This is a genomic window from Nonomuraea sp. NPDC047529 (assembly GCF_040642995.1).
In the GTDB taxonomy this organism is placed as follows: Bacteria; Actinomycetota; Actinomycetes; order Streptosporangiales; family Streptosporangiaceae; genus Nonomuraea.
In genome coordinates this window covers 53,866-106,276 of record NZ_JBEYTJ010000034.1, presented here as the reverse complement: position 1 = coordinate 106,276, position 52,411 = coordinate 53,866, and the positions used below count along the sequence as shown (strand labels likewise).

The window sequence follows — 52,411 nt, the reverse complement described above, 5'->3', positions numbered from 1 at the left end:
TGGCTGACGGGCGGTGCTGTCTACACCCAGATCGCGGAGCGGCTTCGGGCGCGGGTCGTTGCCGGCCGGTATCCGGCGGGCGGTTCGCTGCCGTCCGAGGCTGAGTTGTGCGCGGAGCTCCGGGTGGCCAGGAACACGCTCAGGCGTGGCCTGGCCATCCTTGAACAGGAGGGGGTCATCGTCACGGTTCCCTCGAAAGGCCGCATGGTGCCGGGGCCGCAGGCGGACACCGCGTACCGCTATCAGGTGATCGCCTCTGAGCTGCGCGCTCAGATCGAGACCGGCGTACTCGCCGCGGGGGCTGTGTTACCGAGCGAGAAGGAGCTACGGCAGCGGTACGAGGCTGCACGGGACACGGTGCGGCGGGCGCTCGACCTTCTGGAGCGTGAAGGGCTGGTCGTGGTCGAGCATGGGCGAGGCCGGTTCGTTCGAGGATGAGACGTCCTGGGACGTCCGCATCTGCCCCTAGATCAGCCCATATGCGGTCTGTCTAAGGTGAACAACGTGGAGCATGTCGATTGGGCCTATGACCTGGCCAAAGAGCTGCTGGAGACGACCTTGCCTCGCCGCTGGGCGCATACCCAGGGAGTCGCTGAGCGCGCTGCGTCCCTGACGCCACTCCTCGGGGAAGAGGCCGACACCTTGATTGCTGCTGCCCTGCTGCATGACATCGGATATGCCCCTGACTTGGTCGACACGGGCATGCATCAGCTCGACGGCGCTCGGTACCTGCGCGATGTCGCCGGGGCGGATAGGCGGCTGTGCCGCCTGGTGGCCTATCACTCGTGCGCGGAGAACGAGGCCCGGCAGCGGGACCTGTTCGACGTGTTGGCCAAGGAGTTCCACCAGGAAGCGCCGGACCTGGCCAGGGCGCTCACCTACTGCGACATGACGACCAGTCCGGACGGCCGGCATGTGGACGTTACCGACCGGCTGGCCGAGATTCATTCTCGGTACGGACCTGAGCATGTGGTCAGCCGGTCGATCACGGACGCCACCCCGTGCATCGTGTCCTCGGTACGGTCGGTGGAGGCCGCGCTATCCGAGGTGCGGCAGGCCGACGCCAGCTAGGTAGTGCTCGATCCGCATGCGCATCGACCGGTCCATCGGCAGGGACGTGATCTCACTTCGAGGCATCCAGCGGACCTCTGGGGACTCCTCGCTCGGAGTCGGCTCGCCCTCGACCGCGCGGCCGGTCAGGACGATGGAGAATTCCTGACGGGCCTCACCGTTGGAGGTGTAGAGGATCACGTGCCGGGGGTCGCTGTAGGTGCCGACCAGGCCGGTGATCTCGCAGGTGATGCCGGTCTCCTCGTACGTCTCCCGGATGGCCGCCGCGGGGATGGACTCGCCGAGGTCGATCGCGCCGCCCGGCACGGCCCAGTTGTCGTTGTCGCTGCGGCGGATCATCAAGACGTCCCCGGCCGCGTTGGTGACGATGACGTTGACGGACGGAACCAGGCTGTTCGGCTCGGGCGCGTCGGGGTCGTCGTAGAAGTCGATCCGCTTGGCCATGGTCAGGACTCCACCGGGGTCGCTTGTGCCCATACCTTCTCGAAGCTTTCGGCGTAGGTGGTCACCATTTCGCCGCCGGCCACCCTTCGCAGATGCAGTACGGGCGCGTTCCCGGCGCGGGTGCCGTACACGTGCATGTTGACCAGATAGTCGCCGTCAGCCTGATAGATCGAGTTGTACAGGATCGTCTGATGGAGGCGGAGCTCGAAGTTCTCAAGGGGCAGGAGCGGCCGGTAGAAGATCAGCGCGCTACGGATCTGCGCGGCCATGCTGTCGCCGACGCCCTCGTCCTCTCCCCGCTGGGCGACTTCGGCGCAGCCGGGGTCGCCCAGCAGGACACGGACCCGCACGCCGGCCTGTGCCTTCTCCCCCAGCAGGCGGACCATTGCGGCGTCGTCGGCGAGAAAAAGCCCGCTGTAGACCAGGACGCCGATGTCCTGGGACGCGGAGGTGAACAGACGTCCCCACGCGTCCCGCGGTACGGCCCAACGGTGTGGATAGATGGCCAGGACCTCGCTCTCGGAGGCTGCGACCACCTGCTCGCGTGACAGAGCCTGCGGCCACAGGTACGTCTCGTCCACACCGAGGTAGGAAGCCGTGGCAAACCGGTGCTTACGGTACGGCTCGCGCCCCTTGGTGATCCAACGCTCCACGGTCTTGGGATCGACCTCGATCGCCTCAGCCAGGTCCGCGACGCTCACGCCCTTCTGCAACAGCGCAGCGCGTAGCCGTTCGTTCGCCATCTCACCTGCTCCCAAGGACGTCCGGGGACCTGGACATCGTAGGCCGGACGTCTTGAACATGTCCCGTCGTGTAGTGATCTCGTCCTAACACTGCGTCGCATCCTCGGTTGCACAACGCCACAACGGCAGCGACCGAAGGAGGAGATGCACCCATGAACAACGAGATCATCATCCCCGCCGAGACGCCCTCGTGCGACTGCGGCAACGCTCTGACCGAGGGGCAGACCCAGTGCTCCAAGTGCCTGGCGCGGAGCCGGTGGGCGCGTAAGGAGCGGGCCCGGAACCGGCGCAACCGGCGACGGACGGAGACCAGGCGTCCCCCGCGCGGCCCCCGCGGCGCGTTCGCGATGGGGGTGAGCTGGACGTGAGCTGGCTTCCGCTGATCATCGCCGCTCTCTTGAGCACGACCCTGCTCGTCGGCTACGTCATGGTCCTGGTCGGCATCCGCCGCCAGGACAAGGGCCTGAGCCTGCGCCGGCACCCCGGCGGGGCCTCGGCCTCGCTGGCCCGGAAGGTCACCGGCTGCTACGTCCGGGACGGCGTGACGTGGACGTAGCCAACTGCTCCTCGACCTTCGCGAGGCGTACCGACAAGTCCCGCACGGCGGCGCGCAGCTCGGCCACGTCGGCCTGCTCGTCGTCGGCGGGGCGCTCCTCCGCATCCCGGACGAACACCCCCTTGCCCTGCTGGCCGATCACCAGGCCCTCGTTGCGGAGGATGCCGACGGCCATCTTCACCACGCTCAACGAGGCGTCGTACCGCTCGGCGAGTTGCGCGGTGGACGGCAGCGGGGTTCCGGGCGCGAGGGATCCGCCGTGGATCTGCGCGCGGAGATCGTCGGCGATCTGGAGGTAGCCGGGGCGCCCGGTGTTCTGGACCATCGCCGTCCATCACACCACGAAACATCGACCAAGCCAACCGAGAAGACGTTGACAACCAAGCCAACTAGGTTAACTATGTTGGATGAACGAGAAAGAGGAGGTCACAGCCCATGCGTTCCATCCCGATTCCTGTGGATGTCGGCAAGCTCGCCATCACCTGCGTCAAGGCACCGCGACCGCGGGTGCTCAACAGGGACACCGGCGAGATCAAGACCGACAAGAACGGCAACACCGTCTACGAGGTCACCGTCTCCGTCGAGGACGAGTTCGGCCGGATCGAACTCGTCAAGATCGGCATCACCGGCGAACCGCCCATCAGCGTCGGCGACCAGGTCAACGCCGTCGGCCTGCTCGGCTACGTCTGGGAGATCGCCGGCCGATGGGGCATCGCCTACCGCGCCTCGGCGCTGCTCCCCGCCAGGGAGGCCGCCAATGCCTGACGCGCCGTACCTGCTCGCAGCCCTGGCCGCCGTCGCGGCCGGGCTGTGGGCCTGGCGCCGCTACCACTACCCGTCCTTTTGGCTCGTGCTCGGCTTCCCGCTCGTCGGTCTGTCGGTACGGGCCTCGTGGCGGCGGGTCGCCCTCGGCTGTGGGCTGACCAAGAAGCGGCAGCGCTTCTGGTTCACCACCGTCCCCGGCCTGGTCGCCTCGACGGGCATCGTCCGTGTCCGGCGCAGGTGGCAGCGCATCGCCGTGGACACGAAGCCGTTCATGTGGCTGCCGCTGCCGACCCGGCACGGCTGGCGCGTCACCCTGCACACCCTGGAAGGCCAGACGCCCGGCGACTACGCCGACGTCGCAGAACGGCTCGCGCACTCCTGGGGCGTCCACGCCATCCGCGTCTCGTCACCCGGCCCCGGCCGCGTCGTCCTTATGGCCACCATGCGCGACCCGCTGGTCAAGGTCGACGAACTCCCGCCCTCGCCGGAACTGCTCAAGGTCACCGTGGGACGGCTGGAGACCGGCAAGCCCTGGACCATCGACTTCCGCACCGTGCCGCACTGGCTAAACGCGGGCGCGACACAGTCCGGCAAATCCAACCTCGCCAACGCCCTGATCGTCGGGCTGGCTCCGCAACCCGTGGCCCTGGTCGGCTTCGACCTCAAAGGCGGAGTGGAGTTCACGCCCTACATGCCACGCCTGTCCGCGCTGGCCACGTCGCGCGCCGAGTCCGGCGGGCTGCTGGATGACCTGGTCGGTCTGATGGTCGATCGCATGGGGCTGTGCCGCCAGGCCGGCGCCCGCAACGTCTGGCAGCTCCCGCCCGGCGTGCGGCCGGTCCCGGTCGTGGCCCTGGTCGACGAGCTGGCCGAGCTCTACCTGATGGCCGACAAGTCCGAGAAGGACGAGATCGCCAAGACCTCGACGGCGCTGCTTCGGGTCGCCCAGCTCGGACGAGCGTTCGGCATCTACCTGTTCTGCTGCGGCCAGCGCATCGGCTCCGATCTCGGCCCCGGCGTCACCGCTCTCCGCGCCCAGTGTTCCGGACGGATCTGCCACCGCGTCAACGACCCCGAGACCGCCACCATGACCCTCGGCGACCTCGACCCGGCGGCCCTCGCCTCAGCTCGTGCCATCCCCGCCGAAACGCCGGGCGTCGCCATCGTCGCCGGTCAAGACGGCCAGTGGTACCGCGCCCGCTCCTTCTACGTCACCGAGCAGACCGCCGAACAGGCCGCCCGTGCTCACGCCCATCTCACCCCTGCCTGGGACGAGGTCACCGCCCACCTGCCCGAACCCATCAACGCCTGAACTCATGAAGGGAGGAACGATGCGACGCTTCGCCTGCTGGCTGCTCGACACCGGCCCGGTCCTCGTCCTGGCCGCCATCGCGGGTGCCGGATCGTTCACCCACATCCGCGACACCGCCACCGAACACGGCCAGACCGGCTGGATGTCCTGGGCCGTCGCCGTCTGCATCGACCTGACCTGCGTCATGGCCGCCCGTGAACGCCAGCGCGACAAGAGGACCGGCAACCGCCGGCGGGCTCGGCTCTCGTGGCCCGTCCTCGTCCTGACCGGCGGCATCGTCCTGTCCCTGGCCGCGAACCTCGCCCAAGCCGACCCGACCGCGTGGGGCTGGATCACCGCCGCGACTCCGGCCGCCGCCTTCCTCATCGCCGTCTCGATGCTGGAACGCCGCGCCACCCGCCCGGAACCGTCCACTGCCGTGGCGTCCTCGCCCGTCCTGGCTTCGTCCTCGGCTCCGCAACTCGTCCCGTCCCATGCGCAGGACGAGGACGACGAGCGGGACAGCGACCTCGCGCCCGCCCTGATCGACTACGCCCGCCGTGTGGCCGACGAACACCACACCCGGCACGGCAAGCCCATCACCCGCGACGCCCTACGCGCCCACCTGGGCGTGTCCAACCAACTTGCCTCCGACTTGCTGCGCACCCTGCGCACCGCCTGAAGGGAGAACCGACCCATGACCCACGACCGCCGCACCGCCGTCATCAACGGCCTGCTCGACCTGGCCGCCTTCCTGGAAGCCCATCCCGACGTACCCGTCTCCTCCAGCGTCACCGTCCACCACTTCACCGAGCAGGCCAGTGACGCCGATCAGCGCGCCGAGATCGACCAGATCGCCGCCCTCGTCGGCTCGCAGATCGATTACGAGGACTCCCCGTACGGCCACTACGCCACCTCGCGCCTGTTCGGCCCGGTGGAGTACCGCGCCGTCGCCATCCTGGCTGCCGCCCGTGCCCGCCACGCCGCCGAAGCCAGCTACCGCGGCTGCATCCAATCCGACCCCACGCCCGCCACCTGACCGGAGAAGGGACCCGAGCATGCGCATCCGCATCGACGGCACCCGAGCCGAGATCGTCGACGCCCTGTTCCGCCTACGCCTGCACTTCACCGTCATCGGCGTCTCACGCGTCTACCCCGACCGCACCCGCCCGCATCACTGGCGCATCTACCTCACCACCGCCCGCGACAGGAAGTGACCAGATGGACGAGGTGATCCACTACCGCTGCTGCACCTGCAACGGCACCGGAATCGACTCTGACGACGCCCGCTGCCTCGACTGCGACGGCAACGGCATCGACAACCACGGCGCATAACGCGCAGCGCCCCCGGCCTGGCCGCACATCCGCCAAGACGACTGCCAGGTCGAGGGCCATCCCTTCACCCGAACGAGCGAAAGGAGGTCTCCATCTTGCCCACAACCCACGCCACCGCGCACGCCAAAGCGGGCATGATCGCCCGACTCAACCACCCCGACTACGACCGCTGGGCCAACCAGATCCGCGCCACGGGCGGTTGCCGCCAGCCCATCCAACTACGCGGCAAGGTCGACCACTACGACCGCGCCACCGGCCAACTCCTGCACCGCTACACCACCCGTACCGAACCCGACGGCATCCTGCGCGTCCCATGCAAGACCCGCCGGGCCACCCGCTGCCCCGCGTGCGCCGAGACCTACCGCGCCGACACCTACCACCTCATCCGCGCCGGCCTCGTCGGCGGCAAGGGCGTCCCCGAGACCGTCACCACCCACCCAACCCTATTCATCACCCTGACCGCCCCGTCCTTCGGCCCGGTCCACACCCGCCGTGAACACCACGGCAAGGCCCAGCCCTGCCACGCCCGCCGCAACGCCACCACCTGCCCACACGGCCAGGCCATGTCCTGCACCGCACGCCACAGCAAAGATGACCCGCGCCTGGGTGAACCGCTCTGCCCCGACTGCTACGACTACGCCGGCTCCGTCCTGTTCAACGCCCTGGCCCCGCTGCTGTGGAAACGCTTCGCCGACTCCGTACGCCGCCACCTGGCCAAACTCGGCGGCCTCCTCCTCAAGGACCTCCGCCACCACCTCACCCTCTCCTTCGCCAAGGTCGCCGAATACCAGCGCCGCGGCGTCGTCCACTTCCACGCCGTCATCCGCCTCGACGGCCCCAGCGGCCCCGCCACACCGCCACCTAGCTGGGCTACCAGCGACGTACTCACCCAAGCCATCCAGCACGCCACCAAAGCCGTCACCGCCAAAGCTCCCGCCTACGCCGACCAGCCCGAACGAGTGCTGCGCTGGGGCAACCAACTCGACCTCCGCCCCATCACCCTGAACGGCGACCTCACCGACCAAGCCGTCGCCGGCTACATCGCCAAGTACGCCACGAAGGCCGCCGAATGCGTCGGCACCCTGGACCGCCGCATCAACCCCCTCGACGACCTGACCCTGTACAACCTCCGCGACCACGCCCGCCGCCTCATCACCACCTGCATGGCACTCGGGACCGAACCCGACCTCGCCGACCTCTGCCTCGCCGACTGGGCCCACATGCTCGGCTTCCGCGGCCACTTCTCCACCCGCTCCCGCCGCTACTCCACCACCCTCGGCGACATCCGAGCCGACCGCGAACACCACGCCCGAGAAAGCGAGATCACCACCGGCCGCCTCCCGCTCTTCGCCGAAGACGCAGTCCTCGTGATCAGCGAATGGCAGTACGCAGGCAAGGGCCACTCCCTTGGGGACGCGCTCCTCGCCGCCGCCCTCACTGAAACGCCGCCAGCGACGTTCGAGTACGCAGGTAGCCGCCCATGACCCGGCTACTCCTCACGGTCCCCGAAGCCGCCGAAGCCCTGGCCATCTCACGAAGCAAGCTCTACCAACTGCTCGCCGTCGGCGCCGTCACCTCGATTCGCATCGACGGCTCCCGCCGCATCCCCGTATCTGCCCTCACCGACTACATCACCCGTCTGACCAGGAAGGAGGTCGCCGTATGACCAAGACCCTCATCGGCACGCCGGACGAGCAGCCGCGCAAAAGGAAGGCACCGAAGCTGCGCGACGGCGTCATGAAGCGCGGCAACACCTGGTCGTACGTCATCCGCGTCAAGGATCCTGAGACCGGCGAGAGCAAGCCGCGCTGGGTGAGCGGCTTCGCCACTGAGGACGACGCCAAGGCCGCCCGCGACGAAGCCAGAGTGAGGGCACGGCGCGGCGAGTACATCGATCGGAACGCGATCACGGTCGGCGCATACCTCGCCGAATGGATCGAGGGGCACGCCGTCGAGATCAAGCCGCACACCCTCAAGGGCTACCGCGACATGATCCGCCTCTACATCGCGCCTCGAATCGGCGCGGTCCGCTTGCAAGCACTACGTCCCTCAGCGATCACCAAGTTCTACCGCGACTTGCTGACGAGCGGGGGCAAGAATGGCGGCCCACTGGCGGCGAACACCGTCAAGCACGTCCACACGGTGCTCCGTAAGGCCCTCACGGACGCCGTACTCGTGGACGAACTACTTCCCAACAACCCGGCCGAACGCGCCAAGCTCCCGCGCGTCCAGGCCACGGAACCGGGCATGATCTGGACCCCTGCCCAGCTCCGCGCGTTCCTCGGCACCACACAAGAGCATCGCCTGTACGCCTTCTTCCACCTGGCCGCCTACACCGGCGCGCGACGCGGGGAGCTGCTCAACCTCCGTTGGACAGACGTCGACCTGGACAAGCCGCAGATCCACATCACCGGCACGGCGGCAGTGATCGACCGCCAGCGGGTCGAAGGCACCACCAAGAGCGGACGTTCCCGCGTGGTGTCCCTCGACCTCGGCACAGTAAAGGTCCTCAAGGCCCATCGCGCCCGCCAGGACGAGGAACGCCTCCGCCTAGGCGAATCCTGGAAAGGCGGCGGCGCATACGTCTTCACCACCGGGTGGGGAGATCCGCTGTTCCCCGACACACCCAGCTCCTTGATGCCCAAGGTCATCAAGACCCACAACGAACAGAACCCGAATGCCCAAGTCCCGCACGCCCGCCTGCACGACCTTCGCCACATCCACGCCACGACTCTGCTCCTGGCCGGCGTCCCCGTCCACGTCGTGGCGGCCCGCCTCGGCCATGCCGATCCCGCCATCACGCTCCGGGTCTACGCGCACGTCATCACCGAGCAAGCGGCGACCGCCGCGGACGTCTTCGCCGAAGTACTCAGAAGCACGGCCTGATGTCACGCACAACGAGGGCTCTCCACCTTCGGGAGGGCCCTCTTTTCTATTGTCCGGGCCACTCAGCCAGGATCTCGATGCCGATCACACGCCCATCGGCATCGAGGTCCAAGTTGACCATCGCTTCATCCATCGTGACCGTCCTCGCGACCCCACCCTGAGCGATAGGACCCCGCAGGTAGACGTACGCAGCTCCGGCCTCAGGGTCGTAGGTCCATGTACTCGGGTGCTCTTCCAGAGCCACGAGATCTCTTGTTAGCAAGGGTGTTAGCAAGATCGCGACATTGTCCTGACAAACAAGGAAGCCCCTGACGGCATAACGCCTGTTCAGGGGCTTCCTGTTGCAGAGCCGACGAGGGGAATCGAACCCCTGACCTTCTGTTTACAAGACAGATGCTCTGCCGATTGAGCTACGTCGGCACGGCCTACCAGTGTAGACGCTAGCGGCGCCTGTGACGAGCGACCTCGTACAGTGCCACACCGGCGGCGACTCCCGCGTTGAGGGATTCAGCCGCAGCCTGCATCGGGATGCGGACGACCACGTCGCACTGCTCTCGTACCAGCCGCCCGAGGCCCTTGCCCTCGGAGCCCACCACGACCACGAGCGGCTCGGCGAGGAGGTCGGCGTCGCCGATGTCGATCTTTCCGGCGCCGTCGAGGCCGACGATGAAGAGCCCGGCTTCGCGGTATTCGCGGAGGGCGGCCGTCAGGTTGGAGGCGCGGGCGACGCGGAGCGTGGCGAGGGTGCCGGCTGAGGTCTTCCAGGCGCCACCCGTCACACCGGCCGAGCGGCGGGACGGGATGAGCAGGCCATGCGCGCCGAAAGCGGTCGCGGAGCGGGCGATGGCGCCCAGGTTGCGCGGGTCGGTGACCGAGTCGAGCGCCACGATCAGCGGGACCTCGGCCGCGTCCTGGGCGAGTTCGACCAGCTCGGACGGGTGAGCGTAGTCGTAGGCCGGGATCTGGAGCGCGATGCCCTGGTGGACGGCGCCCTCGGTCAGCCGGTCGAGCTTGTCGCGGGAAACTTCGAGCAGCGCGATGCCGCGCTCCGCCGCGATCTTGATGGAGTCGCGGACGCGGTCGTCGTTCTCGACGCGCTGGGCGACGTAGAGGGCGTTGGCGGGCACGCCGGCCTGCAGCGCCTCCAGCACCGGGTTGCGGCCGCCGACGTATTCGGGGGCGTCCTCGGAACGCTTCTGCCGGACCGGGCCGCTGCCCGGACGGCGCGTGTCGCCGCGCTCTTCCCTGGCGATGCGCTCGGCCCTGGCCTTGTCCTTGAACCAGTGGCGCGCCTCGGCAGGCGGCGTCGCACCCCTGCCCTCGAGCGACCGGCGCTTCTGGCCCCCGGTGCCCTTGGAGGGGCCTTTCTTCTTCGCGGGCCTGCCCGATGCCCTACCGCCTGCTGCCATGCCATCAAGGGTATCGGCCCGCCGACCCACCCGATCCCGCCGACCATGGCCCGCCCGAGTCCGACGCGCTTCCTGACGCGAACCGCCACGAATCACCATGACCCCCGCAAGCACCACCACCCGCCCCGAACGCGAGTTATCGTCCTTGGCCATGACTGAGTCCGCCTACCTCCACACCACCCGGACGGCCTATGACACCGTCGCCCCCGAATACGCCGAACTGCTCAGGAACGAACTCGACGGCAAGCCCCTCGACCGGGCCATGCTGGCGGCGTTCGCCGAGCACGTGCAGGGACCGGACGCCGGAGAGGTGGCGGACCTCGGCTGCGGTCCGGGCCGCGTCACCGCCCACCTCCATTCCCTCGGGGTGAACGCCTTCGGCATCGACCTGTCCCCGAGGATGATCGACGTCGCCCGCCGGAGCCACCCCGGCCTGCGCTTCGACGTGGGTTCCATGACCGCGCTGGACCTGGCGGACGCGTCCTTGGCCGGCGCCGTCGCCTGGTACTCGACCGTCCACACCCCGCCGGAGCTGCTGCCGACGGTGTTCGCCGAGATCCACCGGGTCCTGGTCCCGGGCGGCCATCTGCTGATCGCGTTCAAGGTCGGCGACGAGCGCCGCCACCTCAGCCAGGGCTATGGGCACAAGCTGTCGCTGGACGTCTACTGGACGCCCCCCGAGCTCGTCGCCGACCTCCTCGCCAAGGCCGGACTGTCGCTGTACGCCCAGCTCATCCGCGAACCTGACGACAGCGAGAAGCCCCGCTCAGGCCGGCAGGCCTTCTTCCTGGCCCACAAGCCCGAAAACTCCCCGGGCCACAAGCCCGAAGCCTCCGAACCCCGCTCCTAGCGGAAGACCTTCGTCCGCGCCGTCGAAACACTGACAGAAGGTGTCAGCGACCGCAGGTAGCGTGCCAGCCGTCCTCCCGCATGCATACCGACCGTCGCCCTCGAAGGAACAGCAGACATGATCCGCGCATCGACGGCTATCACACGATCGTGATCGAGGCGACCGACGCCGCCGTCACGGCCCTGCGCCGCTGACGGCCCCGGATCGACGGCGGGCGCGAAAGGAGCCCGCCGTCGAGAACCGGCGAAGGGTCAGCGGGCCAGCTCCCAGCGGGCCCCGTGCGGCGTGTCCTCGACCGTGATGCCCGCGTCGGTGAGCTGGTCGCGGATCGCGTCGGCAGCCGCGTAGTCCTTACGGGCCCGCGCGGCCTTGCGCTGCTCCAGGGCCACCGCGACCAGCGCGTCGACCACCGGCGACAGGTCGGAGCCGGCCCCGCGCCACTGCGGCGAGCGAGGGTCGAGGCCGAGCACGTCGAGCATGTTCTGGGTCTCGGCGAGGAGCCGGGCGATGGCTTCCTTGTCGCCCCGCGCCAGCGCCACGTTGCCCTCGCGCACCACCTCGTGCACCACGGCGAGCGCCTGCGGCGTGCCGAGGTCGTCGTCGAGCGCGTCGGCGAACGCCTGTGGAAGAGGCGCGTCGGCGTCGACGTCGTGGATCACCTCGGCGGCGCGGATGACGAAGCCCTCGATCCGCTGGTACGCCGCCGCGGCCTCCAGCAACGCCTCCTCGGAGTACTCGATCGAGGAACGGTAGTGCGGCGCGGCCAGGTAGTAGCGCAGCTCCACCGGACGCACCTTCTGCACCATCTCGGGGATCAGCAGCGAGTTGCCGAGCGACTTGCTCATCTTCTCGGCGCCGATCTTGAGCATGCCGTTGTGCATCCAGTAGCGGGCGAAGCCGTCGCCGGCCGCCTGCGACTGGGCGATCTCGTTCTCGTGGTGCGGGAAGATCAGGTCGATGCCGCCGCCGTGGATGTCGAACGTCGGTCCGAGGTACTTGGTGGCCATCGCCGAGCACTCCAGGTGCCAGCCGGGACGCCCGAGCCCCCACGGCGTGGGCCAGGTCGGCTCGCCCGGCTTGGCGCCTTTCCACAGGGCGAAGTCGCGCGGGTCGCGCTTGCACGTCTCGTCGTCGGTGTCGGCCGCGGCCCGCATGTTCTCCAGCTTCTGGTTGGAGAGCTTGCCGTAGTGGTCGGCGTAGGACTGGACGCTGAAGTAGACGTCGCCGCCCGAGGCGTAGGCGTGGCCGCGCTCGATCAGCCGCTCCATCAGCGTGATCATCTCGGGCACGTGGCCGGTCGCCCGCGGCTCGACGGTGGGCGGCAGGCAGCCGAGCGTGTCGTAGGCCCAGGTGAAGGCCCGCTGGTTGCGCTCGGCGACCACGAACCAGGGCACGGACTCCGAAGCCGACACCCTGATGATCTTGTCATCGATGTCGGTGACGTTGCGGCAGAACGTGACGTCGTATCCGGAGCGGGTGAGCCAGCGCCTGAGCACGTCGAAGTTCACGCCCGAGCGGATGTGCCCGATGTGCGGAGGAGCCTGCACGGTCGCCCCACACAGGTAAATCGACGCCCGGCCGGCTTCGACCGGAACGAATTCACGGATGGCGCGCGTGCTGGTGTCGTAGATGTGCAGGCTCACAAAAGAAAGGCTAACGCCTCGGAGGCCCTTGTAGGCCGATTACTCAGCCTCGCAGCGTGACCTTGTCCGGACGGATCCGGATGATCAGCCGCTCGGTGCCCGGCTTGTCCGTCCAGGGGCCGCCTGTGTACTTCTGGGCCAGCTCCTGGATCAGCGCGCCCTCGGGGTCCTCCTCGATCGTCACCCGGCCGCGCACCTCCAGGTAGCGGTAGGGGTTGCCGGGGTCGATGACCAGCAGGCTCGTACGCGGGTCGCGCTCGAAGTTGCGCGGCTTCACCCGCCCCCGGACGGTCGAGAACAGCACCTCGTCGCCGTCCGTGCACACCCACACCACGGTCGACTGCGGCCCGCCGTCGGGGTTGATACTGGTCACCGTCGCATGGTTCGGGGCATCAAGGAGTTCGCGCGCTTCTTCCGGCAGCTCGGGCATGTGTCTCCCTCGATCGGTCTTGATCCCCATTCTTCTGTAGTCTCGAAGGCGCCATGGACGTGACTCCCCCCTCTACGCTCCGTCGCCTGGGCATCGCCCTGGCGGGGCTCGCGGTGGCCGCTCTTACCGGAGCCGCCTGCGCGCTGTCCTTCGACGATCTGCGTGCGCTGGCCATCACCGGCGAGGCGCGGCAGGACCTCGCCTTCCTCTATCCGGCCGCCTTCGACGCGCTGCTCGTGGTCGCGCTGCTCGGCGTGCTGCTGCTGCGGCCCGCCCGGCCGCTGGTGCGGGCGCAGGCCGCCACCGTGCTGGTCCTGCTCATCGTGGCCGCCGCGGCGGCCAACGTGGCGACCGCGCTGCGGTTCACCTTCGACGCGCGCCAGGTGGCCGTGGGCGTGGCCCTGGCCCCCTGGGTCATGCTGGCCCTGGCCCTGTGGCTCTGGCTGCTGCTGATCAAGCACGTCCAGGCGCACCGGGGTGCGGCGCGCGAGGAGGACGAGGACGACCTCGTGCCCTTCCATCCGGGCCGGGCGGCCGACACGCCGCCGCCGCTCGTGACGGAGGCGCCTCCGCCCGTGCTGGAGCCCACGCCGCTGGTCGGGCCCACGGCCGCGCCGGAGACGCCGCCGGTCCCGGCCCAGGTGTCCGAGTGGCGGGCCTTACCGCAAGAACCGGAGCCCGAGCCCGAACCCGAGCCGGAGCCGGAACCCACGCCTGAGCCCGAGCCCGAGCCGGAACCCACGCCTGAGCCCGAGCCGCTGAAGCGGCCGGTCCGGTGGGGCGACCGGGTCAAGCCGACCGACGTCCTGGTCCACCCGCGTACCGACACGCGCGACGTCGACACCCGTGACGTCGACACCCAGCCCGTCCCCGTGATCGAGGACGACCTCGGCGACCGTCCGGCCGACGACGGGCCTCAGACGCGCCACAGCGACTCTGAGGACACCGCGCCGCACCCGGTGGTCCACGAGGACACCCGGGCCCCGTCCGGCCGCCTGCGCAGCACTCCGCGCCCGCCGGACCCCGAGGAATGACCCAGGGCGCCGACCGACACCCCGAAAACTGAGAGGCCCGTCCGGGATCATCCCGGACGGGCCGTTTCGTGTACGTCTATCTCGTCTGCCCCGCGCCTGCGCTAGACCCTGGAGCCGCGCCGCAGTCCGGCGACCAGGCCGACACCGACGACCGCCAGGACGACCTGCATCACCAGCTCGATCCAGTCGATGCCGGGGGTCGTCTCGACGCCGAGGACCTGGGCGATGAGCGTGCCCAGCAGGGCGGCGACGATGCCGACGACGATGGTGAGGATCCACCCGATGGCCTGCCTGCCGGGAAGCAGCAGGCGACCGATTGCGCCGATGACGGCGCCAATCACGATGGCGCCAAGGATGGACTGAATGGTCATGACACGAAACCTCCCCGTGAGGGTGAGCCGTTCACTCTCACGGGGTGCTTCGCTACCCGATCGCCGGCGATTATGCGCCGGCTTTACGAATGACCAGGTCAGGTCGTGGTTCGCCCGCTGCGTCCGCCGCGTCCGATGCCCAGCCGCGTCACCAGGAGCACGCCGACCACCGCCAGCACGAGCTGGAGTATGTGTTCGAGCCAGTCGATGCCCTTGGTGTCGGCCCAGCCGAACGCCTGTGCGATCAGCGTGCCGATCAGCGCGGCCACGATACCCACGATGAGCGTCAGGCCGATGGACATGTTCTGCCTGCCGGGCACTATCAGCCGGGCCAGCGCACCGACGATTGCGCCGATGACTACTGCGGAAACGATCGCGCCGATCATGTGTAGCTCCCCCCGAGACGTTCACATGTCTTAGAGGTGGACATACCCGACACCTGGGAAAACTACCCCCGGAAGGCGGCGGTCCGTACCGCGCCAGTGACGAACCGCCGCCCCCACAGTTGGCGGGTTCGGCGACGACCCGCCGGGACACCCTCACGTATCCCACACATATGACGCGGAACGCCTAGGAAAGGTTGGCCACGACAGCCGTCGCGATGGCGGCGATCCCCTCGCCGCGCCCGGTGAGCCCGAGCCCGTCGGTTGTGGTGGCCGAGACGCTCACAGGCGCCCCCACGGCGCCGCTGAGCGCCAGCTCGGCCTCGGTACGCCGAGGAGCCATCTTGGGACGGTTGCCGATCACCTGGACGGCCACGTTGCCGATCTCGAAGCCCGCCGCGCGCACCTGGCGGGCGGTCTCCTCCAGCAGCGTGACCCCTGAAGCGCCCGCCCAGCGAGGGTCGGACGTGCCGAACAGCCCGCCCAGGTCGCCCAGGCCGGCCGCGGACAGCAGCGCGTCGCAGGCGGCATGCGCGGCGACGTCGCCGTCGGAATGGCCGTCGAGCCCGATCTCCGTCGGCCAGTGAAGGCCGGCGAGGCTGAGCTCACGCCCCGAGTCGGCAGAAGCGAACGGGTGGACGTCGACTCCGACGCCCACCCGTGGAAGATTCGTGTTCAGGAGTTGAGAACCTCGTCGAGCAGGGCCTCAGCCTTGTCCTCGTTGGTCTTCTCGGCGAGCGCGAGCTCGCTGACCAGAATCTGACGAGCCTTCGCGAGCATGCGCTTCTCACCCGCTGACAGGCCGCGCTCGCGGTCGCGACGCCACAGGTCGCGAACCACCTCCGCAACCTTGTTCACATCGCCGGACGCGAGCTTCTCCAGGTTCGCCTTGTAACGGCGCGACCAGTTGGTCGGCTCTTCCGTGTGCGGCATCCGAAGAACATCGAAAACCCGCTCAAGGCCTTCCTGGCCGACGACGTCGCGCACACCGACGAGTTCCGCGTTTTCTGCTGGCACCTGGACGGTAAGGTCGCCCTTGTCGACCTTGAGCACCAGGTAGGTCTTTTCCTCACCCTTGATGGATCGCGTCGTGATTGCTTCGATCCGAGCAGCCCCATGGTGGGGGTAGACGACAGTGTCGCCGACCTGGAAAGTCATGTGACAAGTACCCCTTCCGCTGTACTCCAGGGTACCACGCGTCCACAGGCTCCCGGAACAGTGAAATCCTCATAACTGCAGGTCAAAGCCGCATATTGGGGCTTGACAAGTCCTCGACTGTATGAATCGCATTTCCGGACATAGCGAATGACCTGCAGGGGTGCGGATATGACCATGGATTCAGGTGGATATGGTAGGCGCTGCCCAACACGCATGCGCCTTACCGCGCAAGACCAAGGAGAACCCGCACGTGACCAGCCGTCGCTGGATTGTCGTAGCCGCCGCGTTCTTGGCAGCCCCCGTGCTCGCGGGCTGCGGGGCAGGATTCGACGCCAACACCAACAAGCCGTACGCCCCTAACGAGGCGGTCGCACTCATCGACCAGGGTGCTTATGGCACGCGCGGCATTCACATCCCGCAGGCGTTCATCCTCGGCCCCGACTCCGGCGCCCAGCTCGCCTGGCGTGGTTCGGCCCCGATCTACCTGAACATCCTCAACACCGCGAACGCCGCCGACACCCTCCAGGCCGTCTCCGCGGGCTCGGTCGGGGCCGTGAAGGTCGCCACGCCGATCCAGCTTCCCCCGAACCAGCTCGTCAACACCGGCAAGCCGCAGCCGCAGCTGATGCTGGAGGGCATCTCCACGAGCCTCAGAGGCGGCGAGAGCATCCGCCTGGACCTCCAGTTCGCCAACGCCGGGACAGTGTCCCTGACCGTCCCTGTGGTCACGCGCAGCCGTGAGTTCAAGGACTACCCCGCCGCCCCCAACGCCACCCCGGCTCCGACGCCCTCGGCGTCCGCCACTCCCGAGGCCACCGAAGAGGCCCACTGACGGCATGAAAAAACCCTTGTTCTGGTACGAACCCACGTACCAGAACAAGGGTCGTTCATTCCTCGGCGGCGTCGAACTTGTAGCCCAGGCCGCGCACGGTGAGGATGCAGCGCGGGTTGGACGGGTCCGCCTCGATCTTGGCGCGCAGGCGCTTGACGTGGACGTCGAGGGTCTTGGTGTCGCCCACGTAGTCGGCGCCCCAGACGCGGTCGATGAGCTGGCCGCGGGTGAGCACCCGGCCGGCGTTGCGCAGCAGCACCTCCAGCAGCTCGAACTCCTTCAGCGGCAGCTGCACCTGCTCGCCGCGGACCGCGACGACGTGCCGGTCGACGTCCATGCGCACCGGGCCGACGGCCAGGACGGCCGTCTCCAGCTCCTCCACCACGTCGCCCTGACGGCGCAGCACCGCGCGGATGCGCGCCACCAGCTCCCGCGAGGAGAACGGCTTCGTGACGTAGTCGTCGGCGCCCAGCTCCAGGCCCACGACCTTGTCGATCTCGCTGTCCTTGGCGGTCAGCATGATGACCGGAACCTTCGAGCGCTGCCGCAGCGAACGGCACACCTCGGTGCCCGGCAGGCCGGGCAGCATCAGGTCGAGCAGGACGAGGTCGGCGCCGTTGCGGTCGAAGGTGTCGAGCGCCTCTGGCCCGGTCGCCGCGACCGACACCTCGAAGCCCTCCTTGCGCAGCATGTAGGACAAGGCGTCGGAGAAGGACTCCTCATCCTCAACCACTAGGACTCTGGTCATTTTGCGGCCTCCAGGGGAATCGAGGGTGGTACTGCCACCGCCGTGCCGCCGAAGGCGGGCAGACGGAGGGTGAAGGTGGAGCCGGAGCCTTCCTTGCTCCAGACGGACACCTCGCCCGCGTGGGCCGCGGCGACGTGCTTGACGATGGCCAGGCCGAGCCCGGTGCCGCCGGTCGCCCGTGATCTGGCCGCGTCTACGCGGAAGAAGCGCTCGAAGATGCGCTCCAGAGACTCCTCGGGGATGCCGATGCCCTGGTCGCTGACGCTGATCTCGACGGAGTCGCCGGCCGGACGGACGCTGACCACGACCCGCGTGTGCTCGGGACTGTAGGCGACGGCGTTGTCGATGAGGTTGCGCAGGGCGGTGACGAGCAGCTCGTCGTCCCCCCAGATGCGCAGCCCCTCGGTGCCGCCGGTGACCAGCGTGATGTCCTTGGCCACCGCCTTGGTGTTGCAGTGGTCTATGGCGTCGTGGATGGCCTCGTCGATGGCGACCTGGCCCGGGGTGGGGATGGGTTCGGCGCCCTGGATCCTGCTCAGCGTGATCAGGTCCTGGACCAGGTAGGTGAGCCGGGCGGCCTCGTGCTGCATGCGCCCGGCGAAGCGGGTGACCGCCTCGGGATCGTCGGCGGCGTCCTGGATGGTCTCGGCCAGCAGGCTCAGCGCGCCCACGGGCGTCTTCAGCTCGTGGCTGACGTTGGCGACGAAGTCGCGGCGCACGGCCTCGACCCTGCGCCGTTCGGTCTGGTCCTCGGCCAGCACCAGCACCTGGCCGTAGGAGCCGAGGGGGGCGACGCGGACGGCGAAGTTCGTCGTCTCCTGGCCGAACTTGTGACCGGCGACGTCGATCTCGCTCTCGCGGATCTCGCCGTCGCGGCGTACCTGTCTCGCCAGTGCGAGCAGCTCCGCGGCCATCAGCCTGTCGCCCTTGACCAGCCCGAACGCGCGCGCGGCCGAGCTGGCGCGCAGCACGCGGTCGTGCGCGTCGAGCACGACGGCGGACGAGGGGAGCACGGCGAGCACGGAGGCCACGCCCTGCGGCAGCGCCGCTCCGGTCTCGACGCCGTCGGCTGGATCGGTCCTCTTCGGAGCCTCGATCTGGTTCCTGTAGAACAGGACCGCCAGGGCTCCCACGACGAACCCGGCCAGGGCCGCGAAGCTCATGGCCATCTCACTCATGCCTCCGATGGTAGGTGGCGAAGTCCAAGGGACAGACCTCTCACCTGCGGATGAACGGCCCTTTCCTGGAAAGTTCATCTCGCAGTAGAGGTTCGTTCATCAAGCGCCACGTACGGTGACGACATGCGCGACGCGTACCATGAAGAACTTGATCTCCTGACGGGCAAGCTGGTCGAGATGACGAGGCTGGTCCGCTCGGCCATCTCCCGTGCCACCACGGCCCTCCTCGACGCCGACCTCCAGCTCGCCGAGAGCGTCATCTCCCGCGACCAGGAGGTGAACGCCATCTTCGCCGACATCGAGACGTCGATCTTCGAGCTGATGGCCAGGCAGCAGCCGGTGGCGGTGGACCTGCGAATGGTCATCACGGCGCTGCGCATGGGCACCGACCTCGAACGCATGGGCGACCTCGCCGTCCATGTGGCCAAGGTGGCCCGGCTGCGGCACCCCGACTCGGCGATTCCGCCCGAGACGCGCTCGACCATCGTGGAAATGGGGCAGATCGCCGAGAACCTGGTCACCAAGGCCGGCAGCTGCGTGGCGTCCAGGGACGTCGAGTCGGCCCTTGAGCTGGAGCAGGACGACGACGCGATGGACCGGCTGCACCGGCGGCTGTTCCGCAACATCCTGGCCAAGGACTGGCAGCACGGGGTGGAACCCGCGATCGACATCACGCTGATCGGCCGGTACTACGAGCGGTACGCCGACCACGCGGTGCGCGTGGCGGGGGACGTCGTCTACATGGTCACCGGCGCCCGTCCCAGCTAGCCGCTTCCCGAAGCCCGGCGGCACCATCCGGGGGGTGCCGCCCGGCTTCGCCTGCCCTTCGGCGTGGGAGTCACGGGACGCGCGATCCGGCTGGACAAACAGCGGCGAGCGCGCTCAGATACCTGCGAAACGCCCCGCGTCCTGGGGAAAAGCGGGTGCGGCGTGGTCTCCGCCTGTGGCAGGCTCCGCCGGTGAATCGTGAACAGATCTCCCGACTCGCCCATGCGGATCATCCGATCGCGGCTCCGCTCGACGACGACTCGGTGCGCCGCCTTCTGGACCGCGCCCTCCCCCAGGGCGACTCACGCGTGCTCGACCTCGGCTGCGGCGGCGGCGAGTGGCTGCTGCGCGCGCTGGGGGCGTACCCCAAACTGCAGGCGGAGGGCGTGGACGTCGCCGAGGGCGCGCTGGCCCACGCCGCGGAGAGCGCGGAGGCGCTCGGCGTCCGGGACCGTCTCGTCCTCCATCGTGAAGACGCCGCCGAGTTCAGCTCCCCGCACGCGTTCGACCTGGTGATCAGCGTCGGGGCGACGCACGCGTTCGGCGGCCTGCTGCCCACGCTCGCGGCGGCGCGCGAGCACCTGGCTCCCGGCGGACGCGTCCTGGTCGGGGACGGTTTCTGGGCCCGTGAGCCCTCGCCCGAGGCGGTGGAGATGCTGGGCGAGCTCACCGACCTGCCGACCCTGATGGACCGCGTCACCGCCGACGGCTGGATGCCGGTGCACGGCCACATCAGCACGCGCCAGGAGCTCGACGACTACGAATGGGCCTGGACGGGGTCGCTGGCTTCATGGGCTCTGGACAATCCCGACCATCCAGACCGGTGCGAGGCGATCACGACGGCCAACACCCACCGCGCCGAATGGCTGCGCGTCTACCGGGACGTCTTCGGGTTCGTCAGCCTGGTCCTGCGCCCGACGTTCTGATCCCGCGTCCGACGTTCTGGTTGACGAGCGTCTCGCCCTGATCACGTCACGAGACCGCCTGCCCGGCTCCTGCACACATGCCGCCGCGCCAGTTCACCCCAAACCGCGGCGGCCCGGGCGTACGGCCCCCTGGCGGTCTCCTCGTGATCCCCTCGCTCGGCGACCCGCCGTACGAAGAACTGCGCCGCTTCGAAGCACAGGACGTACTCCTCACAACAGGACGCTTCGACCACGCGTACGAGTCCGCGCGAGACGTGGGGCTCCCACATGGGCACGGTCAGACCGTCCCGCCTGGAACGCCGGCTTCACCGGGGGAAGGAAGAGGGCAGGAGCGCTCAGCCCTGGCAGAGGTGCTCACATCCCCGAAAGCATAGGCACCTTGGCGCAGAACGTCCCACACATTTCACTGTCCGGCATCAGTGACATAGCTTCCCGCTCCGACGGCCCACTCGCCCACAGCTTCGAGCCCCGCCCTGGATCGGACGTCCGGGCACGTCAAGCCGGCTGTGGCAGCCTGATCCGTCCTGAACCGGCCGACGGGCGCACCCAGGCCAACGCCGGGGAGCGCGAGGGGACGGGAGTCCTCTCGCACGGGGGTGCGGGGCTTGCCCCCGTAGAAGAGTGCCGCGCAGCGCCCCAGGGCGAAGCCCCTGGCTTGAGGGCCGGGGGCTTGCCCTCGGGACGTGTCAGCGGCCTTGGTTGGCGACTGCTTCGATGGCGGACTTGGCGGCCTCCGGGTCGAGGTAGCGGCCGCCCCGCACCTTCGGCCGGAAGTCGGCGTCCAGCTCGTACGCCAGCGGAATCCCCGTAGGGATGTTGAGCCCCGCGATCTCCTCGTCGCCGATGCCGTCGAGGTGCTTGACCAGCGCCCTGAGGGAGTTGCCGTGCGCCGCCACCAGCACGGTGCGCCCGGCCGCCAGATCGGGCACGATCTCGTCGTACCAGTACGGGAGCATGCGGTCGACGACGTCCTTCAGGCACTCCGTGCGCGGCATGAGCTCCGGCGGAAGGAGGGCGTAGCGGGGGTCGCCGACCTGGGAGTATTCGTCGTCGTCCGCGATGGGCGGCGGCGGCACGTCGTACGAGCGGCGCCAGAGCATGAACTGCTCGTCGCCGAACTCCTCGCGCGTCTGGGCCTTGTTCTTGCCCTGCAGGGCCCCGTAGTGGCGTTCGTTCAGCCGCCAGCTGCGCTTGACCGGGAGCCAGAGCAGGTCGGCCTCGCCGAGGGCGAGCTGGGCCGTCTGGATGGCCCGGGTCATGAGGCTGGTGTGCAGGACGTCCGGCCGCAGACCGGCCTCCTGCAGGAGCCGGCCGCCGCGCCGGGCCTCGTCCTCGCCCTTGGCCGACAGGCTGACGTCCACCCAACCGGTGAACAGGCCCTTCGCGTTCCAGTCGCTCTCACCATGCCGTAGCAGCACCAAAGTCGCCATGCGGCAATCCTATGGCCGCCGTGCCGAGCGGCAGGAGGTCACCGTCCGGGGTCGGCGAAACGGGCGAAGGCCTGCAGGTTGGCCAGGGATTCGCCGCGTTTGGCGCGCCACTCCCACTCCCGCCTGATGGACGAGGCGAAACCCAGCTCCAGAGCCCGGTCGAACCAGTCGTCGGAGTACGTCAGCACGCAGCCGAGCAGCCGGTCGACCTCCTCCTCGCTGACGGCGGCCAGCGGCACCCGGCCGACGAGATAGACGTCGCCGACGGGGTCGAGGGAGAAGTGCACGCCGTACATGCCGCCGTTCTTGCCTAGGAGCCAGCGGTAGAACTCCTCGTGGTTCTCGTCCGGCTGGCGGCAGAAGAACGCCTCGACGTGCAGCACCCGCTCGCCGACGATCAGCCAGGTCATGGTGGCGAGCTTGTGCTGTCCGGGCAGTTTGACCAGGAACGCCCCAGGCCGCGGCTCGTCGTAGGAGACGTCCGCGGCCTTGAGCGCGGCTTCGACGACATCGCGCATGGGATACAGCTTAGGAGCGCGCGCCGTACGGCCATGAGGCCCGCTAGAAGTTGAGCGCCACGGGCACCTTGTGCAGATTCGCGACGGCGCCCGCGTACACCTCCATGAGCCGTCCCGCCGTCGCCTGCCAGCCGAAGGCGGCCGCGTGCGTACGGGCCCCCCGCGACAACTGCTCACGCCATTCCGGCGTGGTGACCAGACGATGCAGGACACGGGCCCATTCGTCCGGATCGTGCCCGTCCACCAGCACCCCGGAGACACCGTCGTCCACCGCGGTGCGCAGTCCGCCCACCGCCGCCGCGGCGACCGGCGTCCCGCACGCCTGCGACTCCAGGGCCACCAGCCCGAACGACTCGCTGTACGACGGCACCACGGTCACGTCCGCCGCCCGGTACCAGTCGGCCAGTTCCTCCTGCGGAGCCGGCGGCACGAGCCGGACGACGTCGGAGATGCCCAGCTCACCGGCCAGTTCCGTGAGGATGGACGGCCGGGCGAGCCCGTTGCCGGACGGCCCGCCGACGCACGCCACGACCAGGCGGCCGCGCAGCGAGGGGTCGTCGATGAGCATGCGCGAGGCCGCGCGCAGCAGCACGTCGGGGGCCTTGAGCGGCTGGATGCGGCCCACGAACAGCAGGACGCGGGCGTCCTGCGGCAGGTCCAGCCGCTGCCGGGCGGCGCCCTGTGAGGCGGGCTGGAAGACGGTGAGGTTGACGCCGGGGTTCACGACGGCCACGCGCTGCTTGGAGGCGCCGTACAGGTCCATGAGCTCGCGGGCCTCGTCGGCGGTGTTGGCCACGAGGCGGTCGGCGATCTCGACGACCTGTTCCTCGCCCACCACGCGGGCCTGGGGCTCCGGCTTGTCGTCCTGGGCGAGCAGCAGGTTCTTGACCTTGGCCATGGTGTGCATGGTGTGCACGAGCGGCACGCCCCAGCGCTCCTTGGCCAGCCAGCCGACCTGCCCGGACAGCCAGTAGTGGGAGTGGATGACGTCGTAGCGGCCGGGGTCGTACATGGCCTCGGTGCGCAGCACCTCGGACAGGAACGCGCAGAGCTGCCCGGGCAGGTCGGCGCGGTCCATCTCCTCGTACGGCCCGGCCGTCAGGTGGCGCACCAGCACGCCGGGGGCGAGTTCGGCCACGGGCGGCTGGTCGCGGGCGGTGGCCCTGGTGAAGATCTCCACCTCCACGCCGAGTTGCGCCAGTCTCCTGGCCGACTCGACGATGTACACGTTCATGCCACCGGCGTCGCCCGTGCCGGGCTGGTCCAATGGCGATGTGTGCATGCTGATGGTCGCGACCCGGCTGACCCGTCGTCGCCTCACTCGACATCACCTCCAAGCGGAATACAACTATCCAGATTTTTTCGACATTCCCTGCCGCGGTTCACACCGCGTTCGCCCTGGCAGGATGAGGGCATGCAGAGAACGGCAGTGGTGACCGGGGCGAGCGGCGGGATCGGCGAGGCGACCGCGCGGCGGCTCGCCGCTGAAGGCTATGCGGTGGTGGCGGGCGCACGGCGCCGCGACCGGCTGGACAAGCTGGCCGCGGAGGTGCCCTCGATCAGGCCGGTGACGCTTGACGTGACCTCTCAGGAGTCGGTTGACGCGCTGGTCGGCTCGCTCGACCGCTGCGACGTGCTGGTCAACAACGCCGGTGGCGCGCTCGGCATGGAATCGGTCACGGACGGCCTTCTCGACGACTGGCAGCAGATGTACGACACGAACGTACTCGGCTCCCTACGCATGACCCAGGCGCTGATCCCCAAACTCGTGGCGTCCGGCGACGGCGTCCTGGTGATGCTGACCTCGACCGCGGCCCTGGTCTCGTACGAGGGCGGCGGCGGCTACGTCGCGGCCAAGCACGCCCAGTCCGCGATGGCCGAGACGCTCCGCCTTGAGCTGGTCGGGCAGCCGGTCCGGGTGGTCGAGATCGCGCCGGGCATGGTGAGGAGCGAGGGCTTCGCGGTCACCCGCTTCCGCGGCGACGAGACGGCCGCCGCCCGCGTGTACGAGGGCGTCCCCGGCCCGCTGACCTCCGAGGACGTGGCCGACGCCATCGCCTGGTGCGTGACGCGCCCGTCCCACGTCAACATCGACCGCCTGGTGATCAGGCCGCGCGCCCAGGCCGCACAGCACAAGGTGCACCGCGTCAGCGGTGGCTGAGCCGGATGGCCAGACCGGTCGGCGCGATCACGCGCGGCACGACGTGGCACAACCGGCTGCGCCGGGTCGACCGCTGGACGGCCGCCGTGCACGGCCCGGCCCTGCGCGCCGCCGTCCGCCCGCTCGTCGTCGACCTCGGCTACGGCGCCTCGCACACGACCACGCTTGAGCTGTTCACCCGGCTGCGCGCGGTCGCGCCCGACGTCGAGGTGGTCGGCATCGAGATCGACCCGGCCAGGGTGGCCCTGGCCAAGCCGTACGAGCGGGAGGGGCTGAGCTTCGCGCTCGGCGGCTTCGAGCTGCCCGTCCCCCGCCCGCCGACGCTGGTACGCGCCTTCAACGTGCTGCGCCAGTACGGCGAGGCGGAGGCGTGGCACTACTGGGACGTGCTCTGCGGCAGGCTGGCCCCCGGCGGCGTCCTGGTCGAGGGCACCTCCTCCGAGACCGGACGGCGGGCGATCTGGGTGGGCCTGTCCCCCGACGGCCCGCACACCCTGACGTTCTCCGCCCGTTTCGACGCCTTCGAGCGGCCTTCGGACCTGGCCGACCGCCTGCCGAAGACGCTCATCCATCGGAACGTGCCGGGCGAGCGCATCCATGCGTTCCTGCGCGACTTCGACCACGCGTGGGCGGTCAGCGCCCCTTATGGGGTGCACGGGCTGCGGCAGCGCTGGCTGGCGTCCGTACGGCTGCTGGCCGGGCAGTGGCCGGTGGCGGTGCGCCCGCCGCTCGGCGGCCCGGCGAGGTGGCGGCTCGGCGAGCTCACCCTGCCCTGGTCGGCGGTGGACCCGCGCTAAGAGGAGAGCTGCCCGCGGCGGACCCGCGCTGAAGACGGAGAGCCGGGCGCGGAACACCTCGGCTATGAGGAGAGCTGCCCGCGGAACACTTCGTAGGCCGCGGCGTCGAACAGCACGAACCTGACCTCCTCGACCGACGTCCCGGCCGCGCGCACGGCGGTCACGGCGATGCGCGCGGCGTCGTCGAGCGGCCAGCCGTAGATGCCGGTGGAGATCGCGGGGAAGGCCACCGTCCTGGCGCCCAGCGCGTCCGCCACCCGCAGCGACTCGCGGTGGCAGGAGGCCAGCAGCTCGGAGCGGTCCTGCGACCTGGAGTAGACCGGCCCCACCGTGTGGATCACCCAGTGGGCCGGCAGCAGCCCGGCGGTGGTGGCGACGGCCTGGCCGGTCGGCAGGCCCCCGCCGAGGTGCCCGGCGCGCAACAGCCTGCACTCCGCCAGGATCTCCGGCCCGCCGCGCCGGTGGATGGCGCCGTCGACGCCTCCGCCGCCGAGCAGGGAGGAGTTGGCCGCGTTCACGATCGCGTCGGTCCGCTGCTCGGTGATGTCTCCCTGCACCAACGTGACATTCATCTCACCCAGCCTGCCAGCCGCGGTTCCGCGTCGCCACTTGCCGCTCCCGGATGCCAGCTCGACGCTTTGTAGAGCTACCCTGAAGGGCGTGAAGGGTCTTGGCGAGCTTGAGCGCAGCATCATGGACATCCTCTGGGCGGAGCACAGCGCGTTGACCGCCCGCGAGGTCGGCAGGCTCATTGCCGATCGCGACCTCGCCCCCACGACGGTGATGACCGTACTCGACCGCCTCACGCGCAAGGGCTTCCTGGATCGGACCAGGGACGGCCGCGCGTGGCGTTACGAACCGGCCGCGAGCCGTGACGCCTACATCGCCGAGCTTATGCTTGAGGCGTTGGACCTGACGGGCGACCGCTCGGCCGCCCTGACCCGCTTCGCCCAGGCCGTGTCGGGCCCGGAGGCGGAGATCCTGCGGAGAGCTCTCACGGAGCTGGAGGAAGAGTGATCACGGCAGCGGTGCTAGCGGCGCTCGCCACGGCGTGCGCGCTCGGCTCCTGGCGTTTCACGACGGCCCGGTGGACCTCCCGCGCCCCGAAACTCGCCATCATCGTCTGGCAGTCCCTGGGCGTGGCCTGGGGCCTGGCCACCACCGGCGCCATGCTGGCCTACGCGGTCACGCCCTACGACGTGGGCGTGCTGCCGGGGCTGATCGCCTTCGCGCGCGGGGAGACGCCGTCCGAGGCGTGGGACCCGCTGCACGTGCTGGCCATGATCGCCGGTCTCACCTCGCTGGCGGTGCTGGTCGTGGTGCTGCTGACGGCCGGCGTGCAGGCGTTGCGCGCGCGGCGGCGGCATCGTGTGCTGCTCGCGCTCATCTCCCGCGACGATCCCGGCGTTCCTGGGGTGCGGGTGCTCGACCATCCGAGCGCGGCGGCGTACTGCGTGCCGGGGTTGCGCTCGCAGGTCGTGGTCAGCGCGGGCGCGCTGGAGCTGCTGTCGTCCGACGAGATGGCGGCCGTGCTGGCGCACGAGGCCGCCCACGTGCGCGAGCGGCACGACCTGGTGCTGCTGCCGTTCGCCGCGCTGCGCCGGGCGCTGCCCTGGTCGAAGGTGGTGGCCGACGCACAGGCGCAGGTGGAGCTGCTGATCGAGATGGCCGCCGACGACCGTGCCCGCCGCTACTGCTCGCCGCGCAGGCTGGCCACGGCGCTGCTCAGGTTCGGTACGGCCGGCGCCTTGCCGACCCCGCAGGGCATGCTCGGCGTGCACGCGCACCACGTCATGGCCCGGGTGGACCGCCTGATCAAGCCGGCGCCGGAATTGTCAGCATCTGTCCGGTACGGCTACCTCGCCCTCTCTGTGAGCTTGCTCACCGCCACACCCTTCCTGTGGGTCTACCAGCTCTGACTGCTTGCTGGTGTTAGCCATTCCGTTTGCAATTGCAAGCACGGGACGGCAGACTGTCGGTATGGCACTACCGAAGGTCGGCTCGATCGGCGAATACATCCGCGAGCAACGGCAACAGGCGAAGATCTCGCTGCGCCAGCTCGCGCAGGCGGCAGGGGTCTCCAACCCCTACCTCAGCCAGATCGAGCGCGGGCTGCGCAAGCCGAGCGCGGAGATCCTCAACCAGATCGCCAAGGGTCTGCGGATCTCCTCGCAGGCGCTCTACGTGCAGGCCGGCCTCATCGAGGACCGGGAGCCGCCGAGCGACGTGATCACCGCGATCAACGCCGACACCTTGCTCACCGAGCGCCAGCGCCAGGTGCTGATCGACATCTATGAATCGTTCCGCAAGGAGAACCGCACCGAGGGCGAGCAGACCTCCCAGAACGCCCGCCCTCAGCACGACTCCACCGCGGACGACGAGCCGCCGCTGCCCGAGGAGTATCTCGCCGCGCTTGAGCCCTACGCGGCCTCCCCCGGCAACGGGACCGTCACCCAGGAAACCAAGGAAGGTTAACCCATGACGCTCGCCACCGAGGTCAAGAAGCTCACCGACTCCAAGCCCTTCTACGCGTTCGCGGGCGCCGGCGACTTCGCCGTGGAGAAGCTGCGCGAGCTGCCCGAGCAGCTCCGCCAGCTCCAGTCCCGCCGCTCGGAGCTGGCCAAGGACCTGCCGGAGAAGACCCGCGCGTACGCCGACAAGGCCGAGGGCTTCGTCCGCGAGTTCCCCGAGAAGGCCCGCGAGTACGCCGACCAGCTGAGCAACAAGGCCACCGAGGTCTACGAGGACTTCGCCAGCCGTGGCCGCAAGGTCGTCAGCAAGACGACCGGCGAGGCCGCCCTTGAGCTGGAGGAGGTGTCGGAGGCCGCCGAGCCGCCCGTCGCCGAGCCCGTCAAGAAGACGACCCGCGCCCCTCGGGCCAAGGCCTGACCGAGCGAAAGGGCCCGCCTCCCCGGAGGCGGGCCCTTTTCTCTTCCGGTGCCCGCTTGTCGGGGACGCCTATTAGGCTGGGGCCGATTTCTTCGCGGCGTTGGGTGGAGCCAGCAACATGAATATGATCAACGGCGTTTTCAACTTCCTCTTCTTGGTGCTCGCCGCCGTCATCTTCGGCATGTCGGTCTACGCGCTGGTCCACGCGGCGCGGGTGCCGACCAACGCGTTCGTCTCGGCGGGCAAGCTGCAGAAGAAGATCTGGCTGCTCATCCTCGCGCTGGCGACGTTGCTCTCCGGCGGCGGCGCGCTGGGTTACTTCAACGACTTCATGCTGGTCGGCGGCTTCAGGTTCATCGGGCTCAACGGCATCGGCCTGTTCTCCATCCTGGCCGTCATCGCCGCCACCATCTACATCGTCGACGTGAAGCCCGCCGTCAAGGGCATGGGCCGCGGCAACAGCGGCCCCTACGGCCCCTGGTAGATCAGGCCAGCTCGCCCGCCAGCCACGCGGCGATGCGCTCGTGCCCGGCGAACGTGGGATGCACGCCGTCGGGCAACACCGTCTCCGACGGCCTGCCGGTCACCCATTTGCGGCGCATCGGGTCGAGGAACGGCACACCCGCGGCGTCCGCCACCTCCGCCAGGGCGTCGCGCACGCGATAGGCCTTGGCCGGGGTGTCCTCCAGCCAGATCGGGCCGACCATGACGACCTTGGTGACCGGCCAGCGGCGGCGCACCTCGGCGAGCAGGCCGGTGGCCGCCTCGCGCACCTGCCCGGTGCTCCAGCGCTGGTCGTTGTGGCCGCCGGAGATGACCAGCACGTCGGGGGCCGGCCGCCAGGCCAGTTCCTCCTCGAACGACCGCCGGAACGTGCGGCCCACCTTGCCCTCGTTGAGGTAGCCGGTGCCACCGGCACCGGCGATCACCGGCTGCCAGCCGAGCAGGCGCGCCGACTCCGAGGCGTAGGTCCGCCAGGGCGGCACGGGCCCTGAGCCGACCGTGAAGCTGTCACCCACGAACATCATCACCGGGACCGCCGGGCGGGCCGGAGGGACGGCCTCGGGCGCCCGCTGCGGCGGCGTACCGGCCACTGCACTACTACATGCCGAAACTCCAGCAAAAATCCCCATTATCGCGATGACCGGGGCGATTCTTCCTCGAAGCATCAGGCCACGCATTATCACCCCGGGGCACTAGGCTGCCGATATGACCGCCGACCTCCACGGACGCACGCAGCGGCTCGAACTGTCCGACCAGAGCCTGCGGGACTTCGAAGCCGTCGTGCTGGACGCGACGCCTGAGGGGATCGTGCTGAGCAGGTCGGCATTCTATCCAGGCGGGGGCGGCCAGCCGGCCGATCACGGAGTTCTGGTCTGGCAGGGTGTGGAGACGCGCATCGTCGGGGTGCGCAAAGGCGACGACCTCTTCCTGATCCCCGCCGAGGGCGACCCGATCCCGCCCGCCGGCACGGTGGTGGAGGCGGCCGTGGCCGACGCCCGCCGGTCGGCGCTCATGCGTACGCACTCGGGGCTCCACGTGCTGTGCGGCGTCGTGTTCAGGGACTACGGCTGCCTGGTCACCGGCGGCAACATGGACGAGCTGAGCGCCCGCATGGACTTCAACCTGCCCGAGGTGCCGCCCGGCTTCAAGGAGGCCGTCGAGGACGCCTGCAACGCCGAGATCGTCGCCGACCGGCGCATCGACGTGCGCGTGCTGCCCAGGCGGGAGGCGTTCGAGATCCCCGACATCATCCGCACGGCCACGAACCTGGTGCCCGAGGCCGTCCAGGACGTGCGCATCGTCGACATCGTGGGCCTCGACACGCAGGCCGACGGCGGCACCCACGTGGCCTCGACCAAGCAGATCGGCCGCATCAAGGTGGCCAAGATCGAGAGCAAGGGGCGCGGCTTCCGCCGGCTGCGCATCGCGATCTCCGACTAGCGCCCTTCGACCAGCCCGGCGAGCCCGTCGAGCAGCGCGTCGAGGCCGAAGGCGAAGAGCCGGTCGAGGTCGAGGTCGAACTCGCCGCCCAGCTCCTCGACGACGCCTGTGAAGGCGGTCAGCCGCCCCGACTCCGCCAGCGCCTGGAGCTCCCCTTCCCTGCTGGTCATCCATTCGTCGGCGGTCAGGCCGGTCGCGGCCTGGGCCTGCTGCTCCATCTCGATGTTGGCGGCCAGGCCCTGGACGAAGCTGAACAGCAGGGTGTGCACGTGCATCTTGCTCATGGGGTCGAGGGGCGAGCCCTCCAGCGTGCGCATGACCCACTCGGTGTGGGCGATCAGGCTGGCCGAGGGCAGCGGCCTGGTCAGTGACGTGACCCTGGCCATCCACGGGTGGGTGCGGTAGCCCGCCCACTGCACCCGGGCGGCGGTCTCCAGCCTGGCCCGCCATCCGTCGGGCGGCGGGTCGGGCAGCGGGAACTCGCGGATCACCTGGTCGATCATGAGCATGACCAGGTCGTCCTTGCCGCCGACGTGCCGGTAGAGGGACATGGTGGCCACGCCGAGCCGGCCCGCCACGCCGCGCATGGTCAGCTCGGCGAGCCCGTCGGCGTCGGCGATCTCGACGGCGGCGGCCACGATGCGGTCGCGGGTCAGGTCGTCGCCGGACGGGACGGGGGCCCGCCGCGCCCCGCCGCCGCGGATCTCGGCCACGACCGTGCCGACGCGCGGCTCGGCCACCACCACGCCCTGCCGGGCCAGCACCGTCAGCGCCTTGGCCGCCGTGGCGAGCGCGACCTCCCAGTCGCGGGCGAGCTGCCTGGTGGAGGGCACCCGGTCGCCGGGCCGCAGGCGGCCGTCGGCGATGCGCCGCCTGATGTCCTCGACGATGCGCGCGTAAGGCGGAGCGGTCATCTCGTCCCTCTCTCTGTACTAGTACAGATCTTATCAGCGCAGCCTTGTGAGCCGCTGTATGTACGTCGTACATTCAGTTGTGCGTACGACGTCAACAGCAAGGAGCGCATCATGAAGGTTCTCGTCTCGGGGGCGAGCGTCGGGGGTCCCGCCCTGGCCCACTGGCTGCGGCGGCGCGGCTTCGAGGTCACGCTCGTCGAGCGCGCCCCGCGCCCGCGCAAGGGCGGCCAGGCCGTCGACCTCCGGGGCGCCGCCCTGGTCGTGGCCGACCGCATGGACATCCTGGAGCAGGTCAGGGCGGCCCGGACGACCATGCGCGGCATGTCCATGTACGACGGCGACGGCAACGAGATCATGCGCAGCACCGAGGAGACCGTCAGCGGCGGCCGGCTCGACAGCCCGGACGTCGAGATCGCCCGCGACGACCTCACCGCCATCCTCGACGCCGTCACCGACGCCCCCTGCCGGTACGGCGACTCCGTCGCCACCCTCACCCAGGACGACGGAGGCGTGGACGTGACCTTCGACAGCGGCGTCCGGGAACGCTACGACTACGTGATCGGCGCCGACGGGCTGCACTCCAACGTCAGGAAGCTGACCTTCGGCCCGGAGCAGCCCTTCCTCAAGCACCTCGGCATGTACGTCTCCATCTACACCGCCGACAACTTCCTCGGCCTGGACCACTGGCAGGTCTGGCATCGAGAGGGCGAGGCCGGGTTCGGCCTGTTCAGCGACCGGGACACGGCGGTGATGAAGGTCAACATGGGCTTCGCCGCGGGCCCGCTCGGCTACGACCACCGCGACGTCGAGCAGCAGAGGCGCCTGGTCCAGGAGCACTGCTCGGGGCTGCGCTGGCAGGCGCCCAAGCTGCTGGAGGCCATGTGGCGGGCCGACGACTTCTACTTCGACGCCATGGCCCAGGTCGAGATGGACCGCTGGTCGAAGGGCAGGGTGGCGCTGATCGGCGACGCCGGCTACTGCCCCTCGCCGCTGTCGGGGCAGGGCACCAGTCTGGCCCTGGTGGGGGCGTACGTGCTGGCCGAGGAGCTGGGCCGGGCCCCCGAGGGGGCGTTCGACCGGTACGAGCGGCGCATGCGGCCCTACGTCGCCCTCAACCAGGCTCTCGCCCTGGAGAACCCCGGCATGGCCGCCTCGCCCGAGAGCGTGCGCCGGGCGGCCGACGGCATCACCCTGGATTGACACCCGCAACCGCTACGATGTCCCGCCATGACGGGTTTCAGACTCACGTTGGCCGCCCTGGGAGCCACCGCGCTGACGTTGCTGGCCACCCCCGCCCTGGCGGAGGCCGGGATCACGGACCAGGTGACGATGACGCTCGCCAAGGACGGCACGCTCCACGTGGTCGAGAAGATCACCGGAGGGTCCGGCGGCCTCAAGCGCACCCTCCTCACCAGGACCCGCTACGACGACGGCAACGACCGCGTCTACCAGGTCGCCAACGTCAAGGGCGGCAAGCTCGACGGCGACGTCCTGACGGTGACGGGCCAGACCGTCGAGTACGACGTCAAGGGCGCGGTGACCACCTCCGGCGGCGTCGAGGAGCTGCGCTGGTTCGCCGTCAGCGGCTGGAACGTCGCCGTGGCCAAGGCGACCGTCCAGGTCCACGGGCCCGGCCAGGTGCAGAACCTGTCGTGCTTCGCCGGCGACCTGACCTCGGCCATCGGCTGCACCGCGGCCACGATGGACCACACCGGCACGCAGGCCGACTTCGAGCAGGAGAACCTCGCGCCGGGCCAGGCCCTGACGGTGGTCGTCGGCTACCCCAAGGGCTCCAGCTCCGGGGCGCCCATCCTGGAGAGGCGCTTCTCGCTGGCCTCGGCGTTCACCCTCGACCTGGTCACCGGCGGCGCCCTGGCCGGCCTGCTGGTGCTGCTGCTCGGCGGCGTCGGCCTGCTCTACTGGACGCGCGGCCGGGACGCCCGGGTCGCGGGCCATGAGAAGGGCACGGTCGATCCCATCCAGAACGGACACTTCACCCCGCCGGACGGCGTGCGTCCCGGCCAGATCGGCACGCTGGTGGACGAGCAGGCCGACGTGGTCGACGTCACCGCCACCATCGTCGACCTGGCCGTCCGCGGCTACCTGCGGATCGACGAGCAGCCCCGTCAGGCCTACGACGCTCCCGACTGGATGCTGGTCAGGCTGCCGAACGCGCCGGTCAACGCGCTGCTGCCGTACGAGCGGGCCCTGTACGACGCCGTCTTCGACGGGCGCGACACGGTGCTGCTGTCACAGCTGTCCGGCTCGTTCACCGGCCATCTGGGCAAGGTGCGCGACGCGCTCTACACCGACGTGGTCGCGCAGGGCTGGTTCGCCCGCCGTCCCGACACCGAGCGCACCCGGTGGACGACGATCGGCGTCGTGCTGATCGGGCTGGGCCTGCTGGCCACGGTCGGGCTGGCCTGGTTCACCACGTACGGGCTGCTGGGGCTGGCCCTGGTCATCGCGGGCGGCGCGCTGGCCGTCGGCGGCCAGTACATGCCGGCCAAGACCGCCAAGGGCTCGGCCGCGCTCGCGCACACGATGGGCTTCCGCGAGTACCTGTTCTCCGGCGACCTGGGCGAGGTGCCCGAGCAGCACCGGGTGGAGCTGTTCTCGCGCTACCTGCCGTACGCGGTGATCTTCGACGGGGTCGAGCACTGGGCGCGGGTGGTGGCCTCGGTGACCGGCAACGGCCACCAGGCCGACAACCTCTACTGGTACCACGGGCCGGCGGAGTGGGACCTGTCCAAGTTCGCCGGGTCGATGCGCACGTTCACCACGACGACCTCGGGGGCCATCTCCGCCAGCCGCCAGTTCCGCAGCCTCTAGCGGATCCGCAACTCGCCCACCGGCCGGCCGCCGCCCAGCAGCGCCGGCCGGGCCAGCTCGGCCAGCTCGGGGGCGTCCAGGCCGAGCGAGCGCAGGGCCGCCACGGTGACGGGCACGCGGGCCCGCGTGGAGCCGTCCTCGACCTTGATCGTGCCGGCCCGGCCGTCCTCGAACGCGAACGCGTCGAACGCCTCCGCGCCCGCCTTCAGCATCAGCCCGGGGATCGCCCGCATGATCCTGGCCTCGGGCCGGTCGGTGCCGGACGTCCACTCGGGGTAGGTCCGCATGGCGTCGAAGATCCGCCGCTCGTGCGAGCCCTCCGCGGCCAGCGGGAACGCCCTGAACGCCTTGGTGACGCCGAGCATCGACACGAAGAACAGCGGCGCGCCGCAGCCGTCCACGCCGGAGGCGGCCACGCGCTCGCCGGTCAGGTCCTCGACCGTCGCGCGGATCGCGCGCTGGAGCGGGTGCGCGGGCTCCAGGTACGTCGTGAGCGGCCAGTCGTTGAGCACACAGGTGGCCAGCATGGCGGCGTGCTTGCCGGAGCAGTTCATGTAGACCCTGCCGAACTCGATCGAGGTGCGCTCGAACGGGTGGTCCTCCGGACACAGCAGGGCGGACTCATCCAGGCCCGCTCCGGCCAGGATGTTCCGCACGCCGTCCACGTGGAACGCCTCACCGGAGTGCGAGGCGCAGGCCAGCGCCAGCAGCTCCCCCTCCAGCTGGAGGCCGTTGCGCATCATGCCGAGCGCCTGCAGCGGCTTCATCGACGATCGCGGCGAGGCCGGCACGTGCACCGCTCCCCGCGTCTCCACGGGCACGCCTCGCGCGTCCACGGTCAACATGCGGGCCTGATGCGTGGACTCCACGAACCCCGACCGGACAACCTCGACAATCAGCGACATAACGCGCCCCCTTTCGGCACGAGTCTACGAACAGTTCTTTCTGCGCCAGAATGGGATGCCATGCGAGCAGTCGTACAACGAGTGAGCTCGGCCTCCGTCGAGGTCGAGGGGCAGACGGTCGGCGCGGTCGACGAGCCTGGGCTGCTGGTCCTGGTCGGCGTGACGCACACCGACACCCGCGCCGAGGCCGCCAAACTCGCCGCCAAGCTGTGGGGCCTGCGCGTCCTGCACGGCGAGAAGTCCTGCTCCGACGTCTCCGCCCCGCTCCTGGTGATCAGCCAGTTCACCCTCTACGGCGACGCGCGCAAGGGCAGGCGCCCCACCTGGCAGGCCGCGGCCCCTGGGCCGGTCGCCGAGCCGCTGGTGGAGGCCGTGGTCGAGGAGCTGAGGACGCTCGGCGCCCATGTGGAGACCGGCCGTTTCGGCGCCGACATGAAGGTCTCGCTGGTCAACGACGGGCCGATCACGCTCGTCCTCGACATCGACGCCTGACGGGTCAGCGGATGCGGCGGCGCAGCGAGGGGTCGATGGCGACGTTGCGGCCGGCGTCGGGGGGCACGACGACTTCCTGGGCGGCGGCCACGCCACCGGCCAGCAGCGGCGCGTCGACCGGGACCGTGCGCTTGACCACGGCCAGCGCGATCGGGCCCAGCTCGTGGTGGCGGGCGGCCGAGCCGACGACGCCGACCTCCTGGCTCTCGAAGATCACCGGGTCGCCGTGCACCGGCAGGGTGTCGACGCTGCCGTCGAGGTGCAGGAACACCAGGCGGCGCGGCGGGTGGCCCAGGTTGTGGACGCGGGCGACCGTCTCCTGGCCCCGGTAGCAGCCCTTGCTCAGGTGGACCGCCGAGCCGATCCAGTCGACCTCGTGGGGGATCGTCTTGTGGTCGGTCTCGAAGCCGAGCCGCGGCCGGTGCGCCTCGATGCGCAGCGCCTCGTACGCCCACAGCCCCGCCAGGGGCCGGCCCAGATGGTCGGCCAGCTCCGCGCGCGGCACCAGGAAGTCTTCGGTGGCCGTGGAGAGCACCGCCAGGTCGTCGGCCCGCGACACCTCCACGCGCAGCATGAACCGCATGCGGTCGAGGTAGTCGATCAGGCTCTGGGCCGTGCCGGGCTCGACGTGCGCCAGCACGCTCTCTCCGTCGTCGACCAGCGTGAGGTGGTGCAGCACGCGGCCCTGGAGGTCGAGGTCGAGCGTCTGCGTCCACTGGCCGGGCGGCAGCGCGTCGAGCTTCTGCGAGGTCAGGTCGTTGAGCCATTTCAGCCGGTCGACGCCGGAGATGCGGACCACCTCGCGGTTGCTGCGGTCGACGACCGCCTCACCCTTGGCCAGCGCGCGCTGTTCGGCGAACAGGTCGCCATAGTGCGCGGCTACGTCGGCGTCCGGCCCGTCGGCCGCGACGGCGCCGGGGAGATCGAGCAGAGGGCTACGCATGCCCTCAAGGCTATCCGCCCGCGCGACGGCGCCCGACGCCGGTGCCGCGGGTCAGCGGCAGTTGCTGCACCGGCCGAACACCGTGAGGTGATGGACGTCGGCCGCGAACCCCAGCTCCTCGTCGAGCCCCTTCACCAGCCCCTCGGCCAGCTCGGGACGCACCTCGAAGACCTCGTCGCACCCCCGGCACACCAGATGGACGTGGTCGGCCTCGGCCGCCAGGTGGTAGGTCGGCGCGCCGTGGCCGAGATGGGTGTGGGTGACCATGCCGAGCTCTTCGAGCAGCTCCAGCGTGCGGTAGACGGTCGAGATGTTGACCCCGCGCGCCGTCTCGCGGACCTTGGTGCAGATCTCCTCGGGCGTCGCGTGCTCCAGATCCTTGACCGCTTCGAGCACGAGCTGCCGCTGCGGGGTGACCCGGTAGCCCTTGGCGCGGAGTTCCTCGTGCCACTGCGTCTCGGTCATGCCCCGAGTGTAAAGCGCACGATCGCCTGTTCGCGGCCGTCCGATAATTACTTGCCCCCGGCGCGCGCGACCGCATAGCTTCATGAGTACGCGGAAAGGAGGTGGTCCGAATAATGGATAGTCATAGTCGGGCTAGCGAGGTGGTTGTCCGCTAGCGCTGCGGACTGTTGTCTCGTGTCGCAAGCGAATCCGAGGCAACCACCGGGGCCCCTGGCAGCCGGAGGGCGGGATGACGCATCCCGGCCATGGTCCATCCGGCCCGTCTGCTCGGCAGGCGGAGTGTTGCCCGGGGCCCTCTTTGTTTCTCCGATCGATTCTTCCCTCAGTGTTCACCGTGCGGCTCGATGCCCAGCTCGGCGCAGGCCGCCCGGTAGAGGCGCACCACCGCCTTGCGCACCTGGGCGCGCTCGGTCAGCGTCCCGCCCCACGGCACGCGCACCCGCTCGCCGCCGTCGACCGTGAACTCCATCGCCTCGGCGTCGACGTCGCTGGTCACCGCCGAGGTGGCCCCCGGCCGGCCGCCGAGCCCGCGGACGATGACCAGGGCGTCGCCGGTGTGGTCGTCGTTCATGTGGCGCTTGATCGCCTCGACGGCCTCGGGGGGAAAGGGCGAGGTCATGCTCAGGACACCTTCTTCAGCTCGGCCGACATGTGGTCGGTGAGCGGGTGGCCCATGGCCGCCATCTCGTAGGCCCACATCAGGTTGCCGTTGACCAGGCCGTAGAGGCGGTGGCCCGCGGTGTACTCCTTGGACGTGGAGGTGCGGGCCACGACGTCGGTGCGCAGCTCGATCTTGTGGAAGACGACCTCGCCGATGTAGATCTCGACGATGCCGGTCGGGTGCGCGAGCACCACCTCGATCTGCCGGTCGGGCTGCGCCCGCCAGTAGCCGGACTCGGTGGCCAGCGGCCTGACCCGGTTGCCGTCGTTGTCGAGCAGCCAGGTGCGGCTGACGTACGTCAGGAACGGCTTGCCGTTGTGGCCGAACTCGATCTCCTGGCCGAAGTTGAAGCTCTCGATCGTCGGATAGCCGCCCACGCCGGCGCCCTCCCAGCGGCCGAGCAGGAACGCGATCTGCTCCAGAGCGGGATGCACCTCAGGTTCTTCCATGCTCACCAAGCCTAGCGCCGGTGGCTAACCTTCTGAATCGGGGAGACGTTCCGTCGGGGGGAGCCGCGATGCTGGATGCCTGGGCCGTGCCGCCGCACGTCGACGTGCTGTTCGTGGGCGCCCATCCGGACGACGAGTACCAGTCGCTGTCCACGTTCGGGCAGTGGCGCGAACGCCTGGGGCTGACCACCGGCGTCGTGACGGTCACCCGCGGCGAGGGCGGCGGCAACGCCGCCGGGCCGGAGAAGGGCGCGGCGCTCGGCCGGATCAGGGAGGCCGAGGAGCGCGAGGCGGTCGCGCACGCGGGCATCCGCGACGTCTTCTACCTGGACAGACCGGACTTCTGGTACACGCTGTCGGCGCCCCTGACCGCCCGCGCGTGGGGGCCGGGCACCCTCAGGCGCATGGTCGAGACGATCAGGGCCACCACGCCCACGACCGTCGTCACGATGGACCCGCGGCCCTTCAACCAGCACGGCGGGCACCAGCTCGCCGCCCGGCTGGCCGTCGAGGCGTTCCGGCTGGCCGCCGACCCCGCCGCGTTCCCGGGGACGGGCGCGCCCTGGCGGGCCTCCCGGCTGCTGACCCAGAACTGGGGGCTGCGCGGCCCCATGGGCCCCGGCTGCGCGACGGTCGGCCTCCGCGACCCGGCCACCGGGCTGCCGCAGCTCGGCGTCTGGGAGGGCGTCCGATCGCCGCGCCACCGCGGCACGTGGGCCCAGCGGGAGCGCGACGCCGAGCGCGCGTACCGCACGCAGGGGTTCGCCTCCCGGCCGGCGAAGGTGGCCGGGCCGTTCGGGTGCGACTGGTTCTCGGTCGTCTTCGACGGCGGGCGGCCGGTGGCCGCCCCCGTCGTCGAGCAGGCCGGTCTTCGCCCCCTGTACGCCGAGTTCCGCGACTGGGCGCGCGCGGTCGGCCTGCCCTGGCTGGCCAACAGGGCACAGCCGGACTATCCCGAGCCGCCCGCCACCACGCTGCCGGTCGCCGGGCGCGCTCCCGTGCTCGACGGCGTCGCCTCCCCCGGCGAGTACGCCGGCCCCGCCCTGCGCCTGGCGCACTGGGAGGGCGAACGCTGCGCGGCGGCCGACTGCGCCGCGACCGCCCGGCTGGCCCGCCACGGCGACGACCTCTACGTCCAGGTCGAGGTCACCGACGAGGCCCGCGGCGCCGCCCTCGGGGAGTGCGAGCGCCACTGGCGCACCGACGCGGTCGAGATCGCCCTCGACCCGCGCGGCGACTCCGACGACACCTCGACCACGTTCAAGCTGGGCGTCCTGCCCTACACCGCCCGGGGCGGGCCGTGCGCCGCCCGCGACGCCGACGCCCGCCAGGGCCCCGCCCCGCGGGTACGCGTGGCCGCGGCGGCCCACCACGGCGGCTACGGCGTCGAGGTGCGCATCCCGCTCGCGCTGCTGCCCGCCCCGCCCGCCGCGCTGAGAGCGAACGTGCTCGTCTACGACTCCGACACCAAGGACAGGACCGGGCAGACGCGGCTCGCCTGGTCGCCGTTCGGCAGCGCCCAGGCCGATCCGTACGTGTGGGGTCAGGTGCGGCGGGGTTAGGGTGACGCCATGGCACGTTCATTGGTGATCAAGGTGACCGCGGGGGCGGACGCCCCTGAGCGATGCAACCAGGCCTTCACGGTGGCGGCGGCCGCGCTGGCGAGCGGCGTGCCGGTCTCGCTCTGGCTGACCGGCGAGTCGTCCTGGTTCGCCCTGCCGGGCCGGGCCGAGGAGTTCAGCCTGCCGCACGCCGCGCCGCTGGCCGACCTGCTGGAAGCCGTCCTGGCGGCGGGCCGGGTGACGCTGTGCACGCAGTGCGCCGCCCGCCGGGACATCACGGTCGACGACGTGATCGAGGGCGTGCGCATCGCCGGCGCGCCCGCGTTCGTCGAGGAGGCGGTCAGCGAAGGCGCCCAGGCCCTGATCTACTAGGCCGTCAGCCGGACAGCACGGTGTTGAGCCGCTCCTGGCGCAGGGCCTCGTAGCGGGAGTCGTCGAGGGGCGTCAGGTCGCCCACGCGCCACGACAGCAGCAGGTCGGCCAGGGCGGGGTTGCGCGCCAGCGCGGGGCCGTGCAGGTACGTGCCCACCACGTGGCCCGCGTAGCAGCCCTCGAAGCCGTCGCCGTTGCCCACCCCGGCGACCGTCTTGGACAGCGGCCGCACGCCCTGGCCCAGGTGCGTGACGCCCATGTGGTTCTCGAAGCCGGTCAGCGTGGGCAGGTTGAGCGCGGCGTCGACCTCGGCGACCAGCTCGCCCACGGCCCGCGCCGGGCCGCGCGAGCTGGCGATGTCGAGCAGGCCGATGCCGTCGACCGGCTGGCCCTCCTCGCCGCCGAACGTGCTGCCCATGATCTGGTAGCCGGCGCACACCGCCAGCATCGCCGCGCCCCGGGCGATGGCCCGCTGGAGCCCGCCGTCGCGGCGCAGGCGCTGGGCGGCCAGGATCTGCGGACGGTCCTCGCCGCCGCCGATGAGGTAGATGTCGCCGCTCTCCGGCACGGGGTCGGCCGAGCGGACGTAGACGGTCTCGACCTCGATGCCCCTGCGCTGCGCACGCTGCTCCAGGACGAGCACGTTGCCCTGGTCGCCGTACGTGCTCAGCAGGTCGGGGTAGATCCAGACGATGCTGAGGGCGCTGTCAGAGGGCACGTCCGAACTCCGATCGGATCAGCTGGAAGGCGGTGTAGTTGGCGATCACGTCGACCCGGCCGGGCGGCTGCATGGCCAGCGCCTCGGAGAACGAGCTGCACAACGTGAACGGCACGTCGGCCACGTCGAGGCGGAGCGCCAGGTCGAGCCGTCGCTCACCGGTGACGAAGACCGGACGGCCGCGCAGGATGCGGTAGTCGACGTCCCACAACCACGAGGTGTCGCGGCCGTCGGGGCCCTGCGCGTTGACCGAGAGGATGATCGGCAGCTGCGGGTCGGCGACGTCGAACGCCTCCAGCCAGCCCGCCGGGTTCTTGGCCAGCAGCAGCCGCGCGTGGCGGCCGTCGCGCTCGACCGTGGTGTAGCGGCCGGCCACCGACGTGACCTCGCGGAGCCGGGGCAGCGCCCGGTCGACCGGCAGCCCGAACGCGTCGGCCACGGCCAGCGCCATCACCGCGTTGGAGCGGTTGGCCAGGCCGGGAAGCTGGATGTCGAGCAGCCAGCGCTGCCCGCGCGGGTCGACGGCGACGTCGTCGTCGAGCATCCACTGCGGCTCGGGACGGTGGAAGGTGCACTCACGGCAGGACCAGTCGGCGTCTTTGCGGTCGAGGGGGCCGCCGCACTCGGGGCAGCACCAGGAATCTTCCTTCCAGCGCTGCCCGCCCGCGACCCAGGTGACCTTGGCGGCCGTGGAGGCCCCCCAGGTGACGAGGGGGTCGTCGCAGTTGGCGATGACGTGGGTGGGCCTGCCGGACAGCGCCCTGCGCCACTTCTGCGCGAGCAGCCAGATCTCGGCCGCGCGGTCCATCTGGTCGCGGCTGAGGTTCATCAGGCAGACGACGCCCGCGCCGGTGGTGTCGAGCACCTCCGGCAGGTACTTCTCGTCGACCTCCAGCACGCCGTAGGGGGCGCCCTTTTGCTGGGAGAGCGCCGAGACGTGGCCCGCCGGCATGTTGGCGCCGAAGGCGTTGGTGGCCACCTCGCCCATCTCCAGCAGCGCGGAGGTGATCAGCCTGGTCGTGGTGGTCTTGCCGTTGGTGGCGCTGACCAGGGCCAGCTTGCGGTCGCGGGCCAGCTTGCGCAGGAGGTCGGGCTCAAGCAGCAGGCCGACCCTGCCGCCGATCACCGAGCCGTCACCGCGCCCGGTCATCCGCGAGAGCGTGGCGGCGCTGCGTCCCAGGGCGCTGGCGAGCTGAGCCCGCAGAGGAAGCTGGGTCATGCCCATGGATCCTAGTCGCCGTTGAGTCGTACTCTGGAGTTGCACACGAAAACGCGGCCCGGTTGGTAGCCCGGGCGAAGCCTCACGTATCCGCCCTTCCAGGGATGTCCGGTGTGCCGGAAGCGGCCTGTCCAGGTCGTTTTCCCGGCATGTCTGGATGAAGGGCGGAGAAGATGGTCACGTTGTCGGTCTACCTGGACGGCCCGTTCTGGGTCGGGGTGCTGGAGGTCGCCGAAGGCGGGCGGCTGCGGGCGACCCGGTTCACCCTCGGGTCCGAGCCCACCGATCCCGAGCTGCACGCGTTCCTGATGCGCCATGGCGTCCCCCTGCTGGAGCAGGCCCATGCCGCGCCCGCCGTGGCCGCCGGGGAGCGGGTGCGGCGGGTCAACCCCAAGCGGGCGGCCAAGCTGGCGGCGCGGGCCGCGGCGCAGGTGTCCGTGCGGAGCACGGCCTCCCAGGAGGCGATGCGGCTGGAGCTGGAGAGCCGCAGGCAGGAGGCCGCGCAGGGGCGGCGGGAACGGCGGCGCGAGCTGGCCGAGCACAAGCGCGAGGTGGCCCGGCGCAAACGCCTCGAACGCCGCCGCGACCGCTAGCCGTGGCGCCCCGGGGGCGTCAGGACGAGGGCGCCTCGACGAAGGCGATCTCCGGGGCTCCCCCGTGCTCGAACGGCAGGACGAACCGCTGCGGCCACGACAGCACGCCCTCCAGCCAGCCCGCGCCCATCGTCTGGCCCACGTGCCTGATCCTGGCCGACGCCTCGATGCCGATCGCCACGTTCGTGATGTCGCGCTGCACGTTCTCGTTCTCGTCGTCGCCCAGGATCACCCGCCAGGCCAGGGCCCGGTTGTGGTCCACCTCCATGGACAGCGGGTGGTGGCGCAGGGCCTTGGCGCGGTGGCCGAGCAGCTCGGCGTGCACCAGGTCGGCGCCGCCGTTGCCGTTGGCCCCGCGGAACAGGGCGTACTCCATGGGCGGAGCCGGGCTGCGCAGGTTGGGGGCGGGCTGGCCGTACGGGAAGAGCCGGTCGACCTCGTGCAGCCAGCGCACCTGCGGGATCACCCACGACGCCCCGGGACGGTCGCCGCCGGCCTCGGCCCCGGACAGCAGCCGCGCGGCGACCTCGGCGGCCTTCTCGGTGAGCAGCGCCGGGTCGAACCAGCTCCGCAGCGACCAGGCCCGCCGCTGGACGGCGCGTTCGACCAGGGTGGCGAGCAGGCACTCGCGGCGGCGGGCGGGCAGCTCGGCCCAGGACGCCGACAGGGCGCGCGGCACGCCGGGCAGCGGCCGATTGCTGACGAAGGCGAGCACGACCGTGTCGCACCAGATGCGCAGCCACGCCCAGTCCGGCCCGTCGGCGAGGACGTCGGCCTCCCTCAGCTCCACCAGGGTGCACGCCTGGCCGGTACGGCACTGCGCCCCGCAGGCGGCCGATCTGCGCCCGCGGATGGGCGGCTGTGGGCCCGGCAGCGGCTTCTCCCGCGACTCGCCCAGCGGGACGCGCACCCGCAACGGCCGGTCCATGCCGTCGGCGAACACCGCGGCCGAGCCCGGCTGGAGCGACACGACGTGCCTGGACTGCTCGTCGCTGAGGTTCATGGCCGCGCCGACGAGCTTCCTGTCGTCCTCGGCGGGCAGCCGGTGGACGACCTTCAGCGCGGTGTTCTTCACGACGTCGGAGACGAGTTTGGTCGGGATCTGCTCGGCCACCACGATGCCCTCGCCGTACGCCCTGATCTCGGCGAGCAGGCCGGCCAGCAGCTCCACGGCGTGGGTGGAGGCCCGCCCGTGGCCGCGGTCGCGCAGCAGCCGGTGGGCCTCCTCGATCACGATGACGTGCCGCAGCCCGGCCGACTTCTCCTTCCTGGCCCGCATGCGCAGGTGCTCGACGATTCGGATGATCAGCGTGCCCATGAGGAACGCCTTGTCCTCGTCGTTGGCGACGTCCTCGATGGCGAGGACGACGTTGCGCTCCAGCAGGCCGCCGATGTCGGCCGGGTGGCCGCCCTCGAAGAAGCGCCCGGCCGAGCCGACCCGCAACGACCGCAGCCTGAGCGAGATGAAGCCCTCGACGTCGGCCTGGACCTCGCGGCCGTAGCCGATCTCCTTGATGACGTCCATGGCGTGCTGCTGGAGCTGTTCGAGCGTCGGCACGCTGGGCGGGACGTTCGAGCCGGGCACGGCGCCGCCGGTGACGACGTCCCAGCCGGTGGCCTCGTAGACCCGTTGCAGGGACAGCGACATGATCTGCGGGAACGGCTCCTCGGCGTCGAACGCCGCCATGAACAGCGCCCTGATCATGTCGATGTGCGCCTGGACGGGATAACCGGGCTCGGGTTCGAGCGGGTTGACGCTGAGCGGCACGCCCTCGGGCGCCGAGGGATTGATCACCGTCACCGGATCGGCGATGCGGCCGGCCATGGCCGCGTACTCGGACTTGGCCGGCTCGATGGCCAGCCAGGGGATGCGCGCCTCGCTGAGCTGCTCCAGCAGGTGCCGGACGGTCTGGGACTTGCCCGAGCCGGTCGCGCCGGTGACGAACGCGTGCCTGTTGAGCGTGGCCAGGGGCACCCGGAAGCTGCCCACCCCCCTGTCCTGGCCGTCGAGGATCTCGCCCAGCTCCAGCTCGCCGCCGTCGGCCTCGGAGGTCACGTCGAAGAAGCCGGAGTCGAGCACGCGTACGCCGGGGACCTCGCGCCGGGGCAGCCCGGCCAGCGCGGCCAGCGCGCCCGCGGTGGCGGCGAAGGGCGCCGCGGCGCTGTCGGCCGGGTCCTGCATGGTGATGGCCAGGGCCTCCGACAGCGCGTAGACCGCGCCGTGCGCGCTGCGCAGCCGGTACGGGTGGTGGCTCATCTCGACGGACCCGACGAGCACGGGCGCGATCTGCCGCAGCTCCTCGGCGGTGGCGCCGCCGGCCAGCACCCGCACGTTCCACAGGCCGGCCTCGCGGAAGGCGTCGAGCTCCTGCATGCGGCGCTCGGCCCGTTCGGCGTCGAACCGGGAGCGCTCGGAGGCGTCGCCGTACTGCCGCAGGACGTTGAGCTGGGTGCGCAGGTGCGCCACCTCGGCGTCGAGCAGGTCGGTCGGCTCGGCCACGACCAGCCAGGCGAACGGCCGCGACATGAGCGTGACCAGCGTCGACTCGAACAGCGTGGGCCGCCTCAGCTCGTCGGGGTCGGACCCGGCGAACTCGCGCCCCCGCCCGCCCAGCGGCGGCGCCTGGCGGCCGGGGCACGGCGTCCAGACCAGGTCGGCCAGGTCGGCCAGGTACTCCTCGTCCAGCTCGATGCCCCGCGCGCCGCCGGGGAACAGCAGTGGCTGCGGCCCGGTCGGCAGGCCGGGCACGTCGGTCGCCCGGCGTGGCTGGCGCGGCGGCGAGAGCGGGCCGGCGTTGGTGATCAGTTCGAGCGGCGCGCCGGAACCTCGCGACAGCCACCCGATGACGAACGGCCGGTCACGCTGCGCCGCCGACAGCACGGCGGGCAGCACCGTGACGAAATCCCATTCCGCCGACGAGCTTCGCGAGGGTGCGGCGATCGACTGGATCCGATACCAGGGCCCGCTCAGCGAGACACTCGGCTGCATCTTTCAATTCCCCCACAGTCGGTTCTCAGTAAAGTCCCGCCGATCGTCAGCTCCTCACCACGCCCTTGACCAGGTCATTGCCTGCCCTTGCGCCAGTCAAGGCGTGGCGGTGGTGGCCCGAGGTTGGGTGGCGGCTCTCCGTCGGCGCCCTCGTCGCCCGCCTCAAGGGCCAGCACGGCCTCGCGCACCTCCTCCAGATCGCCCAGCGTGGTCTTGGGGAAGGTCAGGATGGCCGGGTTGGCGTCGGCCAGCCGCACCCGCCGGCCCTCGGCGGTCGCGTCGGTGACGATCACGGACGTCGTGGGGAGCTGCTGGAGCTGGTGCGGCTCGACCAGGAACTCGCGCGAACGGTGCAGCACGCGCTCGGTCTCGGAGATCTTGTCCGCGGTCCTGCCCCACTCGGTGGACTCGGTGATGTCCTCGACCAGGTCGGCGTGGCCGTCGCCGCGGTCGTGCCGGTCGTCGTCGACCTGGGAGATGGTGGAGGTGTAGCCGCCGTCGAGGCCCGGCAGGGCGTCGCTGATCGTCTCGGTGAGCTGGGCCAGCTCCAGCCGGTGCTCGGTGCCGACGTGCTCGCTGGCGACCCGGGCGTCCTCGGCGTTGCCGAGGCGCATGAACGCCACCGCCGCGTGGCCGCGCCCCAGGCGCTCCTTCACGGTGGGGGTCAGGCTCCGGTACGTCAGCACCAGCCCCGTACGGGAGGTCTCGCACGCGTCCATGAGCCGGTCGAGCACGTCACCGCGGAGCTTGTCGGCGCCCGCCACGATGATCGTGTGGTACCAGGGCCGGTCGGAGGCGGGCGACTGGCGCAGGATGTGGGTGAGCGCGGTGGCCACGTACGTGCCGAGCACGCGGTTGCCGAACACGCCGGCCTGCCGGTCCATGCTCACCACCCGCAGCCGGGCGGGCGGCAGGCGCACGGCCTGGGTACCGAGCGTCTCCAGCTTGCGCAGCTGCGACTCCAGGGCCCAGGCGCGCTCGATCACCACCCGGTCGCTCACGCCGCGGCCGAACAGCGTGCCGATGCGTTCGAGCTGGGTCGCGGTGATCAGGCCGAAGCGCAGGTCGTCCCGCGGGTCGCCGACCTGCGCCAGTGCCCGCAGGGCGGCGGTGACCTGGCTGATGGTGGCGTTCTCGCCGAGCACTTCGAGCACCCGCTCCAGGATGGCGTTGTCGAAGCTGAGGTCACGCGTGGTGCGCTGCTCCTCGCTCACGCTGACCACGTGGGCCAGCACGTCGGCGAACGCCTCCGGCTTCAGCGTGGCCCCGAGGTCGAGCTTGGGCAGGTCGACCGGCAGCACCCAGACCAGCGGGTCGTCGCCGCCCTTGCGGGCCAGCTCGATCAGGTCCTTGGCGATCGCGCCCTCCGACAGGTCGAGCACGGTGAGGTGGCCGCCGCTGTAGAGCCGGGTGGCGCCGAGCAGCGTGATCAGCGCGGACCAGCCCGGCAGCGTGCCGCCGGCCACGTCGATGCGGTCGATCTCGTCGGGGACGGCGACGGCGTACCAGGTGAGCTGGCGTTCGTGGCGCTCCTTGGACTCCTGCCACTCGCGGTAGCGCCGGGCGTGCTCCTCCTGGGCACGGAACAGTTCTTTGTCACGTTCCTGACGTTGCCGGTCGTCCCTGGCCTGCTGTTCGAGCACCCTGAAGCGCACCGCCCGGTCACCCTGGAGCAGGGCGTAGGTGCAGATGCCCGCCACCCCTCCGGCCGCGACCAGCCCGAGGATCGCGAACGACCACCCCAGGTAGCCGCTGAACGCGGCCACGAGGATCAGCACGGACACGGTCAGGCTGATGGCCCGGATGACGCGTACGGGCCGGTTGAGCATGTCCTCCTGGAGCCGCTCGCGGCGCAGCGCCTCGGCCGCCGCGCGCTCGGACGACTCCGCGGCCGGCGCGGGCTCCTGGACCGGCGAGGGCCGTTTGGGCGGCGGTCCGGGGTCGGGATGCAGCAGCATGTACTGCCACCCCAGGTAGATGCGGTCCGCCTGGAGCTGGGCATGCTCGGGATGCACGTCCGCCACGTGACCCTCCGGCCGCGATATGTCGTTAGTTGCAGGGGCCAGCCCTTTTCCGCTCCGTGACAGCGTATGAGCTTCCACCCCCGTAGCGGCAGGGTTCGCGGCAATTCCACCCACCAGAAGGGAGCATTGCGGCAGATGGGGCAAGCGTGACCTATTACCATCCATACCCATGACGGAACCCTCCGGCGACACGAGGCCCAGACGCCCGGTGGCGGTGCCCATCGTGGCTCTCGTGGCGGTCACGGCCGTCGGCATCACCGCCTTGCTGGGCGGGCTGAACGAGGCCGCCGACAAGGGCCCGGACCTGCTCGCCCAGGGCGCGACCCTGGACCAGGGCCGTTACTCCACGCGCTTCGTCGAGTCGCGGGTCAAGGTGGAGAAGGCCGAGACCCAGTTCGACGAGGACAAGCGGTTCGTGGAGCTGGTCTTCGAGGTCACCAACAAGGGGGACGAGACGTCCAGCGTCGGCCTGCCTCCCGACCCCGCCAAACCGGAACAGGCGTGGCTCGGCGAGTCCTTCGCCGACTCGCTCGTGGCCATCAGCCCCAAGTTCCCCAAGGAGTCGGGGCCCTTCGTCTACGCCGTGAACAAGGGCGACGAGACCCGGCAGCTCCATCCGGGCGTGACCAGCCAGGTCCTCGTCCGCTACCGGCTCGGCGCGACCGAACGGCCGCCGGACAAGGTCACCGTCGACGTGGCCACCTTCGAGTACGTCCCCGGCTTCGAGGACCAGCGGCTGCGCTGGCAGATGATCGCCGAGGAGAAGGACGACAAGTTCTTCCCCGAGGTGAAGGCCCGCGTGACGATGCCGGTCAAGGCGGGTGAGGGGGCATGACCGCCACCCAGCCGCGTTCCTCCGCCGTCCCGGACCGGCCCGGCCGTCCCGACCGCCACGCCGGGCGCGGGCGCAAGCGGGGCTCGACGCTGCTCAACGCGTGCGCCGGGTTGCTGCTGGCGGCCGCCGCCGTCGGGCTCCAGACGTTCCACCTGTCCGCCAACGAGGCGAGCGCCAAGGTGACGTACAAGGGCGTCAAGGGCGAGAGCGTGGACGCCCGGCGGTTCACCGTACGGCTCGACTCGTTCGTGGCCGCCAAGACGATCCAGAACAGCGACCAGACCATCGCGACGGACAACCTGTTCCTGGTGGTCACCGCCTCGGCCAAGTCGAGCCTCAAGCCGTACCACCTGGGTCAGCCGGAGCTGCTGACCACGGACGGCAAGAAGTTCGACGCCACCGACCGCGTGGCGAGCCCTCTGACGCTGGCCAACACGTGGGTGCAGCCCGACATCTGGGTCAGCGGGCGGTTCTTCTTCGAGGTTCCTCCATCGGCGTTGCCGGGGGCGCGGGTGGTCTTCGGGCTGCCGGCCGAGGTGGTGGTGGAGCCGTTCCAGCCGGAGGTCGAGGTCGACCTCGGGCTCGACGAGGAGGCCGCGCGCAAGCTCGCGGCCTCGCCGCAGGCCGTCTACTCCACCGTCAAGAAGTGATCGCACTGTGAGCACGAACGAGCGCGACTGGTTCGCCCCCAGGAACGACCACCAGGCCGAGGACCCTTCTCCTTCGGCCTTCCCGCCTCCCCCGCCGCCACCGGGCCCGGCGACGCCTCCGGGACCGCCTGCGGCTCCGGCGTCCCCGGCGTTCCCCGCGCCCGGGCAGGCGTCCGCGCCGGAGCCGCAGGCGCCCCTGCCGGCCAGGCCGCCCAGGCCCCGCCGCCGCCGTACGGCCTCGCCGCCCCCGAACCACCCCACGCCGCCCCCTGGGTACGGTATGCCCGGCGCGGGAGCGCCCGGTGGCCCCCGGATGCCCGAAGCACCGCAGAACCCCGCACAGGGGCCTTTCGGGCAGGGCACGCCCGCGACGGGTACCGGGTTCGGGCAAGGGGCGTCAGGGGCCGGGTTCGGGGGGCAGCCGTCCGCCGGGCACGGGTTCGGGCAGCAGGGGCCGGAACGCGGCCGGTACGTGCACCCCGATCAGCAGGTCTGGCCGCCCGCCCCCCGGGAGTCCTCCGGAGGCCGCAGCACGCAGCCGTTGCCCGCCATCCGCCCCGGCATGACCATGCCGTCCCCGCAGCGGGCCCCCGGCGCGGCCCCCGGCGCGGCTCCCGGCGCGGCTCCCGGCGCGGGCTCCGTGCCGCCGGAGCAGCCGCCGGCGCCGCAGGAGCCCCCGCAGCCCAGCCGCGGCCGGCTGGCCCTGGTCGCCGTGGGCGCCGTCGTGGCGTCCGTCGTCGCCATGGGCCTCACCACGTACGACGGTTACGTCTTCTACGACACGACCATCACCGACGGCATCACGGTCAGGGAGATCTCCGTCGCCCCCGGCCAGTCGGGCAAGCTCCACGACATCGAGTGGAAGGCCGCGCTGAGCACCGTCCCGGCCCCTCAGGGCAGCAAGCACGGCCCCGAGGTCACCTGGCTGAAGGTGGACATCACCCAGAAGCTGCTCGACGAGGGCAGCGCGACCATGACCGCCGCGCCGGGCAAGGTCAAGCTGGAGGACCGCGCCGGCCGGAGCTGGACCGTGGAGTTCGAGCCGGGCGATCGCCCGACGGACCGGCTGGAGCTGGGCAAGGAGTACAAGATCGAAGGCATGGCCATCGTCCCGACGCCGGTCGCGAACGAGGTCGAGCTCTCCTTCACGCCCAGCGACTACCGCTCCGACACCCCCACGGCGGACTTCTTCAAGCGCGAGAAGGCGGGCAAGCCGGAAGCGGACGTGCTGCGGTTCAGACGTCGGTGAGCGGCTCGCCCTTGAGCCTGGCCCGCGTGGCGGCCAGGTCGTACGTGGCCGCCAGCAGCGCCATGGTGAGCACGGTGACGACCATCTCGCGCACGAACGTCACCGGCCCCTGCTTGTACGTCCAGGCCCACTCGGCCTGCGAGCCGACGAGCGTCACCACGGCGCGCTCGGCGTACTCGGCGCCCACGGTGAGGACGACGTAGCACAGGCACATCATGCCGAACAGCGGCGCGCCACCCTTGATGATCATCCGCAGGGAGTTGGCCAGCGGCAGCCAGCGGTCCCGGAAGCCGCCGGTGAGCTGGTCGAACGACCTCTTGGTGAGGTCGTGGCTGCCCTCCAGCCGGTCCACGCCCCGTTCGAGCCGGGTGCCCTTGAACAGGCTGCGGGTCTCGTCGGAGTAGGCGCCGAACACGAGCATCGCGATGGTCAGCCAGGCCAGCGGGACGGCGACGCCGTCGATGAAGTACGGCCAGAAGTCGCCCACCGCGTCCGTGACCGTCTTCCACAGCGGCACGCTCTTCTCCGCCTGCTCCACCAGGTCCTCGGTGCCGGCGACCACGCTGCGGTGCTCCACCCAGTCCGAGCGCAGCCCGGCGATGGCGACGGTGGCGTTCAGGCCGTAGAAGACGAAGGCGAACTCGGAGAAGGCGGCGCCGAAGCCGAACAGTTTGCCCTTGCCCTGCTCCACGAACTTGGCGAACAGCCACTTCAGGCCGAACAGCACGACCATCGCGCCCAGCGACACCCGCCAGTCGAGGTCGGTCAGCCCCTTGCCGACCTGGGTCTTCTCACCGAACCAGGCCGCCGACGTCATGTCGTAGAAGTGGTGGTTCAGGTCCATGCGCTGGAGGGCGCGCGCGTCCTCCACGTGCCAGCCCCATGAGAGGTAGAGCACCGCGAAGGCGGGGGCCACCCGGTCGAGCACCCTGAAGAAGCGCTCGTCCTCGACGCCCTCGCTCCTCCGGGCACGCATCTCCCACAGCGCGCCGCGCAGGGTGTAGAGCATGCCCGTGGTGACCGTCATCACCGCGAGGACGATCATGGTCAGGAACGTGACCGTGCCCACCAGCCGGACCTGCCGGAAGTCGCCGTAGGCGAGCTCGGTGGCGGCGTACAGCAAGGCGAAGCGCACGACCTGGCCCGCCGCGTACCAGAGGATCAGCGGCAGCGCGCATCTCCCCGCGAGGCGCAGCGCGTGCAGGGGCAGCGAGTACGGCGACGGCATCCGCTGAGCCGGCGCTGACCCAGGTCGGGGCGGCGCCATCACACCTGTCGATCCGGACATCTGCTGAATCGTAGCGGTCTGTCCCTTACGCCGCAGCCGCAACTCGCGGACACCCGGTGACCAGCGTGTTCGCGGACCATTTCCGAGCAGTGACAAATCCGGGAGCCGAAGGATCGGCGGTCCACATCGGACGAACCGTGCGGCACGATGGCGTCATGGACCCGCTGCCCGCGTTCGACCAGGACCCCGCCGTCGTCGGTGATCGGCTGCGACGGCTGCGACAGGCGCGCGGAGTCTCGCTGTCCGAGCTCGCCAAACGGGCAGGCATCGGCAAGGCCACGCTGTCCGGCGTCGAGACCGGCACCCGCAACCCCACGCTGGAGACGCTCTGGGCGATCACCGCGCAGCTCGGCGTGCCCATCGGAGCGATACTCGACTCCCCGCCCGAACCGCGGACCATGCGCGGCGCCGCCATCGAGGCCGACCTGCTGGAGGTCTTCGAGGACGACAGCGTCACCTACGAGCTCTACCGCGTCCGCGTGCCGCCGGGCATCACCCAGACCTCCCCCGCCCACCACAAGGGCGTCAGCGAGCACGTCACGGTCTTCAGCGGCACGCTCAGCGCCGGCCCGATCCACGAACCGCTCACGGCCGGGCCCGGCGACCACATCTCCTGGCTGGCCGACGTCCCCCACGGCTACCGCGCGCACGGCCCCGACGTCGTGCGCGCGACCCTTCTGATGCGTTACCC

At 70.6% G+C, this 52,411-nt stretch carries 65 protein-coding genes and 1 tRNA gene (3 of these 66 only partly in view); 35 read left to right on the top strand and 31 right to left on the bottom strand.

Annotated features, from left to right (window positions below; all coding sequences use genetic code 11):
* On the top strand, positions 1-438 hold the 3' portion of the coding sequence (locus ABZ815_RS39145; RefSeq protein WP_357706266.1) for a GntR family transcriptional regulator. 45 nt of this gene lie to the left of the window's left edge; only the last 438 of its 483 coding nucleotides appear in the window; its start codon lies off the left edge, out of view; its stop codon occupies positions 436-438.
* Positions 439-504: 66 nt separating this feature from the next.
* Positions 505-1,071 (top strand): HD domain-containing protein, encoded by a 567-nt coding sequence (locus tag ABZ815_RS39140; protein ID WP_357706265.1) that lies wholly within the window; start codon positions 505-507, stop codon positions 1,069-1,071.
* On the opposite strand, the gene ABZ815_RS39135 is transcribed toward ABZ815_RS39140, so the two are convergent.
* Together ABZ815_RS39135 and ABZ815_RS39130 are read right to left on the bottom strand one after the other, a co-directional pair.
* A complete protein-coding gene (locus tag ABZ815_RS39135) occupies positions 1,039-1,515 on the bottom strand; it encodes an NUDIX domain-containing protein (RefSeq protein ID WP_357706264.1) in 477 nt (158 codons plus the stop codon). The two genes, ABZ815_RS39140 and ABZ815_RS39135, sit on opposite strands and share 33 nt — an antisense overlap.
* Before the next feature lie 2 nt (positions 1,516-1,517).
* Entirely contained in the window at positions 1,518-2,258 is a 741-nt protein-coding gene (locus ABZ815_RS39130; protein ID WP_357706263.1) for a helix-turn-helix transcriptional regulator, read from the bottom strand.
* A gap of 152 nt (positions 2,259-2,410) precedes the next feature.
* Between ABZ815_RS39130 and ABZ815_RS39125 the strand changes: the two genes are divergently transcribed.
* Positions 2,411-2,626 (top strand): hypothetical protein, encoded by a 216-nt coding sequence (locus ABZ815_RS39125; RefSeq protein WP_357706262.1) that lies wholly within the window; start codon positions 2,411-2,413, stop codon positions 2,624-2,626.
* Positions 2,623-2,814, top strand: coding sequence for a hypothetical protein (locus ABZ815_RS39120; protein WP_357706261.1), 192 nt, complete (start codon positions 2,623-2,625; stop codon positions 2,812-2,814). The genes ABZ815_RS39125 and ABZ815_RS39120 overlap by 4 nt, the downstream gene beginning before the upstream one ends.
* Here ABZ815_RS39120 and ABZ815_RS39115 read toward each other — a convergent pair.
* Positions 2,774-3,139 (bottom strand): winged helix-turn-helix domain-containing protein, encoded by a 366-nt coding sequence (locus ABZ815_RS39115; protein ID WP_357706260.1) that lies wholly within the window; start codon positions 3,137-3,139, stop codon positions 2,774-2,776. The genes ABZ815_RS39120 and ABZ815_RS39115 overlap by 41 nt on opposite strands.
* Before the next feature lie 110 nt (positions 3,140-3,249).
* On the opposite strand from ABZ815_RS39115, the gene ABZ815_RS39110 reads away from it, so the two are divergent.
* The 8 genes from ABZ815_RS39110 to ABZ815_RS39075 all read left to right on the top strand — a co-directional run bounded on the left by ABZ815_RS39110 (position 3,250) and on the right by ABZ815_RS39075 (position 9,091).
* Positions 3,250-3,579 (top strand): hypothetical protein, encoded by a 330-nt coding sequence (locus ABZ815_RS39110; RefSeq protein WP_357706259.1) that lies wholly within the window; start codon positions 3,250-3,252, stop codon positions 3,577-3,579.
* Complete coding sequence (locus ABZ815_RS39105) at positions 3,572-4,891, top strand: FtsK/SpoIIIE domain-containing protein (protein WP_357706258.1); 1,320 nt, start codon at positions 3,572-3,574, stop codon at positions 4,889-4,891. The genes ABZ815_RS39110 and ABZ815_RS39105 overlap by 8 nt, the downstream gene beginning before the upstream one ends.
* Positions 4,892-4,910: 19 nt before the next feature.
* A complete protein-coding gene (locus tag ABZ815_RS39100; RefSeq protein ID WP_357706257.1) occupies positions 4,911-5,552 on the top strand; it encodes a DUF2637 domain-containing protein in 642 nt (213 codons plus the stop codon).
* Between the two features lie 15 nt (positions 5,553-5,567).
* On the top strand, positions 5,568-5,909 hold the full coding sequence (locus ABZ815_RS39095; protein WP_357706256.1) for a hypothetical protein: 342 nt from the start codon (positions 5,568-5,570) through the stop codon (positions 5,907-5,909).
* Positions 5,910-5,928: 19 nt separating this feature from the next.
* A complete protein-coding gene (locus ABZ815_RS39090; protein ID WP_357706255.1) occupies positions 5,929-6,087 on the top strand; it encodes a hypothetical protein in 159 nt (52 codons plus the stop codon).
* Between the two features lie 213 nt (positions 6,088-6,300).
* The gene (locus ABZ815_RS39085) at positions 6,301-7,689 is read left to right on the top strand and encodes a replication initiator (RefSeq protein ID WP_357706254.1); all 1,389 of its coding nucleotides are present in this window, start codon (positions 6,301-6,303) and stop codon (positions 7,687-7,689) included.
* The gene (locus ABZ815_RS39080; RefSeq protein WP_357706253.1) at positions 7,686-7,871 is read left to right on the top strand and encodes a helix-turn-helix domain-containing protein; all 186 of its coding nucleotides are present in this window, start codon (positions 7,686-7,688) and stop codon (positions 7,869-7,871) included. Before ABZ815_RS39085 ends, ABZ815_RS39080 begins: the two co-directional genes overlap by 4 nt.
* A complete protein-coding gene (locus ABZ815_RS39075; protein WP_357706252.1) occupies positions 7,868-9,091 on the top strand; it encodes a tyrosine-type recombinase/integrase in 1,224 nt (407 codons plus the stop codon). Before ABZ815_RS39080 ends, ABZ815_RS39075 begins: the two co-directional genes overlap by 4 nt.
* A 46-nt stretch (positions 9,092-9,137) precedes the next feature.
* Here the strand turns inward: ABZ815_RS39075 and ABZ815_RS39070 are convergent, their stop codons facing one another.
* The 3 genes from ABZ815_RS39070 to rlmB form a co-directional block, all read right to left on the bottom strand.
* A complete protein-coding gene (locus ABZ815_RS39070) occupies positions 9,138-9,335 on the bottom strand; it encodes a DUF2283 domain-containing protein (RefSeq protein WP_357706251.1) in 198 nt (65 codons plus the stop codon).
* A 103-nt stretch (positions 9,336-9,438) separates the two neighbouring features.
* Positions 9,439-9,511 (bottom strand) — tRNA-Thr (locus ABZ815_RS39065).
* A gap of 20 nt (positions 9,512-9,531) precedes the next feature.
* Complete coding sequence (gene rlmB, locus ABZ815_RS39060) at positions 9,532-10,500, bottom strand: 23S rRNA (guanosine(2251)-2'-O)-methyltransferase RlmB (RefSeq protein WP_357706250.1); 969 nt, start codon at positions 10,498-10,500, stop codon at positions 9,532-9,534.
* A 151-nt stretch (positions 10,501-10,651) separates the two neighbouring features.
* Here rlmB and ABZ815_RS39055 point away from each other — a divergent pair, with 151 nt between their 5' ends.
* Positions 10,652-11,350, top strand: a complete 699-nt coding sequence (locus tag ABZ815_RS39055) for a class I SAM-dependent methyltransferase (protein ID WP_357706249.1) — start codon at positions 10,652-10,654, stop codon at positions 11,348-11,350.
* A 251-nt stretch (positions 11,351-11,601) separates the two neighbouring features.
* Here the strand turns inward: ABZ815_RS39055 and cysS are convergent, their stop codons facing one another.
* Both cysS and ABZ815_RS39045 read right to left on the bottom strand, forming a co-directional pair.
* Positions 11,602-12,993: a cysteine--tRNA ligase gene (gene cysS / locus ABZ815_RS39050; RefSeq protein ID WP_357706248.1), complete on the bottom strand. Its 1,392-nt coding sequence runs from the start codon at positions 12,991-12,993 to the stop codon at positions 11,602-11,604.
* A gap of 43 nt (positions 12,994-13,036) precedes the next feature.
* Positions 13,037-13,423: a PPOX class F420-dependent oxidoreductase gene (locus ABZ815_RS39045; protein WP_357706247.1), complete on the bottom strand. Its 387-nt coding sequence runs from the start codon at positions 13,421-13,423 to the stop codon at positions 13,037-13,039.
* A 59-nt stretch (positions 13,424-13,482) separates the two neighbouring features.
* Between ABZ815_RS39045 and ABZ815_RS39040 the strand changes: the two genes are divergently transcribed.
* Positions 13,483-14,457, top strand: a complete 975-nt coding sequence (locus tag ABZ815_RS39040) for a DUF2637 domain-containing protein (RefSeq protein ID WP_357706246.1) — start codon at positions 13,483-13,485, stop codon at positions 14,455-14,457.
* 101 nt (positions 14,458-14,558) lie between these two features.
* Here the strand turns inward: ABZ815_RS39040 and ABZ815_RS39035 are convergent, their stop codons facing one another.
* The 4 genes from ABZ815_RS39035 to ABZ815_RS39020 all read right to left on the bottom strand — a co-directional run bounded on the left by ABZ815_RS39035 (position 14,559) and on the right by ABZ815_RS39020 (position 16,369).
* On the bottom strand, positions 14,559-14,828 hold the full coding sequence (locus tag ABZ815_RS39035) for a GlsB/YeaQ/YmgE family stress response membrane protein (RefSeq protein ID WP_352355438.1): 270 nt from the start codon (positions 14,826-14,828) through the stop codon (positions 14,559-14,561).
* 98 nt (positions 14,829-14,926) lie between these two features.
* Positions 14,927-15,214, bottom strand: coding sequence for a GlsB/YeaQ/YmgE family stress response membrane protein (locus ABZ815_RS39030; protein WP_357706245.1), 288 nt, complete (start codon positions 15,212-15,214; stop codon positions 14,927-14,929).
* A 184-nt stretch (positions 15,215-15,398) separates the two neighbouring features.
* Positions 15,399-15,869: a 2-C-methyl-D-erythritol 2,4-cyclodiphosphate synthase gene (gene ispF / locus ABZ815_RS39025; protein WP_357706244.1), complete on the bottom strand. Its 471-nt coding sequence runs from the start codon at positions 15,867-15,869 to the stop codon at positions 15,399-15,401.
* A 17-nt stretch (positions 15,870-15,886) separates the two neighbouring features.
* A complete protein-coding gene (locus ABZ815_RS39020) occupies positions 15,887-16,369 on the bottom strand; it encodes a CarD family transcriptional regulator (protein ID WP_020544658.1) in 483 nt (160 codons plus the stop codon).
* A gap of 250 nt (positions 16,370-16,619) precedes the next feature.
* On the opposite strand from ABZ815_RS39020, the gene ABZ815_RS39015 reads away from it, so the two are divergent.
* A complete protein-coding gene (locus ABZ815_RS39015; protein ID WP_357706243.1) occupies positions 16,620-17,201 on the top strand; it encodes a copper chaperone PCu(A)C in 582 nt (193 codons plus the stop codon).
* Positions 17,202-17,256: 55 nt separating this feature from the next.
* Here ABZ815_RS39015 and ABZ815_RS39010 read toward each other — a convergent pair whose 3' ends face one another.
* Positions 17,257-17,949: a response regulator transcription factor gene (locus tag ABZ815_RS39010; protein ID WP_357706242.1), complete on the bottom strand. Its 693-nt coding sequence runs from the start codon at positions 17,947-17,949 to the stop codon at positions 17,257-17,259.
* Positions 17,946-19,127, bottom strand: a complete 1,182-nt coding sequence (locus tag ABZ815_RS39005; protein ID WP_357706241.1) for an ATP-binding protein — start codon at positions 19,125-19,127, stop codon at positions 17,946-17,948. The genes ABZ815_RS39010 and ABZ815_RS39005 overlap by 4 nt, the downstream gene beginning before the upstream one ends.
* Positions 19,128-19,250: 123 nt before the next feature.
* Here ABZ815_RS39005 and phoU point away from each other — a divergent pair, with 123 nt between their 5' ends.
* Positions 19,251-19,895, top strand: coding sequence for a phosphate signaling complex protein PhoU (phoU, locus tag ABZ815_RS39000; protein WP_357706240.1), 645 nt, complete (start codon positions 19,251-19,253; stop codon positions 19,893-19,895).
* Positions 19,896-20,086: 191 nt separating this feature from the next.
* A complete protein-coding gene (locus ABZ815_RS38995; RefSeq protein ID WP_357706239.1) occupies positions 20,087-20,821 on the top strand; it encodes a class I SAM-dependent methyltransferase in 735 nt (244 codons plus the stop codon).
* Positions 20,822-21,507: 686 nt separating this feature from the next.
* Here ABZ815_RS38995 and ABZ815_RS38990 read toward each other — a convergent pair.
* From ABZ815_RS38990 to mshA, 3 genes are read right to left on the bottom strand one after another with little or no spacing between them, the layout of a single operon-like run.
* Entirely contained in the window at positions 21,508-22,251 is a 744-nt protein-coding gene (locus ABZ815_RS38990; RefSeq protein WP_357706238.1) for a phosphoglyceromutase, read from the bottom strand.
* A gap of 38 nt (positions 22,252-22,289) precedes the next feature.
* Entirely contained in the window at positions 22,290-22,769 is a 480-nt protein-coding gene (locus ABZ815_RS38985; protein ID WP_357706237.1) for a YbjN domain-containing protein, read from the bottom strand.
* A gap of 43 nt (positions 22,770-22,812) precedes the next feature.
* Positions 22,813-24,090 carry a D-inositol-3-phosphate glycosyltransferase gene (gene mshA / locus ABZ815_RS38980; RefSeq protein WP_357706236.1) on the bottom strand — a complete coding sequence of 426 codons (1,278 nt, stop codon included), beginning with the start codon at positions 24,088-24,090 and terminating at the stop codon, positions 22,813-22,815.
* Positions 24,091-24,183: 93 nt separating this feature from the next.
* Here mshA and ABZ815_RS38975 point away from each other — a divergent pair, with 93 nt between their 5' ends.
* Positions 24,184-24,930 carry an SDR family NAD(P)-dependent oxidoreductase gene (locus tag ABZ815_RS38975; RefSeq protein WP_357706235.1) on the top strand — a complete coding sequence of 249 codons (747 nt, stop codon included), beginning with the start codon at positions 24,184-24,186 and terminating at the stop codon, positions 24,928-24,930.
* Positions 24,931-24,935: 5 nt separating this feature from the next.
* Entirely contained in the window at positions 24,936-25,727 is a 792-nt protein-coding gene (locus ABZ815_RS38970) for a class I SAM-dependent methyltransferase (RefSeq protein ID WP_357706234.1), read from the top strand.
* 62 nt (positions 25,728-25,789) lie between these two features.
* On the opposite strand, the gene ABZ815_RS38965 is transcribed toward ABZ815_RS38970, so the two are convergent.
* Positions 25,790-26,299: an O-acetyl-ADP-ribose deacetylase gene (locus ABZ815_RS38965; protein ID WP_357706233.1), complete on the bottom strand. Its 510-nt coding sequence runs from the start codon at positions 26,297-26,299 to the stop codon at positions 25,790-25,792.
* Positions 26,300-26,387: 88 nt separating this feature from the next.
* On the opposite strand from ABZ815_RS38965, the gene ABZ815_RS38960 reads away from it, so the two are divergent.
* From ABZ815_RS38960 to ABZ815_RS38940, 5 genes are all read left to right on the top strand, one after another.
* Positions 26,388-26,744, top strand: coding sequence for a BlaI/MecI/CopY family transcriptional regulator (locus ABZ815_RS38960; protein WP_357706232.1), 357 nt, complete (start codon positions 26,388-26,390; stop codon positions 26,742-26,744).
* Positions 26,741-27,646: a M56 family metallopeptidase gene (locus ABZ815_RS38955; protein ID WP_357706231.1), complete on the top strand. Its 906-nt coding sequence runs from the start codon at positions 26,741-26,743 to the stop codon at positions 27,644-27,646. Before ABZ815_RS38960 ends, ABZ815_RS38955 begins: the two co-directional genes overlap by 4 nt.
* Before the next feature lie 61 nt (positions 27,647-27,707).
* The gene (locus ABZ815_RS38950) at positions 27,708-28,202 is read left to right on the top strand and encodes a helix-turn-helix transcriptional regulator (RefSeq protein WP_357706230.1); all 495 of its coding nucleotides are present in this window, start codon (positions 27,708-27,710) and stop codon (positions 28,200-28,202) included.
* Between the two features lie 3 nt (positions 28,203-28,205).
* Positions 28,206-28,616, top strand: coding sequence for a hypothetical protein (locus ABZ815_RS38945; protein ID WP_357706229.1), 411 nt, complete (start codon positions 28,206-28,208; stop codon positions 28,614-28,616).
* A gap of 124 nt (positions 28,617-28,740) precedes the next feature.
* Positions 28,741-29,100 carry a DUF2516 family protein gene (locus tag ABZ815_RS38940; RefSeq protein WP_357706228.1) on the top strand — a complete coding sequence of 120 codons (360 nt, stop codon included), beginning with the start codon at positions 28,741-28,743 and terminating at the stop codon, positions 29,098-29,100.
* 1 nt (position 29,101) lies between these two features.
* Here ABZ815_RS38940 and ABZ815_RS38935 read toward each other — a convergent pair whose 3' ends face one another.
* Positions 29,102-29,710 (bottom strand): SGNH/GDSL hydrolase family protein, encoded by a 609-nt coding sequence (locus tag ABZ815_RS38935; protein ID WP_357706227.1) that lies wholly within the window; start codon positions 29,708-29,710, stop codon positions 29,102-29,104.
* Positions 29,711-29,825: 115 nt separating this feature from the next.
* Between ABZ815_RS38935 and ABZ815_RS38930 the strand changes: the two genes are divergently transcribed.
* Positions 29,826-30,560 (top strand): alanyl-tRNA editing protein, encoded by a 735-nt coding sequence (locus ABZ815_RS38930; protein ID WP_357706226.1) that lies wholly within the window; start codon positions 29,826-29,828, stop codon positions 30,558-30,560.
* Here the strand turns inward: ABZ815_RS38930 and ABZ815_RS38925 are convergent.
* A complete protein-coding gene (locus ABZ815_RS38925; protein WP_357706225.1) occupies positions 30,557-31,474 on the bottom strand; it encodes a TetR/AcrR family transcriptional regulator C-terminal domain-containing protein in 918 nt (305 codons plus the stop codon). The genes ABZ815_RS38930 and ABZ815_RS38925 overlap by 4 nt on opposite strands.
* A gap of 111 nt (positions 31,475-31,585) precedes the next feature.
* Between ABZ815_RS38925 and ABZ815_RS38920 the strand changes: the two genes are divergently transcribed.
* Positions 31,586-32,674, top strand: a complete 1,089-nt coding sequence (locus ABZ815_RS38920) for an FAD-dependent monooxygenase (protein ID WP_357706224.1) — start codon at positions 31,586-31,588, stop codon at positions 32,672-32,674.
* Between the two features lie 27 nt (positions 32,675-32,701).
* A complete protein-coding gene (locus ABZ815_RS38915; protein ID WP_357706223.1) occupies positions 32,702-34,306 on the top strand; it encodes a DUF2207 domain-containing protein in 1,605 nt (534 codons plus the stop codon).
* On the opposite strand, the gene ABZ815_RS38910 is transcribed toward ABZ815_RS38915, so the two are convergent.
* Positions 34,303-35,211 carry an asparaginase gene (locus ABZ815_RS38910; protein ID WP_357706222.1) on the bottom strand — a complete coding sequence of 303 codons (909 nt, stop codon included), beginning with the start codon at positions 35,209-35,211 and terminating at the stop codon, positions 34,303-34,305. The two genes, ABZ815_RS38915 and ABZ815_RS38910, sit on opposite strands and share 4 nt — an antisense overlap.
* 60 nt (positions 35,212-35,271) lie before the next feature.
* Between ABZ815_RS38910 and dtd the strand changes: the two genes are divergently transcribed.
* A complete protein-coding gene (gene dtd, locus ABZ815_RS38905) occupies positions 35,272-35,703 on the top strand; it encodes a D-aminoacyl-tRNA deacylase (protein ID WP_357706221.1) in 432 nt (143 codons plus the stop codon).
* 4 nt (positions 35,704-35,707) lie between these two features.
* On the opposite strand, the gene ABZ815_RS38900 is transcribed toward dtd, so the two are convergent.
* The 4 genes from ABZ815_RS38900 to ABZ815_RS38885 form a co-directional block, all read right to left on the bottom strand.
* The gene (locus tag ABZ815_RS38900) at positions 35,708-36,646 is read right to left on the bottom strand and encodes a folate-binding protein (protein WP_357706220.1); all 939 of its coding nucleotides are present in this window, start codon (positions 36,644-36,646) and stop codon (positions 35,708-35,710) included.
* Positions 36,647-36,697: 51 nt separating this feature from the next.
* The gene (locus tag ABZ815_RS38895; protein ID WP_352319736.1) at positions 36,698-37,111 is read right to left on the bottom strand and encodes a Fur family transcriptional regulator; all 414 of its coding nucleotides are present in this window, start codon (positions 37,109-37,111) and stop codon (positions 36,698-36,700) included.
* A 322-nt stretch (positions 37,112-37,433) separates the two neighbouring features.
* Positions 37,434-37,730, bottom strand: a complete 297-nt coding sequence (locus tag ABZ815_RS38890) for a DUF2470 domain-containing protein (protein ID WP_357706219.1) — start codon at positions 37,728-37,730, stop codon at positions 37,434-37,436.
* Between the two features lie 2 nt (positions 37,731-37,732).
* Positions 37,733-38,221 carry an FABP family protein gene (locus ABZ815_RS38885; RefSeq protein ID WP_357706218.1) on the bottom strand — a complete coding sequence of 163 codons (489 nt, stop codon included), beginning with the start codon at positions 38,219-38,221 and terminating at the stop codon, positions 37,733-37,735.
* A 68-nt stretch (positions 38,222-38,289) separates the two neighbouring features.
* On the opposite strand from ABZ815_RS38885, the gene ABZ815_RS38880 reads away from it, so the two are divergent.
* Together ABZ815_RS38880 and ABZ815_RS38875 are read left to right on the top strand one after the other, a co-directional pair.
* On the top strand, positions 38,290-39,783 hold the full coding sequence (locus ABZ815_RS38880) for a sugar-binding protein (protein WP_357706217.1): 1,494 nt from the start codon (positions 38,290-38,292) through the stop codon (positions 39,781-39,783).
* Positions 39,784-39,792: 9 nt separating this feature from the next.
* Positions 39,793-40,155 (top strand): DsrE family protein, encoded by a 363-nt coding sequence (locus ABZ815_RS38875; protein WP_357706216.1) that lies wholly within the window; start codon positions 39,793-39,795, stop codon positions 40,153-40,155.
* Positions 40,156-40,159: 4 nt separating this feature from the next.
* Here ABZ815_RS38875 and ABZ815_RS38870 read toward each other — a convergent pair whose 3' ends face one another.
* Both ABZ815_RS38870 and ABZ815_RS38865 read right to left on the bottom strand, forming a co-directional pair.
* On the bottom strand, positions 40,160-40,873 hold the full coding sequence (locus ABZ815_RS38870; RefSeq protein ID WP_357706215.1) for a glutamine amidotransferase: 714 nt from the start codon (positions 40,871-40,873) through the stop codon (positions 40,160-40,162).
* Complete coding sequence (locus ABZ815_RS38865) at positions 40,863-42,092, bottom strand: MurT ligase domain-containing protein (RefSeq protein ID WP_357706214.1); 1,230 nt, start codon at positions 42,090-42,092, stop codon at positions 40,863-40,865. Before ABZ815_RS38865 ends, ABZ815_RS38870 begins: the two co-directional genes overlap by 11 nt.
* A gap of 173 nt (positions 42,093-42,265) precedes the next feature.
* On the opposite strand from ABZ815_RS38865, the gene ABZ815_RS38860 reads away from it, so the two are divergent.
* The gene (locus ABZ815_RS38860) at positions 42,266-42,685 is read left to right on the top strand and encodes a DUF2992 family protein (protein ID WP_357706213.1); all 420 of its coding nucleotides are present in this window, start codon (positions 42,266-42,268) and stop codon (positions 42,683-42,685) included.
* Positions 42,686-42,704: 19 nt separating this feature from the next.
* Here the strand turns inward: ABZ815_RS38860 and ABZ815_RS38855 are convergent, their stop codons facing one another.
* Positions 42,705-45,674 (bottom strand): ATP-binding protein, encoded by a 2,970-nt coding sequence (locus ABZ815_RS38855; protein WP_357706212.1) that lies wholly within the window; start codon positions 45,672-45,674, stop codon positions 42,705-42,707.
* Between the two features lie 74 nt (positions 45,675-45,748).
* The gene (locus ABZ815_RS38850; RefSeq protein ID WP_357706211.1) at positions 45,749-47,698 is read right to left on the bottom strand and encodes a hypothetical protein; all 1,950 of its coding nucleotides are present in this window, start codon (positions 47,696-47,698) and stop codon (positions 45,749-45,751) included.
* 169 nt (positions 47,699-47,867) lie between these two features.
* On the opposite strand from ABZ815_RS38850, the gene ABZ815_RS38845 reads away from it, so the two are divergent.
* The 3 genes from ABZ815_RS38845 to ABZ815_RS38835 all read left to right on the top strand — a co-directional run bounded on the left by ABZ815_RS38845 (position 47,868) and on the right by ABZ815_RS38835 (position 50,432).
* A complete protein-coding gene (locus tag ABZ815_RS38845; protein WP_357706210.1) occupies positions 47,868-48,533 on the top strand; it encodes a hypothetical protein in 666 nt (221 codons plus the stop codon).
* A complete protein-coding gene (locus tag ABZ815_RS38840) occupies positions 48,530-49,183 on the top strand; it encodes a hypothetical protein (protein ID WP_357706209.1) in 654 nt (217 codons plus the stop codon). The genes ABZ815_RS38845 and ABZ815_RS38840 overlap by 4 nt, the downstream gene beginning before the upstream one ends.
* A 313-nt stretch (positions 49,184-49,496) precedes the next feature.
* On the top strand, positions 49,497-50,432 hold the full coding sequence (locus ABZ815_RS38835; RefSeq protein WP_357706208.1) for a hypothetical protein: 936 nt from the start codon (positions 49,497-49,499) through the stop codon (positions 50,430-50,432).
* On the opposite strand, the gene ABZ815_RS38830 is transcribed toward ABZ815_RS38835, so the two are convergent.
* Positions 50,419-51,660 (bottom strand): hypothetical protein, encoded by a 1,242-nt coding sequence (locus ABZ815_RS38830; RefSeq protein ID WP_357706207.1) that lies wholly within the window; start codon positions 51,658-51,660, stop codon positions 50,419-50,421. The genes ABZ815_RS38835 and ABZ815_RS38830 overlap by 14 nt on opposite strands.
* Positions 51,661-51,875: 215 nt before the next feature.
* Here ABZ815_RS38830 and ABZ815_RS38825 point away from each other — a divergent pair, with 215 nt between their 5' ends.
* A protein-coding gene (locus ABZ815_RS38825; RefSeq protein ID WP_357706206.1) for an XRE family transcriptional regulator crosses the window boundary here: on the top strand, positions 51,876-52,411 show its 5' portion. The gene runs 19 nt beyond the window's last position; the window shows 536 of its 555 coding nt (coding positions 1-536); the start codon lies at positions 51,876-51,878; the stop codon falls past the right edge of the window.
* Positions 52,406-52,411, bottom strand: partial view of a methylated-DNA--[protein]-cysteine S-methyltransferase gene (locus tag ABZ815_RS38820; protein ID WP_357706205.1) — the final stretch only. Its footprint extends 747 nt past the window's final position; the window shows 6 of its 753 coding nt (coding positions 748-753); its start codon lies off the right edge, out of view — the gene reads right to left on this strand; it ends in the stop codon at positions 52,406-52,408. The two genes, ABZ815_RS38825 and ABZ815_RS38820, sit on opposite strands and share 25 nt — an antisense overlap.

Excerpts from the sequence above, each read along its gene's own strand:
- ABZ815_RS39135 (WP_357706264.1), bottom strand. The coding sequence starts at position 1,515 with ATGGCCAAGCGGATCGACTTCTACGACGACCCCGACGCGCCCGAGCCG.
- ABZ815_RS39130 (WP_357706263.1), bottom strand. The coding sequence starts at position 2,258 with ATGGCGAACGAACGGCTACGCGCTGCGCTGTTGCAGAAGGGCGTGAGC.
- ABZ815_RS39125 (WP_357706262.1), top strand. The coding sequence starts at position 2,411 with ATGAACAACGAGATCATCATCCCCGCCGAGACGCCCTCGTGCGACTGC.
- ABZ815_RS39115 (WP_357706260.1), bottom strand. The coding sequence starts at position 3,139 with ATGGTCCAGAACACCGGGCGCCCCGGCTACCTCCAGATCGCCGACGAT.
- ABZ815_RS39110 (WP_357706259.1), top strand. The coding sequence starts at position 3,250 with ATGCGTTCCATCCCGATTCCTGTGGATGTCGGCAAGCTCGCCATCACC.
- ABZ815_RS39105 (WP_357706258.1), top strand. The coding sequence starts at position 3,572 with ATGCCTGACGCGCCGTACCTGCTCGCAGCCCTGGCCGCCGTCGCGGCC.
- ABZ815_RS39100 (WP_357706257.1), top strand. The coding sequence starts at position 4,911 with ATGCGACGCTTCGCCTGCTGGCTGCTCGACACCGGCCCGGTCCTCGTC.
- ABZ815_RS39095 (WP_357706256.1), top strand. The coding sequence starts at position 5,568 with ATGACCCACGACCGCCGCACCGCCGTCATCAACGGCCTGCTCGACCTG.
- ABZ815_RS39090 (WP_357706255.1), top strand. The coding sequence starts at position 5,929 with ATGCGCATCCGCATCGACGGCACCCGAGCCGAGATCGTCGACGCCCTG.
- ABZ815_RS39080 (WP_357706253.1), top strand. The coding sequence starts at position 7,686 with ATGACCCGGCTACTCCTCACGGTCCCCGAAGCCGCCGAAGCCCTGGCC.
- ABZ815_RS39075 (WP_357706252.1), top strand. The coding sequence starts at position 7,868 with ATGACCAAGACCCTCATCGGCACGCCGGACGAGCAGCCGCGCAAAAGG.
- rlmB (WP_357706250.1), bottom strand. The coding sequence starts at position 10,500 with ATGGCAGCAGGCGGTAGGGCATCGGGCAGGCCCGCGAAGAAGAAAGGC.
- ABZ815_RS39055 (WP_357706249.1), top strand. The coding sequence starts at position 10,652 with ATGACTGAGTCCGCCTACCTCCACACCACCCGGACGGCCTATGACACC.
- ABZ815_RS39045 (WP_357706247.1), bottom strand. The coding sequence starts at position 13,423 with ATGCCCGAGCTGCCGGAAGAAGCGCGCGAACTCCTTGATGCCCCGAAC.
- ABZ815_RS39035 (WP_352355438.1), bottom strand. The coding sequence starts at position 14,828 with ATGACCATTCAGTCCATCCTTGGCGCCATCGTGATTGGCGCCGTCATC.
- ABZ815_RS39030 (WP_357706245.1), bottom strand. The coding sequence starts at position 15,214 with ATGATCGGCGCGATCGTTTCCGCAGTAGTCATCGGCGCAATCGTCGGT.
- ABZ815_RS39020 (WP_020544658.1), bottom strand. The coding sequence starts at position 16,369 with ATGACTTTCCAGGTCGGCGACACTGTCGTCTACCCCCACCATGGGGCT.
- ABZ815_RS39010 (WP_357706242.1), bottom strand. The coding sequence starts at position 17,949 with ATGACCAGAGTCCTAGTGGTTGAGGATGAGGAGTCCTTCTCCGACGCC.
- ABZ815_RS39005 (WP_357706241.1), bottom strand. The coding sequence starts at position 19,127 with ATGAGTGAGATGGCCATGAGCTTCGCGGCCCTGGCCGGGTTCGTCGTG.
- phoU (WP_357706240.1), top strand. The coding sequence starts at position 19,251 with ATGCGCGACGCGTACCATGAAGAACTTGATCTCCTGACGGGCAAGCTG.
- ABZ815_RS38990 (WP_357706238.1), bottom strand. The coding sequence starts at position 22,251 with ATGGCGACTTTGGTGCTGCTACGGCATGGTGAGAGCGACTGGAACGCG.
- ABZ815_RS38985 (WP_357706237.1), bottom strand. The coding sequence starts at position 22,769 with ATGCGCGATGTCGTCGAAGCCGCGCTCAAGGCCGCGGACGTCTCCTAC.
- ABZ815_RS38975 (WP_357706235.1), top strand. The coding sequence starts at position 24,184 with ATGCAGAGAACGGCAGTGGTGACCGGGGCGAGCGGCGGGATCGGCGAG.
- ABZ815_RS38970 (WP_357706234.1), top strand. The coding sequence starts at position 24,936 with ATGGCCAGACCGGTCGGCGCGATCACGCGCGGCACGACGTGGCACAAC.
- ABZ815_RS38965 (WP_357706233.1), bottom strand. The coding sequence starts at position 26,299 with ATGAATGTCACGTTGGTGCAGGGAGACATCACCGAGCAGCGGACCGAC.
- ABZ815_RS38950 (WP_357706230.1), top strand. The coding sequence starts at position 27,708 with ATGGCACTACCGAAGGTCGGCTCGATCGGCGAATACATCCGCGAGCAA.
- ABZ815_RS38945 (WP_357706229.1), top strand. The coding sequence starts at position 28,206 with ATGACGCTCGCCACCGAGGTCAAGAAGCTCACCGACTCCAAGCCCTTC.
- ABZ815_RS38940 (WP_357706228.1), top strand. The coding sequence starts at position 28,741 with ATGATCAACGGCGTTTTCAACTTCCTCTTCTTGGTGCTCGCCGCCGTC.
- ABZ815_RS38930 (WP_357706226.1), top strand. The coding sequence starts at position 29,826 with ATGACCGCCGACCTCCACGGACGCACGCAGCGGCTCGAACTGTCCGAC.
- ABZ815_RS38925 (WP_357706225.1), bottom strand. The coding sequence starts at position 31,474 with ATGACCGCTCCGCCTTACGCGCGCATCGTCGAGGACATCAGGCGGCGC.
- ABZ815_RS38920 (WP_357706224.1), top strand. The coding sequence starts at position 31,586 with ATGAAGGTTCTCGTCTCGGGGGCGAGCGTCGGGGGTCCCGCCCTGGCC.
- ABZ815_RS38915 (WP_357706223.1), top strand. The coding sequence starts at position 32,702 with ATGACGGGTTTCAGACTCACGTTGGCCGCCCTGGGAGCCACCGCGCTG.
- ABZ815_RS38910 (WP_357706222.1), bottom strand. The coding sequence starts at position 35,211 with ATGTCGCTGATTGTCGAGGTTGTCCGGTCGGGGTTCGTGGAGTCCACG.
- dtd (WP_357706221.1), top strand. The coding sequence starts at position 35,272 with ATGCGAGCAGTCGTACAACGAGTGAGCTCGGCCTCCGTCGAGGTCGAG.
- ABZ815_RS38900 (WP_357706220.1), bottom strand. The coding sequence starts at position 36,646 with ATGCGTAGCCCTCTGCTCGATCTCCCCGGCGCCGTCGCGGCCGACGGG.
- ABZ815_RS38895 (WP_352319736.1), bottom strand. The coding sequence starts at position 37,111 with ATGACCGAGACGCAGTGGCACGAGGAACTCCGCGCCAAGGGCTACCGG.
- ABZ815_RS38890 (WP_357706219.1), bottom strand. The coding sequence starts at position 37,730 with ATGACCTCGCCCTTTCCCCCCGAGGCCGTCGAGGCGATCAAGCGCCAC.
- ABZ815_RS38885 (WP_357706218.1), bottom strand. The coding sequence starts at position 38,221 with ATGGAAGAACCTGAGGTGCATCCCGCTCTGGAGCAGATCGCGTTCCTG.
- ABZ815_RS38880 (WP_357706217.1), top strand. The coding sequence starts at position 38,290 with ATGCTGGATGCCTGGGCCGTGCCGCCGCACGTCGACGTGCTGTTCGTG.
- ABZ815_RS38875 (WP_357706216.1), top strand. The coding sequence starts at position 39,793 with ATGGCACGTTCATTGGTGATCAAGGTGACCGCGGGGGCGGACGCCCCT.
- ABZ815_RS38865 (WP_357706214.1), bottom strand. The coding sequence starts at position 42,092 with ATGACCCAGCTTCCTCTGCGGGCTCAGCTCGCCAGCGCCCTGGGACGC.
- ABZ815_RS38860 (WP_357706213.1), top strand. The coding sequence starts at position 42,266 with ATGGTCACGTTGTCGGTCTACCTGGACGGCCCGTTCTGGGTCGGGGTG.
- ABZ815_RS38855 (WP_357706212.1), bottom strand. The coding sequence starts at position 45,674 with ATGCAGCCGAGTGTCTCGCTGAGCGGGCCCTGGTATCGGATCCAGTCG.
- ABZ815_RS38845 (WP_357706210.1), top strand. The coding sequence starts at position 47,868 with ATGACGGAACCCTCCGGCGACACGAGGCCCAGACGCCCGGTGGCGGTG.
- ABZ815_RS38840 (WP_357706209.1), top strand. The coding sequence starts at position 48,530 with ATGACCGCCACCCAGCCGCGTTCCTCCGCCGTCCCGGACCGGCCCGGC.
- ABZ815_RS38835 (WP_357706208.1), top strand. The coding sequence starts at position 49,497 with ATGCCCGAAGCACCGCAGAACCCCGCACAGGGGCCTTTCGGGCAGGGC.
- ABZ815_RS38830 (WP_357706207.1), bottom strand. The coding sequence starts at position 51,660 with ATGCCGTCGCCGTACTCGCTGCCCCTGCACGCGCTGCGCCTCGCGGGG.